This window comes from Duganella sp. Root198D2, from assembly GCF_001428585.1.
In the GTDB taxonomy this organism is placed as follows: Bacteria; Pseudomonadota; Gammaproteobacteria; order Burkholderiales; family Burkholderiaceae_D; genus Rugamonas.
The window spans coordinates 1-56,915 of the sequence record NZ_LMIC01000005.1; the positions used below are offsets into that span (position 1 = coordinate 1).

Annotated in this window: 51 protein-coding genes, 1 tRNA gene and 1 pseudogene (1 of these 53 running past the window's edge); 30 read left to right on the forward strand and 23 right to left on the reverse strand. The window is 60.8% G+C overall.

What is annotated here, in order from left to right:
- Window positions 1–89 precede the first annotated feature (89 nt).
- Window positions 90–1,546 (forward strand): IS3 family transposase gene (locus ASE26_RS07325; RefSeq protein ID WP_373922408.1). Its coding sequence is split into 2 segments (ribosomal slippage): window positions 90–477 and window positions 477–1,546, totalling 1,458 coding nucleotides; the frame shifts between segments, so codons are not numbered across the junction.
- 144 nt (window positions 1,547–1,690) lie between these two features.
- On the opposite strand, the gene ASE26_RS30505 is transcribed toward ASE26_RS07325, so the two are convergent.
- Both ASE26_RS30505 and ASE26_RS07330 read right to left on the reverse strand, forming a co-directional pair.
- The gene (locus ASE26_RS30505) at window positions 1,691–2,050 is read right to left on the reverse strand and encodes a hypothetical protein (protein ID WP_156409896.1); all 360 of its coding nucleotides are present in this window, start codon (window positions 2,048–2,050) and stop codon (window positions 1,691–1,693) included.
- 405 nt (window positions 2,051–2,455) lie between these two features.
- Complete coding sequence (locus ASE26_RS07330; protein ID WP_055926286.1) at window positions 2,456–2,998, reverse strand: hypothetical protein; 543 nt, start codon at window positions 2,996–2,998, stop codon at window positions 2,456–2,458.
- Window positions 2,999–3,209: 211 nt separating this feature from the next.
- Here ASE26_RS07330 and ASE26_RS07335 point away from each other — a divergent pair, with 211 nt between their 5' ends.
- Genes ASE26_RS07335 through ASE26_RS07345 form a run of 3 tightly spaced genes read left to right on the forward strand, consistent with a single transcriptional unit; the run spans window position 3,210 to window position 8,865 of the window.
- The gene (locus ASE26_RS07335; protein ID WP_082591308.1) at window positions 3,210–5,960 is read left to right on the forward strand and encodes a type VI secretion system Vgr family protein; all 2,751 of its coding nucleotides are present in this window, start codon (window positions 3,210–3,212) and stop codon (window positions 5,958–5,960) included.
- A gap of 3 nt (window positions 5,961–5,963) precedes the next feature.
- Window positions 5,964–7,658 (forward strand): triacylglycerol lipase, encoded by a 1,695-nt coding sequence (locus ASE26_RS07340; protein ID WP_055926292.1) that lies wholly within the window; start codon window positions 5,964–5,966, stop codon window positions 7,656–7,658.
- Window positions 7,659–7,704: 46 nt separating this feature from the next.
- The gene (locus ASE26_RS07345; RefSeq protein WP_057245900.1) at window positions 7,705–8,865 is read left to right on the forward strand and encodes a T6SS immunity protein Tli4 family protein; all 1,161 of its coding nucleotides are present in this window, start codon (window positions 7,705–7,707) and stop codon (window positions 8,863–8,865) included.
- A 35-nt stretch (window positions 8,866–8,900) separates the two neighbouring features.
- Here the strand turns inward: ASE26_RS07345 and ASE26_RS07350 are convergent, their stop codons facing one another.
- The 3 genes from ASE26_RS07350 to ASE26_RS07360 form a co-directional block, all read right to left on the reverse strand.
- On the reverse strand, window positions 8,901–10,436 hold the full coding sequence (locus ASE26_RS07350; RefSeq protein ID WP_373922103.1) for an IS66 family transposase: 1,536 nt from the start codon (window positions 10,434–10,436) through the stop codon (window positions 8,901–8,903).
- 78 nt (window positions 10,437–10,514) lie between these two features.
- On the reverse strand, window positions 10,515–10,862 hold the full coding sequence (tnpB, locus tag ASE26_RS07355; RefSeq protein WP_055936472.1) for an IS66 family insertion sequence element accessory protein TnpB: 348 nt from the start codon (window positions 10,860–10,862) through the stop codon (window positions 10,515–10,517).
- Window positions 10,859–11,239, reverse strand: coding sequence for a transposase (locus ASE26_RS07360; RefSeq protein WP_055936475.1), 381 nt, complete (start codon window positions 11,237–11,239; stop codon window positions 10,859–10,861). Before ASE26_RS07360 ends, tnpB begins: the two co-directional genes overlap by 4 nt.
- On the opposite strand from ASE26_RS07360, the gene ASE26_RS31015 reads away from it, so the two are divergent.
- On the forward strand, window positions 11,214–11,543 hold the full coding sequence (locus tag ASE26_RS31015; protein ID WP_162259163.1) for a hypothetical protein: 330 nt from the start codon (window positions 11,214–11,216) through the stop codon (window positions 11,541–11,543). The genes ASE26_RS07360 and ASE26_RS31015 overlap by 26 nt on opposite strands.
- A 117-nt stretch (window positions 11,544–11,660) precedes the next feature.
- On the opposite strand, the gene ASE26_RS07365 is transcribed toward ASE26_RS31015, so the two are convergent.
- Window positions 11,661–12,059, reverse strand: coding sequence for a hypothetical protein (locus tag ASE26_RS07365; protein WP_055926299.1), 399 nt, complete (start codon window positions 12,057–12,059; stop codon window positions 11,661–11,663).
- A gap of 473 nt (window positions 12,060–12,532) precedes the next feature.
- On the opposite strand from ASE26_RS07365, the gene ASE26_RS29725 reads away from it, so the two are divergent.
- The 7 genes from ASE26_RS29725 (at window position 12,533) to ASE26_RS07395 (ending at window position 16,980) form a co-directional block, all read left to right on the forward strand.
- On the forward strand, window positions 12,533–12,688 hold the full coding sequence (locus ASE26_RS29725) for a hypothetical protein (protein ID WP_200953761.1): 156 nt from the start codon (window positions 12,533–12,535) through the stop codon (window positions 12,686–12,688).
- 498 nt (window positions 12,689–13,186) lie between these two features.
- Window positions 13,187–13,435, forward strand: a complete 249-nt coding sequence (locus ASE26_RS07370; RefSeq protein WP_057245901.1) for a hypothetical protein — start codon at window positions 13,187–13,189, stop codon at window positions 13,433–13,435.
- Between the two features lie 378 nt (window positions 13,436–13,813).
- Entirely contained in the window at window positions 13,814–14,950 is a 1,137-nt protein-coding gene (locus tag ASE26_RS07375) for a sensor histidine kinase KdpD (protein ID WP_055926304.1), read from the forward strand.
- Window positions 14,951–15,661: 711 nt separating this feature from the next.
- Entirely contained in the window at window positions 15,662–16,063 is a 402-nt protein-coding gene (locus ASE26_RS30515; RefSeq protein WP_156397880.1) for a hypothetical protein, read from the forward strand.
- 74 nt (window positions 16,064–16,137) lie between these two features.
- Window positions 16,138–16,410 carry a hypothetical protein gene (locus ASE26_RS07385; RefSeq protein WP_055926310.1) on the forward strand — a complete coding sequence of 91 codons (273 nt, stop codon included), beginning with the start codon at window positions 16,138–16,140 and terminating at the stop codon, window positions 16,408–16,410.
- Between the two features lie 22 nt (window positions 16,411–16,432).
- On the forward strand, window positions 16,433–16,612 hold the full coding sequence (locus tag ASE26_RS07390) for a hypothetical protein (protein ID WP_055926313.1): 180 nt from the start codon (window positions 16,433–16,435) through the stop codon (window positions 16,610–16,612).
- Window positions 16,613–16,623: 11 nt separating this feature from the next.
- Window positions 16,624–16,980, forward strand: coding sequence for a Lar family restriction alleviation protein (locus ASE26_RS07395; protein WP_055926316.1), 357 nt, complete (start codon window positions 16,624–16,626; stop codon window positions 16,978–16,980).
- A gap of 206 nt (window positions 16,981–17,186) precedes the next feature.
- Here ASE26_RS07395 and ASE26_RS07400 read toward each other — a convergent pair.
- The 5 genes and pseudogenes from ASE26_RS07400 to ASE26_RS07420 form a co-directional block, all read right to left on the reverse strand.
- Window positions 17,187–17,678: pseudogene (locus ASE26_RS07400) on the reverse strand (SNF2-related protein); the annotation flags it as partial.
- Between the two features lie 285 nt (window positions 17,679–17,963).
- Window positions 17,964–18,038 (reverse strand) — tRNA-Val (locus ASE26_RS07405).
- Between the two features lie 12 nt (window positions 18,039–18,050).
- Complete coding sequence (gene dnaQ / locus ASE26_RS07410) at window positions 18,051–18,752, reverse strand: DNA polymerase III subunit epsilon (RefSeq protein ID WP_055926322.1); 702 nt, start codon at window positions 18,750–18,752, stop codon at window positions 18,051–18,053.
- A 45-nt stretch (window positions 18,753–18,797) separates the two neighbouring features.
- Entirely contained in the window at window positions 18,798–19,238 is a 441-nt protein-coding gene (rnhA, locus tag ASE26_RS07415) for a ribonuclease HI (protein ID WP_055926325.1), read from the reverse strand.
- Window positions 19,231–20,010, reverse strand: coding sequence for a class I SAM-dependent methyltransferase (locus tag ASE26_RS07420; RefSeq protein WP_055926328.1), 780 nt, complete (start codon window positions 20,008–20,010; stop codon window positions 19,231–19,233). Before ASE26_RS07420 ends, rnhA begins: the two co-directional genes overlap by 8 nt.
- Window positions 20,011–20,034: 24 nt before the next feature.
- Here ASE26_RS07420 and gloB point away from each other — a divergent pair, with 24 nt between their 5' ends.
- The gene (gene gloB, locus ASE26_RS07425) at window positions 20,035–20,820 is read left to right on the forward strand and encodes a hydroxyacylglutathione hydrolase (protein WP_057245903.1); all 786 of its coding nucleotides are present in this window, start codon (window positions 20,035–20,037) and stop codon (window positions 20,818–20,820) included.
- 13 nt (window positions 20,821–20,833) lie between these two features.
- Window positions 20,834–21,481: a 2-hydroxychromene-2-carboxylate isomerase gene (locus ASE26_RS07430; RefSeq protein WP_057245905.1), complete on the forward strand. Its 648-nt coding sequence runs from the start codon at window positions 20,834–20,836 to the stop codon at window positions 21,479–21,481.
- Between the two features lie 71 nt (window positions 21,482–21,552).
- Here the strand turns inward: ASE26_RS07430 and aceB are convergent, their stop codons facing one another.
- Window positions 21,553–23,142, reverse strand: coding sequence for a malate synthase A (gene aceB / locus ASE26_RS07435; RefSeq protein ID WP_057245907.1), 1,590 nt, complete (start codon window positions 23,140–23,142; stop codon window positions 21,553–21,555).
- Between the two features lie 124 nt (window positions 23,143–23,266).
- Here aceB and ASE26_RS07440 point away from each other — a divergent pair, with 124 nt between their 5' ends.
- Window positions 23,267–24,172: a LysR family transcriptional regulator gene (locus ASE26_RS07440; RefSeq protein WP_057245909.1), complete on the forward strand. Its 906-nt coding sequence runs from the start codon at window positions 23,267–23,269 to the stop codon at window positions 24,170–24,172.
- Between the two features lie 121 nt (window positions 24,173–24,293).
- Here ASE26_RS07440 and ASE26_RS07445 read toward each other — a convergent pair whose 3' ends face one another.
- From ASE26_RS07445 to ASE26_RS07460, 4 genes are all read right to left on the reverse strand, one after another.
- Window positions 24,294–24,497, reverse strand: coding sequence for a cold-shock protein (locus ASE26_RS07445; protein WP_028102570.1), 204 nt, complete (start codon window positions 24,495–24,497; stop codon window positions 24,294–24,296).
- 200 nt (window positions 24,498–24,697) lie between these two features.
- Window positions 24,698–25,051 (reverse strand): Hpt domain-containing protein, encoded by a 354-nt coding sequence (locus ASE26_RS07450; protein ID WP_055926341.1) that lies wholly within the window; start codon window positions 25,049–25,051, stop codon window positions 24,698–24,700.
- Window positions 25,052–25,056: 5 nt separating this feature from the next.
- Window positions 25,057–25,707, reverse strand: coding sequence for a uracil phosphoribosyltransferase (upp, locus tag ASE26_RS07455; protein WP_057245911.1), 651 nt, complete (start codon window positions 25,705–25,707; stop codon window positions 25,057–25,059).
- Between the two features lie 45 nt (window positions 25,708–25,752).
- The gene (locus tag ASE26_RS07460) at window positions 25,753–27,435 is read right to left on the reverse strand and encodes an isovaleryl-CoA dehydrogenase (RefSeq protein ID WP_057245912.1); all 1,683 of its coding nucleotides are present in this window, start codon (window positions 27,433–27,435) and stop codon (window positions 25,753–25,755) included.
- A 246-nt stretch (window positions 27,436–27,681) separates the two neighbouring features.
- Between ASE26_RS07460 and ASE26_RS07465 the strand changes: the two genes are divergently transcribed.
- Together ASE26_RS07465 and ASE26_RS07470 are read left to right on the forward strand one after the other, a co-directional pair.
- Window positions 27,682–29,415 (forward strand): bifunctional diguanylate cyclase/phosphodiesterase, encoded by a 1,734-nt coding sequence (locus tag ASE26_RS07465; protein WP_057245914.1) that lies wholly within the window; start codon window positions 27,682–27,684, stop codon window positions 29,413–29,415.
- The gene (locus ASE26_RS07470) at window positions 29,412–30,890 is read left to right on the forward strand and encodes an HDOD domain-containing protein (RefSeq protein ID WP_055926353.1); all 1,479 of its coding nucleotides are present in this window, start codon (window positions 29,412–29,414) and stop codon (window positions 30,888–30,890) included. Before ASE26_RS07465 ends, ASE26_RS07470 begins: the two co-directional genes overlap by 4 nt.
- Window positions 30,891–30,893: 3 nt before the next feature.
- On the opposite strand, the gene ASE26_RS07475 is transcribed toward ASE26_RS07470, so the two are convergent.
- A complete protein-coding gene (locus tag ASE26_RS07475) occupies window positions 30,894–32,036 on the reverse strand; it encodes an MFS transporter (RefSeq protein WP_229207061.1) in 1,143 nt (380 codons plus the stop codon).
- A complete protein-coding gene (gene aroC / locus ASE26_RS07480) occupies window positions 32,033–33,133 on the reverse strand; it encodes a chorismate synthase (protein WP_055926355.1) in 1,101 nt (366 codons plus the stop codon). Before aroC ends, ASE26_RS07475 begins: the two co-directional genes overlap by 4 nt.
- Before the next feature lie 211 nt (window positions 33,134–33,344).
- On the opposite strand from aroC, the gene ASE26_RS07485 reads away from it, so the two are divergent.
- Entirely contained in the window at window positions 33,345–35,606 is a 2,262-nt protein-coding gene (locus ASE26_RS07485) for an EAL domain-containing protein (protein WP_055926358.1), read from the forward strand.
- A gap of 67 nt (window positions 35,607–35,673) precedes the next feature.
- Here the strand turns inward: ASE26_RS07485 and ASE26_RS07490 are convergent, their stop codons facing one another.
- The gene (locus ASE26_RS07490; RefSeq protein ID WP_055926361.1) at window positions 35,674–36,132 is read right to left on the reverse strand and encodes a CBS domain-containing protein; all 459 of its coding nucleotides are present in this window, start codon (window positions 36,130–36,132) and stop codon (window positions 35,674–35,676) included.
- Between the two features lie 145 nt (window positions 36,133–36,277).
- On the opposite strand from ASE26_RS07490, the gene ASE26_RS07495 reads away from it, so the two are divergent.
- Both ASE26_RS07495 and ASE26_RS07500 read left to right on the forward strand, forming a co-directional pair.
- The gene (locus tag ASE26_RS07495) at window positions 36,278–37,588 is read left to right on the forward strand and encodes an O-acetylhomoserine aminocarboxypropyltransferase (protein ID WP_055926365.1); all 1,311 of its coding nucleotides are present in this window, start codon (window positions 36,278–36,280) and stop codon (window positions 37,586–37,588) included.
- A gap of 2 nt (window positions 37,589–37,590) precedes the next feature.
- Window positions 37,591–38,379, forward strand: coding sequence for an alpha/beta fold hydrolase (locus ASE26_RS07500; protein ID WP_055926368.1), 789 nt, complete (start codon window positions 37,591–37,593; stop codon window positions 38,377–38,379).
- 7 nt (window positions 38,380–38,386) lie between these two features.
- Here the strand turns inward: ASE26_RS07500 and ASE26_RS07505 are convergent, their stop codons facing one another.
- On the reverse strand, window positions 38,387–39,739 hold the full coding sequence (locus ASE26_RS07505) for a YihY family inner membrane protein (protein ID WP_055926371.1): 1,353 nt from the start codon (window positions 39,737–39,739) through the stop codon (window positions 38,387–38,389).
- Between the two features lie 53 nt (window positions 39,740–39,792).
- Here ASE26_RS07505 and wrbA point away from each other — a divergent pair, with 53 nt between their 5' ends.
- The 10 genes from wrbA to ASE26_RS07555 are packed head-to-tail and all read left to right on the forward strand — an operon-like array spanning window position 39,793 to window position 51,687.
- Window positions 39,793–40,407, forward strand: a complete 615-nt coding sequence (wrbA, locus tag ASE26_RS07510) for an NAD(P)H:quinone oxidoreductase (RefSeq protein ID WP_055926804.1) — start codon at window positions 39,793–39,795, stop codon at window positions 40,405–40,407.
- A complete protein-coding gene (locus ASE26_RS07515) occupies window positions 40,400–40,801 on the forward strand; it encodes a DUF2069 domain-containing protein (RefSeq protein ID WP_055926374.1) in 402 nt (133 codons plus the stop codon). Before wrbA ends, ASE26_RS07515 begins: the two co-directional genes overlap by 8 nt.
- 2 nt (window positions 40,802–40,803) lie before the next feature.
- A complete protein-coding gene (locus tag ASE26_RS07520; protein WP_055926377.1) occupies window positions 40,804–42,216 on the forward strand; it encodes an FAD-binding oxidoreductase in 1,413 nt (470 codons plus the stop codon).
- Complete coding sequence (locus ASE26_RS07525) at window positions 42,213–42,638, forward strand: DUF4124 domain-containing protein (RefSeq protein ID WP_055926379.1); 426 nt, start codon at window positions 42,213–42,215, stop codon at window positions 42,636–42,638. Before ASE26_RS07520 ends, ASE26_RS07525 begins: the two co-directional genes overlap by 4 nt.
- Window positions 42,626–45,169 (forward strand): FtsX-like permease family protein, encoded by a 2,544-nt coding sequence (locus ASE26_RS07530; protein ID WP_057245916.1) that lies wholly within the window; start codon window positions 42,626–42,628, stop codon window positions 45,167–45,169. Before ASE26_RS07525 ends, ASE26_RS07530 begins: the two co-directional genes overlap by 13 nt.
- Window positions 45,169–46,236, forward strand: coding sequence for a lipocalin-like domain-containing protein (locus ASE26_RS07535; protein WP_055926386.1), 1,068 nt, complete (start codon window positions 45,169–45,171; stop codon window positions 46,234–46,236). Before ASE26_RS07530 ends, ASE26_RS07535 begins: the two co-directional genes overlap by 1 nt.
- 20 nt (window positions 46,237–46,256) lie before the next feature.
- Window positions 46,257–48,074, forward strand: a complete 1,818-nt coding sequence (locus tag ASE26_RS07540) for an ABC transporter transmembrane domain-containing protein (protein WP_055926389.1) — start codon at window positions 46,257–46,259, stop codon at window positions 48,072–48,074.
- Window positions 48,075–48,082: 8 nt separating this feature from the next.
- Window positions 48,083–49,162, forward strand: coding sequence for a low specificity L-threonine aldolase (locus ASE26_RS07545; protein WP_055926392.1), 1,080 nt, complete (start codon window positions 48,083–48,085; stop codon window positions 49,160–49,162).
- Complete coding sequence (locus ASE26_RS07550) at window positions 49,159–50,703, forward strand: DEAD/DEAH box helicase (protein ID WP_055926395.1); 1,545 nt, start codon at window positions 49,159–49,161, stop codon at window positions 50,701–50,703. The genes ASE26_RS07545 and ASE26_RS07550 overlap by 4 nt, the downstream gene beginning before the upstream one ends.
- A 12-nt stretch (window positions 50,704–50,715) precedes the next feature.
- On the forward strand, window positions 50,716–51,687 hold the full coding sequence (locus ASE26_RS07555) for a thymidylate synthase (RefSeq protein WP_055926398.1): 972 nt from the start codon (window positions 50,716–50,718) through the stop codon (window positions 51,685–51,687).
- Here ASE26_RS07555 and ASE26_RS07560 read toward each other — a convergent pair.
- The 3 genes in view from ASE26_RS07560 to carB are tightly spaced (at most 13 nt apart) and all read right to left on the reverse strand, a layout consistent with a single transcriptional unit that may run on beyond the window.
- A complete protein-coding gene (locus ASE26_RS07560) occupies window positions 51,684–53,210 on the reverse strand; it encodes a M48 family metallopeptidase (RefSeq protein ID WP_055926402.1) in 1,527 nt (508 codons plus the stop codon). The two genes, ASE26_RS07555 and ASE26_RS07560, sit on opposite strands and share 4 nt — an antisense overlap.
- A 13-nt stretch (window positions 53,211–53,223) precedes the next feature.
- Window positions 53,224–54,957: a methyl-accepting chemotaxis protein gene (locus ASE26_RS31930; RefSeq protein ID WP_055926404.1), complete on the reverse strand. Its 1,734-nt coding sequence runs from the start codon at window positions 54,955–54,957 to the stop codon at window positions 53,224–53,226.
- Between the two features lie 3 nt (window positions 54,958–54,960).
- Window positions 54,961–56,915, reverse strand: the 3' portion of a protein-coding gene (gene carB / locus ASE26_RS07570; RefSeq protein WP_055926407.1) for a carbamoyl-phosphate synthase large subunit. 1,861 nt of this gene lie beyond the right edge of the window; only the last 1,955 of its 3,816 coding nucleotides appear in the window; its start codon lies beyond the right edge, outside the window; its stop codon occupies window positions 54,961–54,963.

Consider the following 56,915-nt stretch of genomic DNA (forward strand, 5'->3'; position numbering starts at 1 on the left):
CCCTCTGTGCCAATATAACTTGAGACACCTACCCGATATAATTTAGAGTACAGCGGTAGGTCCCCAATATGCACAACCGAAAGCATCAAATTAGCACTCCAGTAGTCCCTGGCAACGCCAACGACGCATCGTCTGCCGAGGCCCAGCGTCCCGACCCCGAGGTTGTACCCACTGCCAAACGTCGCACCTTCTCCAAGGCCGAGAAATTGCGCATCTTGGCAGCAGCCGACGCCTGCGTGGCCCCTGGTGACATTGGCGCCTTGCTGCGTCGAGAGGGCATTTACTCGTCGCATCTGGCGACATGGCGCAAGCAACGGCAGCAGGCCAGTGAAGCCGCCGCGCTGGAACGCAAGCGCGGACCGAAAGTCGATTCCGGCGCTGTCGAAGCGCGCCGTGTTCAGGCATTAGAGAAGGAAGTCGAACGTTTGCGCACCAAGCTGGCAAAGGCGGACTTGATTATTGACGTCCAAAAAAAACTTTCCACTCTGCTGGGGCTCGATACCAGCGACACGCCCAGCGAGCCGAAGTGATCAGCGCTGCCAACAGCCTGGCCGAACAAGTCGGCGTGAGCGTCGCGTGCCGCGCATTGCGCCTGCCACGCAGCGCTTTTTATCGGGATCGCGTTGCGCGTAACGTTCGCCCACTGCCGCCATCGATCACCGTTACGCCAGCCAAGCGTCCACCACTGGCACTGTCGGAGCTGGAGCGGCGAGTGGTACTCGATTTGCTCAACAGCCCACGCTTCGCCAACTGTGCGCCGGCTGCCATTCACGCCCAGCTACTCGATGAAGGGCGCTACGTGGCTTCGGTGCGTACGATGTATCGCCTGCTGCAAGGCTGTGCCGCCGTGCGCGAGCGGCGCAACCAGCTGCGACATCCCGAATACACCAAGCCGGAACTGCTGGCCGTGGTGCCCAACCAAGTCTGGAGCTGGGACATCACCAAATTGAAGGGGCCGATCAGGGGAACATGTTTCCACCTGTACGTCATCCTCGACATCTTCAGCCGCTACGTGGTTGGCTGGATGGTGGCCGAGCACGAAACGGCCGAGCTGGCCGAGCAGCTTATTGCCGACACTGCCGCCAAGGAAAGCATCGCSCCTGGTGCGCTGACCTTGCATGCCGACCGGGGGAGCAGCATGCGCTCCAAGCCGGTGGCCACGCTGCTATCAGACCTGGGAATCACCAAGTCGCACAGCCGGCCTTATGTTTCCGATGACAACCCGTACTCGGAGGCGCAGTTCAAGACCATGAAGTACCAGCCAGGCTTTCCAGTGCGCTTTGGCTCGCTGGCCGACGCCCGCGCTCATTGCGCCCAGTTCTTCACCTGGTACAACCAGCAGCATCGCCATTCTGGCATCGGCATGATGACGCCAGAGAGCGTCCACACCGGCCGTGCCGCCGAAGTGCGCAAGCAGCGCCAAGCCACTTTGGCGAGCGCCTACCAGCGCACGCCGAACCGCTTCAAAAACCGTATGCCGCAACCGCAGAAACTGCCCACGGCTGCTTGGATCAACCCACCGACCATGGAGAAAAAAGCTGCCTGAAATCCGAGATTTAGACACTCACCAATTCAACAAGGTGTTTCAAATTCATTGACACGCTCCGNGATCAACCCACCGACCATGGAGAAAAAAGCTGCCTGAAATCCGAGATTTAGACACTCACCAATTCAACAAGGTGTTTCAAATTCATTGACACGCTCCGCGGACGACATAACCTGATGCACACTCAAGGTAGGTCGATCCGTACCAATTCACTCCACCTACGTTTAAAAAATGAGGATATTTGCAGTCGTACCAAACAAGTGTTGGGTGTCGGCGCATTTCCAGGAGATCCGTTCCCATGTGGTTACGCGCCGTCAACTGGCAGGCAGTAACCGGGTCAGGAGCGTAATTGCCGCTACCGGGTGCCAGATACCACCACCCTAGCGTTCCTTCCGGCAACTGTGCGAATGCGTTTTGTCCGACGGCGATTAAACTCACAACACAAATTGCCAATCTTTTGGCGATACGAATCAGCGCCTGCATATAGATTTTTTCGGCACGCATAAGCTCTCCACACGTGAATAGATTCAGCAGATACGGTGATTCGGCTCAGCAACTACATTTAGAATAGACAGCAAAAACATGGGGATTCTCACCAATAATCACAGCTGCCGAGTTATTTTCAACATCCTCTCGGAGAATTGAGTGACGGGTGCTCGGTGACAAGGGGTTACTGCAGAAATGGTCAACTCGACATTGTGGATTTGATGCGACAGTGTCCGTGCCTCGGCTTGAAGGCTGTTAATCCTCAACTTGAGTGCTCAAAGTACGGAATTCAGCGAGGTTCCAGAATAGAGATGGGAAAGCCTTGGAGTTCTAGCTCCTTGGCGCCGAACTACAGGAGTGCTGACAAATCTGCCTTGTAAGATGAATTCGAAGCGATTCAAAAGGCCTTGGCATCGCGCGACTCTAAAGGTGCTGTCTTACAAGGCGGCAGCGACGCCCGATGAGTGACGCGACCTCTTGGACCAACCGCTCTTTGATCGTCCAGTTCCAGAAGCCGAAACCCAAATTTCCGAGTGCCCACGGAACATCGAAATGCCACGCCCCAATGCATTGTTCAACGCCACATGCTGGACACTTCATCGCGCTCTGGTCATCCCCTGCGTGCCATGCACCTACAGCGTCACTCCACGGAAGGATGTCGGGTTCGTGACGCGTTCCGCATGCGGGACACACCAGCGCGTCAATGCCTTGCCCCCCGGCGTCGAACACGCGGCGGCCAATCGCAATCTCCAGCCCGCACTGCGCGGGCCTCGTCTGAAAAGTCAGGTCGGCATCCCATTTGTGGGCCCAGGCACGACTCCACATCTTGTTGCCACGCGAGGAAGCCACCGCATCCGGCAGGATGATCTTCTCCTGCACGAACCAATTTATGACCTGGTCCGCCAAGGTCGCAGCCTCTTCCAGCGACACATCCAACACCACAATCCAATCCACACTGTCGCTCATCCCAGGCACACCAAAAAAGGTTGGCAATCAGCCAACAATACCATACCCAGCGGGGATTGAAGCGTCGCCGATAAACAGGCGCGCACGATTGAAAAGTTGCGAATCTAAGAAACATTAGTCCATTTATAATGTATTGCTTTTTTTGTACGCTTGAGTGACTAGCAACTTGCTGCGTTTCCCGCACTCCAGCGCTTCGCCAGGATTTTTGCCCATGAAACTGAACAGTTTGCCAAACTCGCTCGCGGGGTTGCTGCCGCTCGGATCGTTGGCCGGTACCAGCCGGCCGATCCGTTTGCGCTTGTCGGACACACAGGACGATCTCCTGCTGGTCAAACACGTAAGCGGTTCGGAAACCGTCTGCGGCGGCATCGAATACAGGCTGCTTTGCGTCTCCATGAAGGCCGGCCTGCCGACCAAGCAGTTCATCGCCCTGCCAGCCGAAGTCCAGTTCGTCACCGACAGTGGCGACTTGCGCTCCGTGTGCGGCATTGTCGCCGAAGCCGTCGAAGGTCAAAGCGATGGTGGCCTTGCCACCTACCAGTTGGTCATCCGCGACGCGCTGGCAATCATGGAACTGCGTACGAACACGCGTGTATTTCGCAACGCCAGCGAGATCGACATTACCCAGATGCTTCTAAGCGAATGGTGCCAGCGCACGCCCATGATGGCCCGTGCTTTCGAATTCGACCTCGGCCAGTTGCGCGACTACCCACCGCGCGAATTCACCATGCAGTACAACGAATCGGACGCACAATTCTTGCGGCGCCTCTGGAAGCGGCGCGGCATCGCGTGGTTCATCCGTCCCGGCAAGGCGAGCGGCGACTGTAATGGCGGCGTTCCGGCGCATTCGCTGGTCTTGTTCGACGACGCGACGTCGCTGGAGAAGAATGCCGCCGGCACGGTGCGCTACCATCGCGACGACGGCACCGAAGCCCGCGACAGCATCACTGCCTGGCATGCTGTGCGCTCACTGCGGCCTGGAAAGATCAGCCGTCAGAGCTGGGACTATGCCGGCGGCCAGATGTCGGTAAGCGACGAGTCAGGACGCAACAACCAGGGCGAATGGGGAGACCAACTTGCGGCAATGCTGGCCGACTACCTGGTGGACGTGCCGCATGCCGGCGATACCAGTGCCGACTACAGGAGCCTCGGTACCCTCCGGATGCTGCGCCACGAGTACGAGTCGAAATGCTATCGGGGCGAGAGCGGCGTGCGCGACTTGTGCATCGGCCAATGGATTGCGGTGACCGGGCATGCCGTGATCGATGCCCACCCTTCCGAAGAACGCGAGTTCATCATCACCGAGTTGCACATCGATGCGGCAAACAACCTGCCCAAGGCCCTGAACGACAAGGCGCGCCGTCTGTTCGCCGTAAACCGCTGGCATGGCGCATTGGAACAGGCCAGCGAGGAACGCGGCGTGCGCTATACGAATCACTTCACTTGCGTGCGGCGCGGCACCGCCATCGTTCCGGCCTACGATCCGCGCATCGACCTGCCGCGGACCGAGGCGCAGAGCGTGATCGTGGTCGGCCCGCCCGGCGAGGAGGTGCATTGCGACGAATTAGGACGGGTGAAGATCCGCTTCCCGGCCTGTCGGCAGGAAGACCATGCCACCGGCGCAGGCGCTTCTGGCAGCGACCGCGATTCGGCATGGGTGCGCGTTGCCGGCACATGGGCCAGCCGCCAGTGGGGCACAATCTCTCTGCCGCGCGCCGGGGATGAATGCATCGTCACCTTCTTGGGCGGCGATCCAGACAAACCGATCATCACCGGCCGCGTGCATGGCGGGACCACACCACCGCCGACCTTCAGCCACGCTGGAGGGCTGCCCGGAAACCGCTACGTTTCCGGGATCAAAAGCAAAGAGGTCCAGGGTGCGCGTTACAACCAGCTGCGTGTTGACGACACGCCCGGCCAGATCAGCGCGCAGCTCGCGAGTGAGCACGGGCATAGCGAACTGAATCTCGGCTACCTGACCGATCCGCGCTACAACGGCGAGGGCCGCCCGCGCGGTGAAGGCGCGGAGCTGCGCAGCGACCACGCCGTCGCAATCAAAGGGGCGCAAGGTGTCTACATCAGCGCCGATGCGCACTTGCGCGCTGCCGGCCGCCAGCTGGAACGCGATGGACTGACCGGCTTGGCGGACGCCTTGCAGAGCATTCAGCAGCAACTGGCCGAACTGGCCGGCACGCATCACGCCGATGAAGGCGATGGCAAGCCCTTGGCGCAGCTGATTGGCCACCTGAAGCAATGGGAAAAAGGCAGCAATACCGACGGCGGAAAGGGCGATCCCGCCGGCGGTCTGCCCATCGTCGCGGTGAACGCGCCGGCCGGCGCAATCCTGGGTAGTTCCGACAACATCGTCATCGGCGCCCAAACGCACGTGGACGTGGTGAGCGTCGGAAATACGCAGGCTTCGGCGGGCCGCAATTTGCTGCTTCGTGCCGGCCAAAGCGTGAGCGTGTTCGCGCATAAACTGGGCATGAAGCTGATTGCCGCCGCAGGCAAGATCGAAATGCAGACCCACCAGGACGATATTGAACTGACCTCGGCAAAAAAGATCGTGCTGTCGGCCGCTGAAGAGATCGTGATCCAGGCGCCGAAGGTCCGCATCGTCAGCCAGGGTGCGCAGTCAGCATATGGAGGCGGCGCCCTCACCCACCAGCTCAGTGGTGCTTACACAGTCAAGTCTGCCACGTTCGCGCATAGTGGGCCTGGCGACGCCACTCCCCAAGCCCTGAATCTCCCGAAGAGCACCGTCAAAGCTGACGAAAAATTCATCGTCCGCTACATCGGCAGTAACGCGCCGGTAAAAGGCGCGTCTTACATCATCAAACTGAACAACGGCAATGTCATCAGCGGAAAAACCAATGCCGAAGGCGAGACGGAGCTGAGTAAAGAGGAAGAAATGCTCATCGCCGACATTGAAGTCCTTGACGACGCCAAATCAACGAACTGAGAAATGACAGAGAACACACCAACACGAGAAGTCCGATCTGAGTACGATGGCCAGACTGTGCGCGCGAAGTCCGTGCTGTCCCCGGAAGGCTTTCCTGTGCGCGCACTTGTCAAACTCTACCCAAAACGCATCATCCCGATCGTCTTTATTCCCGGAATCATGGGAACAAACCTTCGCGTGAAAAATGGAAAGGGGCATGCGTGGCGGCCACCAAATGGCAAACTGGCAGGTCTCGTCCAAGTTATCCAATACCTGGGCAAAGACGCTGCTGCCAGGAAGAAGGTCCTGCATCCAGATCGGGTCGAGGTCGATGCTGACGGTCCTGTCGGCCTAACCAGCAAGGTTGAGAAGCAATTAAAGGGGGCGCCGGACCTCGATCCTGAGAAGTTGGCACGCCTGTTCGGATGGGGAGAACTCCATCGCGACAGTTACGGACGTATCCTGAATACCCTTCAGGAGCGTTTGCACGACATATTGAAGATCGACGGCACTCCCGATGATGCCTGGGTACAGCTGGTTCTGGAGCAGCAAAAAATCCATCAGTTCGGTGCGGAAAAGTCGTTCGAGGAAATCACGCCCGACGACTTGAAGAGATTTGCCAACGCTGCGTATCCTGTGCACGCCGTTGGCTATAACTGGCTGCAATCGAACAACGTCTCCGTCCTTCGACTGGTCGAGAAAATCGACGCAATTACAGACTTCTACAAAAGCACGTTGAACAAGGACTGCGAGAAGGTAATCCTAATCACCCATTCCATGGGTGGTTTGGTGGCGCGGGCGTGCACGCAGTTGCAAGGCAAAAGCGACAAGGTATTGGGTGTCCTACACGGTGTCATGCCCGCCATCGGCGCACCTGCAACTTACAAACGTATGCGCGCGGGTTTTGAAGGCGTTGAACAAGTTCTCCTGGGCCGCAATGCCGCGGAAGCCACAGCGGTCTTGACGCAAGCTCCTGGCCCAATGGAGTTGCTCCCGACTGCAGAGTATCAGGCAAAGCTGCCTGGTGGCGCCCAACATTGGCTGCGAGCGCACTACAGCAGAGAAAAGATTCCCGAGAACGAGGTAACGTCCTTCCTTGGGCAGGGCGATCCATACGATCAGGTTTATCTGAACAAGGCCGATTGGTGGCGCCTAGTCAAATCGGAATTAATCAACCCTTTAAACGAAGACCGCTCCACTGAACGCAATCAGAGCACTTCCTCCACGACAGACGCGGACTACGCGGACCCCGACTTTGCAAACTATTCGAAAGCGCTGCTTGTCGCGCAAGAGTTTCATAAACGGATAAAAGGGCAATACCACGAAAACTGTCATGCATACTATGCAGCGGACACCGCCCAATCGGCGTGGGGCGAAGTACGCTGGGCAGCCAAAACCGCCGTTCCCGACTTCGTGCAAGGTGAGTTGATCCACGATGATTTGAATGGTGCGGTGAAAGTGAAATTTGGCGAGCAGATATGTGCACTGGAAATTGCAGGTCCCGACATACCTGGCGATGGCACCGTGCCTGAACTATCCGGCCAGGCGCCTAAGCCATTCGTGAGACAAATTTTCCGGCACGAGGGTAAGCGGAAAGGCCACGTAAGTTATGACCATCAAGGCAGCTACAGCAACGACCTAACAGCAGGCCTAACGCTATATTCGATCGTCAAACTGACGCTGAACTCCGGGATCTTAGACGAGGTTAATAATGCTTAGAGCAGGAGAAAAGTTAGGCCAACGGATTGCAACAACGATACTGCTAATGGTCGTGACTGCACAAGTGAGCGCCGCCCCGATTGGACTTCGCAAGGATCAAATGATGGACACAACAAAAAAAGATAGCTGGACCACGCACTGCATTGGCCGATTTCTAATCGATCTTCCCGCAGAAGCGGACTATGTTGGCGGAAGTTATGACTATGCCTTTGCGACTCTTGAACGCAAGCCTATGGGGTTCGACGAGTTCAATCAAGAAGTCAGTTCATTTGAAAAGCGACTCAAGGATACCAAGCATAAGTCAGGGTCCTCACTTCTGTTGAAAAGCACCGCGCCAGACGAGAACACCCGTGTTTTCGGCTATTGGGACAGTGACTATCAGCATATCGCCGTAGATATTGCCGCTTATCGCTGGCTTAGCGGCCAGCGATACCTGCTTCATAAAGGAGCCGATCCGGGTAGGATGGAAAATGCCGTTGTTCGGATGGGAACTATGGTCTCCAAGCTTCAGGCAAGGGGATTGGACGCACCTTCGGTACCTGGCTTTTGCGTTGAGCAAGCAGTCTTCGCTGATGGCGGCACGAGCGGGAACGAGAGTCTGAACATCCGATTTCGGCTCAAGCAGCACCGCGACATCGTCGTTGACCTTTCCACTAATCTCAACGCTGGAGCTCCGCCTGAATCATTGTTATCTCGCAAGCCAAGCGTTTTCAGCGCCTTAGGAATTCTAGGTGCGACCCTCGGTGGAGTTCGCAATATCAAAGAAGGTAACCGAACGGTTGCTGGGAATCCTGGCCAAGAATGGCTAATGAAAGCTCCAAATGACCATGGCCAGCAGGCCCACCTGTTCACTTGGGAAGCGCCGGGATTGCAAGGCGATGAGCTTCATCCCCAGATACGCATCGACCTTCAATCAGGTAATTCCGACGGTGGATTGGACCCTCAGCCGATTAGCCTAACTGACGAGAAAATGCTCGATCTGTGGGAAAGGATCCTGAATTCGCTGCGTCTTCGGCCAACAGATGAAGGCAAAGGCAGTCCAGGCGAAAAGCCATCACCGCGGGCTGATTCCGGCAGTCCGGTACCGCTAGGTGAACTTGCGCGAACCGGAGTGGTTTGCCCGCAGACCGGGTATTGGCAATGCCCCGATCGTGACGTGCATGGTAAGCGTCAACGCAGCGCCGTCTTGAGCGCCACGCTACTTTAACCGATGATGTTCCCAACACCGCTGGGAAGCGGAGTTTAAACGCCGGCGAATTTGTCGGCGCAGTTCCAGGGCAGGAAGTCGTCCACCCGATTCACAGGATGGTCGGCGATATGGGTCAGCACGTAGCGCAGCCAGGCCTCGGGGTCGACACCGTTAAGCTTGGCCGTTCCGATCAGGCCATACATGGCGGCAGCGCGTTCGCCGCCACTGTCTGCACCTGCAAACAGGAAGTTGCGACGACCCAGGGCCACGCCGCGCAAGGCTCGCTCGGCGGCGGAGTTGTCGATCTCGATGCGGCCGTCATCGCAGTAGCGCGTCAGCGCCGGCCACAGTTTGAGCGAGTAAAGGATGGCGGCCGCCGTATCGGACTTGCGCGACAGCGTAGCGAGCGTGGCGTGCAGCCATCGTTCGAGGTCGTCGAGCAGTGGCCTGGCATGTTGCTGGCGAGTGGTGCACCGCTCGTCGGGCGGTTTTCCCCGTATGCTGTCTTCAATGGCATACAGCTCGCCGATCCGGCGTAGCGCTTCGGTCGTCAGGGCCGATGGCCGCGCTGCATGCAGATCATAAAATTTGCGCCGGGCATGTGCCCAGCACGCGGCTTCGAGCACTTGGCCGCTTTCGTAAATGGCATTGAAGCCGGCATATGCATCGGCCTGCAAGATGCCGCGAAAGTTGGCCAGGTGTGCCTGCGGGTGTTCGCCTTTGCGGTCGGGCGTATAGGCAAACCATACCGCTGGCGGCGAGCTGTCGCCGCTGGTACGGTCATCGCGCACGTAGGTCCAAAGACGCGCCGTGCGCGTCTTGCCATTGCCAGGCGCCAGGACCGGCAGCGGCGTGTCGTCGGCATGTAGTTTCGTAGCCGCGAACACGTGGCGACGTAAGGCATCGACCAGTGGGCGCAGCAGTGCTCCGGCGGCGCCGACCCAGCTGGCCAGCACAGCGCGCTCCAAGTCCACACCTTCGCGAGCGTACATGGTGCTCTGGCGATATAAAGGGATGTGGTCGGCGAACTTGGCGACCAGCACGTGCGCCAGCAGGCCTGGGCCGGCCATGCCACGCTCAATCGGTCGGCTGGCGGCCGGTGCCTGCACGATGACGTCGCAGCAGGCACAGGCCAGCTTGGGACGCACGTGGCGGATCACGCGGAAGCTGGCCGGCACATATTCAAGCTGCTCTGACACGCTCTCGCCCAGCTGCTTCAGCTTCCCGCCGCATGCCGGGCAGGCGTCACTGGCCGGCATCTGCACCCGTTCTTCGCGCGGCAAGTGTGGCGGCAGTGGCTTGCGTTCGACCTTCCTGCGCGGTGCCACTTCCGTTGGCGCTTGTGCTTCCGCAATGGCGGCTTCGGCTTCCAGGTCTTCCAGCTGCAGTTCCAGTTGTTCGATTTGCTGGTCCAGCTTTTCCGAACGGCGGCCAAACTGCATGCGTTTCAGCTTGGCCAGCACCAGCTTCAGATGCTCGATCTCGGCCGCTCGGGTGGACAGTTCCGCGCTCAGATGTGCAACCTTCGCTTCGCTGGCAGCCAGCGCCGCATCGCGCGCTGCCAACGCAATCTCTTTCGCCAGCAGCATGGCTTTGAGCGCTTCGATGTCGTTTGGGAGTTCGGCGGCGTTGAGCATGTGGCCTAGTTTACGCAGATCGTGCCACGTTTACAAGGCCGACTGCGGCCGCCAGGTACGTTCCGGCCGGCGCCAGTCGATACCCTCCAACAGCATCGACAACTGGGCCTGGGTCAGCGCCACACTGCCGCTGTTGGCCTGCGGCCAGATAAAGCGCCCACGCTCCAGGCGTTTGGCCAGCAGGCATAAGCCGTCGCCGGTCCACCACAGCAGCTTGATCAAGTCGCCGCGCCGGCCACGGAACACAAACACGTGGCCGCTGAACGGATCTTCTTCCAATGCGGTTTGAACTTTCGCAGCCAGGCCGTTGAAACCACTGCGCATGTCCGTGGCGCCGGCGGCGAGCCAAACCTTCGTTCCCGCAGGCAGACCGATCATCGCAGTACACGCTCCAGCACTTGGGCGAGCGTGGTGGCGTCGGCTTGCCCCTCGATACGCAACCGCACGCGCCCGATCTCCAGCGTGATGTTGCTGGTGGCTGTAGCCGCCTCCGGCTCCGACGATGATGCCGCCATCACTACCGGCAGCAGCTTGCTGCCTTGGGCCGGCGCACCGGCCACCAGCTCCGCTGATTCGAATTGCCGGCGCCAGGTGAACACCTGGTTTGCGTTAACGCCGTGCTCGCGTGCTATGCGTGCCACCGACGCACCAGGCTGTGAAGCTAACTGCACCAGCGAACGCTTGAACTCCAGGGAATGCTGGCGATACTTCCCGCGCGGACCGCGCTGAATGACTGGTCGAAAATTTGTGTCCATAATCGAATTTGTGGGCACAACTGCTGTGCCAAAATTCAATCATGCTGGGACGAAATTATCCCGTCCAGACGGTACTCATAAGACGCTTACCGTGCATGGTAGCCCCCGTCTCTTCCAGCAAGGCGAAACAATGCCTCCCGCAGTCATCCAGCGTGACCTGTCTTTCATCGAACGTTTAAAGGGCGCCAACGCCCAAATCGACACCAATACCGTCTGGCGACTGGTGAAATATGCCGAAGTCCCAAGCAGCCTGGAGGCACCAACGTTACTGGACGATCGCGGCATGCTATCGAAAGAGACTTGAGCATGCCTAATGTCGTTCGCCTAAATGACCCCACTTCCCACGGCGGCACCGTAGTTATGCGCAACAAACTGTGAATTGTGTGCTGAGCTACTTGCGCCTTTCGAAGGGCTTATCTCCCTAACGGATAGCGAAACCGCGTAAGAACGAAACCAACCAGTCGCGCCTTGACAGCCTAGTATATGTCGTCAGCGGGAAGCGCTCGTCCCAAGCAGACAGAAAAACATGCAGTGCGATCCCTGCCAACATAGGGAGACTGGCCACGCAGATTTCGGCGAGAGCGGCCACGCATGCACTCAGAAACCCTCCCGCGATCCCGTCATCCGCCAAATGGCCGTACATCCATGCAAACGTTGGCACGTAATACTCCCCATGCGTGATCAGGAAGCCGATCACACAAGAAGCGATGAACTGCCAAGGAAAGATCACGCCATTCTTCACATCGTCTTGGGCTAAGAACGCAATCGCTGTTGCGAGTGCAACGGCGATGGTACAAATGATCGTCAGCGAAATATTCATGAACGGCACCTTATTTCTTGGGGCTAGCTCTTACTCCGCATCGCCAGGACCCAGGTATCGGCACAGGAACGGAAAGAGGAACACATGTACAGCCAGTATCGCTGTTTGGAATCCAGTACATTTCGATTGCTGTAGGTTCACAAAAGGGTCAGTTCCGTACGCATCGATGTGGGGAACTCCGACCTTCTTCACCACTTCCGTCCTTCCCGAACTATGCGCCCGATCAATGACCGCCGACTTTACTACGTCGGATTCAAGCATGCAGCTGTTAGCGTTGAACCTATGGGAATGACAATATTCTCTCGCTGGTGTAGTTCGCTTCGCTTCAATACTTTTCCATCGGACGCCGTGACAACGCAGCCAGTATTCTCGAACCGAAAGACGTCTCTGGCGCCACGCTCAGCCGACGCTCCAGCACCCTGTTTTCCGATGAAGCCGATGGCACCTTCGATGCACAGCATAAGCGCCAGTTCATGGCCATGAAGCGCGAGGTACTCCGCATCGGGGGCTACCGCCAGGAGTACTTCATTTCGCACACACAGGAGCTGAGTGAAATGGCGGACGCTGTCATTGATCTCGACCAATACGCCGTCGATGCGGCCTTCTCAGCAACGCAAGCAGTCCACTAGACGAACCGGTTTGCGGCCATAGCATGGAGTCATGGATCACGACAGGAGGAACCCATGAGCCTTTTCGATGAACTGTACACACTGACCCAATCGCGGCGCTTTGCCTAACGCGTGACGCCGTCGTGCTCTTCTTTCACGGTTCCCGTGATAGCCAGCGGAAAATTTGTCCGCCTAATCAACGCCCAAATGTGAAATTCAGCACGTTCGGCCTTACATATTAAGTGTAAGTTCAAAGCAAAGATTACCGACTTTTGTCTGGTTCAGAAGGAGTTCTACCTCCACATACCAAACGTTTGGAGATCCCGCCGGGATTCTTGATCGATTTGCCCATCGTCGGGTTGGCCCGCATTAGCGGGCCATTTTCATTGCCTAGCTCGCGCTCCCTGCCCTTGCTCAATGTCGTTTGCCTGCATCATTTGCGATATCTGCCAATACTCGACCGAAAAAACATACTAAGATGAAAGTTATATGCAGCCATCTCTCGACGATGGAGGTCCAATGCAACAAGAATGCCCTCCTACTCTGGCAGACGAGATCCATGCCATCGACGGCTATACTTACAAATTATTCGTTGAAGCAGTGGCCGATGGATTTCAGGCACAGTTAGTTTGGATCAGCGCCCCTTCAGAGAGGGGCCTTCCCCCGATCGAGACCTTAACTACACCGACCTTTCACGATGCACGAGGGGCGATCATCGAGGCGCGCTCGCTGGCACTGGAATATGTTCTCGCATGGCGGACGCAATAACCTCCTTAGCAAACCGTTTCAGGCCCAGTCCAACGGGTCGCTGTCCGATCAAATACGACCGCCATAATTCTGTCCGACTTGATCCACACCCAACCGTCTTCTTCAATTTGTCCATGCACTGCGAAAAATTCTCTCGCGGTGAACGACGTGGATTGCGACCTGCTGGCCATCACCATCTGCACGCTGCCGGCCAATGGCCTTGCACTTCGCTCGCTCGGGGCCAGACATGGCGACGCAATATCGCCAAATTTCCTATCTATAATGAAAGTACGGAGGCAACTTTAGATTTCAGGGGTCATGATTCGGCTAAGTTAGGTGTCCACTGGCCCGGTCCTCAAAATTCGATAAGGCGCTGCTGAAGCAGAGAGGAAATTTGCCATGCTGCACGAATTCCTTACGCATAATCGCTGCGAGCTCATCGCTCGTTGTCGGGCAAAAGTTGCCAAACGGGAGCACTTCGCGACTGCCGAGCAATTGCAGAATGGCGTGCCGATATTTCTTGAGCAGCTGATCCGCATCCTGCTGTCGGAACAATTGAATCAGGTCCTCGAAGGTCGATTTATTTCCATTATCCAGGATAGCGGGGTCGGCAACGGCGAGGTAGGGGTATCCGCAACACTTCATGGCGAAGACATGCTTGCCCTGGGATTTACGGTGGATGAAGTCGTTCACAACTACGGCGATTTGTGCCAGGCGATAACCGATCTGGCGGTCGAGCGTGACGCTCCTTTTTCCGTCGATGAGTTCCGGACCTTGAATCGCTGTCTTGACAACGCCATTGCCTATGCGGTGACCGCGTTTAGTTTTAAACACGATTTTATTGAGTCAGACCGGCACGATGCCGAAGAGAACAAACGGATGGGCTTCTTTGTCCATGAGTTACGCAACTTGCTTGGTACTGCCAAGTTGGCGTATTCAGCCTGCAAGACCGGCAATCTCAGCCTGGGAGGTGCCACAGGGGCTATATTAGAGCGAAGCTTAGATGGCTTAGGAAGCATGATTAATGGCACCGTATCGCTGGTACGTCATGGACACCAACTGGGCATAGGGAATCTCATATCCCTTGCCGAGTTTGCCGCTGAGGTCGAAGCGACGTCCGCACTGGCGGCAGTTGCGAAAGAGTGCCGACTGAACATTTTGCCAGTAGATCCACGATTGGCCATCCAGGGGAATCGGCCGATGCTTCTGGCTGCAGTCGTCAACTTACTGCAGAATGCCTTCAAATTCACGCACTTGCACACTGAGGTAACGATGGTATGTCACGCCGTCGATGACAGTGTGCTGATCGAGGTTGCTGACCATTGCGGCGGACTTGGCGCCGACTTAGCCAATCGGATGTTCCAGCCATTTGTGCAAGGCGGCGCGGACCGCTCGGGTCTTGGGTTGGGGCTGACCATCGCTCAACAGTTTGTCGTCGAAAATGGAGGTCGCCTCAGCGTTCGTGATATGCCTGATGTTGGCTGTGTATTTACCATTACGCTCCCACGCCATGCCATGCCGGTCACCTTGAAATAGCCGACGACACTTTATTCGCCAGCTGGGGGCGTGGGTTGCGCTCGACGGATGACGTATTGTTCCGAAAGCGTCGTGTTACATTGATTTCTTAGTCAGCCAGGCGCTCGCCACATCAACGCAGATGCCCAAGTTTTGGGCGCGAACTATAACTCAGCTGTCGGGCAGGCGTATTGCTGGTGTCCTGCGACTCTGATGCATATGGTAACTCATGATGCGGGCTGGCACATTCGTGCTTGCGGTGCTGGTCCTGGGAGGCAGACAGGACACGTGCGATCGTCTCGTTACGCAATCTCTGGTTATGAAGATATGTTTCTGCAAAAGACAAGCCATGCGTGCAGACCAGATCAATGGCATGATCGATGACCGTTGCCTTCACGCACTCATGCCGACGCTCTGGGGAGAATGACATGGCAATGCACCAAGTGGTTTCGACTAAATCACGATAGCACGAATCGCGTCCTCACATGATTGCTCCTTCGAATGGGACAGGACATCGATCCAGACCTTGCCTATCGGCGCTTGGCATGGGGAGTCCGCTCGGCCAGTGTCACACTCTGGTTGAGGTAAACAGTGATTTTTCCTGGTATCGAGAACAGCTCGGCTACGGCACAAATGAGCTTTGGTTTTTGGACGTTGGCAGTTCCGATCATCATCGCGCTGTTCGTTGCTTACCACCTCTTCTTCCGCCGGAAGTAACCAGGAAAATAACACATGTCAACGATACATATCACTGACGAAGAAAATTCGGCGGCGGAACAGCAGCAGGAATCCACTGCGGCGCCGCGTAAGAGCCGAGCACGGCGTCAAGCGTCAGATCGCGCGCCATGGAACCCGGAACGAGCCAAACGCGCTGAGGACGAGGCTTATTTCCGCCTGCTGGAGAGGCAGGAAGTGAGCGACGCCATCCACGAATTGAAGCGCACGCAAGAGATTCGTGACAGCGTTAGTCGAAAGCTTTGCGGAGGTTCCCATGCAGCCACCGTCGAACTCCTATCACGCTGCGAGTGCGAACTCGCGGGCGCGAAAGCTGCTGTACTCGAACTGGTTCAAAAGAATCCACGACTCGCTAGACATCCATCGGTTGCCGCCTTGACGGCAACATTGAACAGTTAGGAAAATCACCTGCGCCCTGGCGGCGCCGCACCTGAACCGCACGGCCCGCATGCCGGGCCTAAGGAAAATATCACATGTTTGGATCGCGGCAAGAAACGCAACATTCCGGAACCGTTGAGCGCATCGGCTTCGCTTACACGGGTGAAAATTCGGGCCGGTATGTACTTCTTCTCCACGGTGAAGCGACGCCCATTGTACTGCAGGGCGGGGCCATGTTTGGCGAGTACGAGCGCGTGATCGAACTCCCTGCGCTCACAGCACCTGGTGACAAGGTCGAGGTCACTTTGAAAGGCAAGTGGCTAAAATGCGTTAGTAACGAGACTCAGCAGAAGCGCCTTACTGCGTAACTAACCTCGATGGAAAAACGCCGTGAGCATCAACGACAAAGAGGTAGCAGAAAACGAAGCACTTAAGGATGCCCTCAAAGCGCTCCAGCGGGACCGAGAGCTGTGCAAGCAAGCAGGATACGGCAGCATCGTTCTCGGCCTATTGTTCGATGCACAGTGCGAAACACAATATGCACCGAATACCCGCCTTGGGCGGAATTAAGGAGGAAGCTCATGCTCGAATTCGACCCTATGCTGGCCTCATGCCCATTTTGCGGTGGTCCAGCGGGTTTCTATCGGGAGGCCCAAGGTAATTTTCGGAACGGCATCGAAGAACCGGTGAACGCCTGGCTGGCGGGCTGCATCGGCAATACTTGCGCGGTCCACGTAGACACGGAAGGAGACGAAAGCAAAGAAGGAGCCGCTGCAAAATGGAACGCCCGGCGGGCCTCGCCGGCCACTCTCCCGCCGCAAATTCATTCAGACCTTCGCATCGCATGGAAGCTGCTGGTAGACGCCGGCCATGTGGATGCGGCACAGCGCATTTTCCAGTTTATTCAACTTACCGCAGCGGGTGGTGCCCGCACCTAAAATCGAGAAATACGCACACCTGTACCGCCACGGCTCGGACGACGGGCATGTGAATTGAGCGGTTCGTTATGGAGCTGGCCGACAGGAAAGAGTACACATGAGACTATCCGCTGCACTCATGGGGAAAGGCCTTCCTCGGCCTTTTTGGTGCGCGGTGGTACCGGAATTTCCCAAGACCTCATCTGCTCGGATGGGAAAGGGCGCATGTGCGCTTCGTCCAGTACGACGAGATCCCATGCAATTGCTTTGATGTCGTTTGCCTTGGATTTGGCAAACTGATAGGAACAAATGAGCGGACCGTCCTCGAAGTGGAACGGATTTCCTCCGCCTTGCTTCCGGATGGCGGCAAAGTTCTTCGCTTCTAATATCAGGCCCCGGAGACCAAATTTCTCTTGCAGTTCCTGATGCCACTGTTTTCGAAGATTCGCTGGAACAACGATGAGAATCTTACGGCGCCGCTCCGCCCACCGTTGTGTAATGACGAGACCGGCTTCAATCGTCTTGCCTAGCCCGACTTCGTCAGCAAGAATCACCCCGCGTGACAAAGGATTGCGGCATGCGAACAGCGCGGCTTCAACTTGATGAGGATTAAGATCAACCTGTGAGTCGACCAGCGTTGTCGCAAGCGATTCCACTGTGTCGCCAGCTGCGCGCCTTGTCAGCAGCCAGGCCAAATATTTACGTTGATGCGGTGTAATGCGTGATCCGTCAACCTGGCTCAAAGGTCCTCCGCTGTTCGATACTTGTTGCCACTCTGTCCAATTTTCCCATATGCAGCGCTTTCTGACCAGCATCAGAGTTAGCTAGGATGAACTTTTAGTTACATGTGGCGATCAGAGCAACTAGGCGCAAGTTCAGTTGCCTAAACGACACTAAAACAGCGCCGCCTACTGCCTTGGAATCAGGTTTCCACACTTTTTCCACACCAAACAAAAAAGGCCTGCGACATGAATTCGCAAGCCTTTGATTTGTTTGAGTATTCTTGGTGGGAAGTGCAAGTTTCGAACTTGCGACCCCTGCAGTGTGAATGCAGTGCTCTACCCCTGAGCTAACCTCCCGAAGTGGCGCTATTATAGACTAGGGTTGCGCCAAACACAAGTTCCCTTGACTGCCTTGTCCAGACCGTCCAGCAGTGCGTTGTGCTCCGCCTCTTCCGTTTCGCTGGCGCGCAACACGATGACTTCAGCCAAGGCAATTTCTGCCATGGCAATGCCGCTGCCGGTTTCTTCGATGACGATGTCCATGCCCAGGCTGTTCTGGCCACGGGTCATGGCCAGATAAACATCGGCCAGCAACTCGGCATCCAGCAGTGCGCCGTGCAGCTTGCGGTGGGCGTTGGAGATGCCGAAGTGTTCGCACAGCGCATCCAGCGAGTTACGTTTACCTGGGCGCATCTCCTTCGCCTGCACCAGGGTGTCAATCACACCGCCGATGTGGGAATCGAAGGTCGGAAGCTTGAGCATATTGAACTCGTGGTTCAAAAAGCCCAAGTCAAACGGTGCATTGTGAATGATGACTTCCGCACCCTGGATATAAGTGCGCAGATCCTCCACCACTTCATGGAAGCGCGGTTTATCGCGCAGGAATTCGGTGGTCAATCCGTGCACCGCCAATGCGCCCTCTTCCGAATCACGCTCAGGATTGATGTAGACGTGGAAGTTATTCCCGGTCAGTTTGCGTTCAAACAGCTCAACGCAGCCAATTTCAATGATTCGGTTACCCTGTTTCGGGTTAATGCCGGTAGTTTCGGTATCGAGGACGATTTGACGCATAAATTCACGAATATGTTCGTAGCAAGCGGCGAAGTATAGCAGGCCTTATTTGCGACGGACCGTTTCCACGCCCATGTTGGCCAGTTGGTCGGCGCGCTCGTTGCCTGGATGGCCGTTGTGGCCACGCACCCAGCGCCAATCGACGGTGTGTAAGGCTTGCGCGGCGTCCAGCGCTTGCCACAGGTCGGCGTTCTTGACCGGCTCCTTGGTCGAAGTCTTCCAGCCTCGCGCCTTCCAGCCGTGAATCCATTCGCTGATGCCCTTCTGGACGTACTGGCTATCGGTGTGCAGCACTACTTCGCACGGGCGTTTGAGGGCTTTCAGCGATTCGATCACCGCGGTCAGCTCCATGCGGTTATTGGTGGTATTCAGTTCGCCGCCGAACAGTTCTTTCTTTGCGTCGCCCGCGATCATCAATGCGCCCCAGCCGCCGGTGCCGGGATTGCCCTTGCATGCGCCGTCGGTGTAAATCTCTACTTTATCCATCGAGTCTTTCTTTGTGTTTGTTGGTGGCCGGGACAGGTACACCTGCCTTGGCCGTTTTTTGTTTCCAGGCCGGTCCGATCAGGCGCATGCCTTTCACGCGTTTGATCGCCTGCACCATGTAGACCGCACCGAAATACGGCCAGTAATTGGGGCCGGCGCGATCCATGAAGTTGTAGCGTGCCAGCCAGCGGTCGGTGCGGCATGCCGGAGCGTAGCAACCCAGGTGCGTATGGCTGACGCCCATATTCAGCAATTTTAACCAGTCCTTAATACGCGGCATGGAGATGAACTCACCTGCTTTCGGCAGGTAGTGCGATCCGGTCAGGCGGCCGCTCAGCTGGCGCAATCCCCACAGGCTGGCGGGATTGAAGCCGCAAACGATGACCTGGCCTTCGGGAATCAGCACCCTTTCCACTTCGCGCAGCACCTGGTGCGGTTCGGCGGAGAATTCCAGCACGTGCGGCAGCACCACCAGGTCCATGCTGTTGGTGGCGAATGGCAGTTCCACGCTGTCCAGTGTGACCGCGACTGCGCGGCCGGCGCCGGAATGACGCGGGTGCAGGCGGATGTCGGCCAGCCACTGGTGCGGCATGCGGTTGGCGGCCAGGGCGTCGATTTGCGGCATCCCAATCTGCACTGCATTGAAGCCGAAGATATCCGCCACCATCTTGTCCAGGCATGCCTGCTCCCAGGCGCGCACGTATGCACCCGGCGGTGTTTCCAGCCATTTGTCGAACGCTATAATGGATTCGTCGGATGTTGCGCTATCCATGCATTCCCTTTATTTACTGAGCCCATGAGCAAACCTGTTTCTGTCCTGACCGTTCCCGCCTTCAAGGATAACTACTTGTGGCTGGTCCACGATGGCCGCAATGCTGCGGCAATTGATCCCGGCGATGCGGCGCCGATTCTTGCCGCCCTGCAGCAGCATGGCCTGACACTTACCGCCATTCTACTCACCCATCACCATGCTGACCATATTGGGGGCGTGCCGGGGCTTTTGGTCCATTTCCGGGTGCCCGTTTTCGGTCCTCGCCATGATGGTATCGCAGCAGTGACCGTTCCGCTGGGTGAAGGCGACCATCTAGAGGTGCCGGGGCTGGACCTGTCATTCAGGGTGCTGGACGTGCCGGGCCACACCCTCGGCCATATTGCTTATGTCCGGGATGGCGCTGAGCCTTGGGTATTTTGCGGCGATACCCTGTTCGCTGGCGGTTGCGGACGACTGTTCGAGGGCACTCCGGAGCAGATGGTCAGCTCTCTCGGCAAGCTGGCGGCGCTGCCGGATGCGACCAAGGTGTTCTGCGCCCATGAATACACGCTGTCCAACCTGCGTTTCGCCAGTGCGGTGGAACCGGGGAATCCAGCCCTGGGGGCCCGGGTGGCGGTCGATACTGCGACACGCGAGCGCGGCCAGCCGACCGTACCAAGCACCATTGGCCTGGAACGCGCCACCAACCCTTTCCTGCGTTATCGTGAGCCTGAAATCGCTACCCAGCTGCGCGAAGCCGGTAAACTGCGCGGCGGCGAGCCACCGGTTGCCGTCTTCGCGGCGCTAAGGGAGTGGAAGAATAACTTCTGACCTGAGGAGATTTATGCAAACCGTCCGCATGTATGTTGATCCCATCAGCCCTTTCGTGTGGCTGGCAACCAAACAAATTGCCCGCATCGAGGCGGCTGGCGTGCAGGTTGAAATGGTGCCTGTTTTGTTTGCAGCGATGCTGAACAAGCATGGCTTGGTGGGGCCGGCGGAGGTGCCGGCGAAACGGGTGCTGACTTTCCGCGATGTGATGCGGCAGGCGTCTGCGCAGGGGCTGGAGTTTGCGGGGCCGCCGGGGCACCCCTTCAATCCCCTGCCAATGCTGCGGATGGCGACTGCGATTAGCGGTCGTGCGGAGCGGATTGCGTTTGTGACTGCGGTGATGGCGGCGACCTGGGAACTGGGGCAGGATGCGCAGGATTTCGCAGTGTTGGCGCGGGTGGCGCGCGATTGCGGACTGGATGCGGATGCGTTGGTTGCTGCTGGGACGCCGGAGGTGAAGGCGGAACTGGCGCGGGCGACCGAGCAGGCCATCAATGATGGCATTTTTGGTGTGCCGAGTTTTGTTTTTGAGGGGGAGCTGTTCTGGGGGGCGGATCGTGTCGACAGCTTGCTGCACCGGATTGCGGGCCATCGTATCGATGAAGCGCGCTTGCAGGAGTTTCTTGACAGGGCGCCTCTAGCTACTCGTCAAAACCGGTAAACCTGGGTCTGGCCCAAAGGGCCAGACCCGAATGCGCACAACCTACGTCGCTGGCCTGCGAGCAGACAGGGTCAGATTTCTTCGTACAGCGGCAGCGTCAGGAACTCCTCAAACGCCTCCGAAGTCGACATCTTCTCGAAGATCTGTGCCGCGCGATCGTAGGCTGGGGTGGAGCCATCCGGAGCGGTGGCTTTCACCTTCGCCAATTCCTCGGGAATCATCGCACGCACCATGTCCGCCGTCACCTTGCTGCCGTCTTCCAGCACGCCCTTCGACGAACGGATCCACTGCCATACTTGCGAGCGCGAGATTTCCGCGGTCGCAGCATCTTCCATCAGGTTATGGATCGGCACGCAGCCGTTACCATTCAGCCAGCTACCCAGGTAGTGGATGCCGACGTTGATGTTGTAGCGCAGGCCAGCCTCCGTGATCGGCGCTTCCGGCTTGAAGTCCAGCAGTTCGGCGGAGGTGACTTCCACGTCCGGGCGCTGTTTGGAAATCTGGTTCGGCGCATCGCCCAGCACTTTCTTGAACTCGCCCATGGCCAGTTCCACCAGGCCCGGGTGAGCCACCCAGCCGCCGTCGTAGCCGTCGGTCGCATCGCGCGCCTTGTCGTTGCGCACACCGCCCATCGCCACTTCGTTCTTTTCCGGATCGTTCTTGATCGGGATCAGCGCAGCCATGCCGCCGATTGCTGGTGCATTGCGCTTGTGGCAGGTCTTCAACAGCAGCAGTGCGTAAGCGCGCATGAACGGCGCAGTCATGGTGACTTTGGCGCGGTCGGCCAGGCAGAAGTCCTTGTCCAGCTTGAATTTCTTGATGCAGCTGAAGATGTAGTCCCAACGGCCGGCGTTCAGGCCGGAGCTGTGTTCACGCAGCTCGTACAGGATTTCGTCCATCTCGAAGGCCGCCAGGATGGTTTCGATCAACACGGTCGCTTTGATGGTGCCTTGTGGCAGGCCCAGTTCATTCTGGGTCATCACGAAGATGTCGTTCCACAGGCGGGCTTCCAGGTGCGATTCCATCTTCGGCAGGTAGAAGTATGGGCCGGCGCCGCGCGCCAGCTGCTCTTTCGCGTTATGGACCATGAACAGGGCGAAGTCGAAGATGCCGCCCGAAACACGCTTGCCGTCGACGGTCACATGTTTTTCGTCGAGGTGCCATCCACGTGGACGCACCACCAGGGTGGCGGTCTTTTCATTCAGCTTGTAGGATTTGCCGTTCTGTTCCAGCGTGATGGTCTTGCGCACCGCGTCCTGCATATTGACCTGGCCGGAGATCTGGTTATCCCAGTTCGGCGAGTTCGAATCTTCGAAGTCGGTCATGTAGGAGTCAGCGCCGGAGTTGAGCGCATTGATGACCATCTTGCGGTCGACCGGGCCGGTGATTTCCACGCGGCGGCATTCCAGGGCCTTAGGAATCGGAGCGATCTTCCAGTCGCCATTGCGGATATGGGCGGTTTCGGCCAGGAAGTCGGGGCGCTCGCCGGCATCGAGGCGCTTGGCGCGCTCAATGCGCTTGGCCAGCAATTCCTGGCGGCGCGGCTCGAATTCGCGGCTCAGCTTGGCCACCAGGACCAGTGCCTCCGGGGTCAGCACGCGTTCGAAACCTGGCTTGATTTCACCTGTGATTTGCATACCTGCTGGCAGAGTGATGCTCATAGTCTTTCTCCGTGATTGATGATTAGTGTTGTGATTCGATGTTTTCCAGTATATTGACTAAAAACATAGAGAAACAAGACTAAAACGCACTTCATCTGTGCTTTTTAGTCATAAATGAGGTCTTATGGGTCAGTTCAGGCAAATCTCCACCTTTGTAGAAGTGGTTAATCGTGGCAGCCTGTCGGCCGCGGCTCGCGCGGAAGGCATAGCGCCCGCCGTTATCGGGCGCCGCCTGGACGCGCTGGAGCAGCGGCTTGGCGTCAAACTGCTCCAGCGTACCACGCGCAAGCTGGCGCTGACGGACGAAGGCGCTGCCTTCCTTGAGGATTGCCAACGCATCCTGGTCGAACTCGAAAGCGCCGAAGCGGCCGTCGCGGAACGTAGCGCGCGCGCCACGGGACACCTGATGATTTCCGCGCCGGCAGGGTTTGGGCGTCTGCACGTCGCCCCCCTGGTCCCCTCCTTTTTAGCGGAACACCGTGACGTGGCGGTGACGTTGAACCTGAATGACCGGGTGGTGGACCTGATTGGCGAAGGCGTGGACGTGGCGATACGCATCGCCTCGATGTCGGACTCGAACCTGGTGAGCGTGAAGCTGGCTGATAACCACCGCGTGGTAGTCGGCACCCCGGCCTATCTGAAACGGCACGGCGTGCCCAAAACGCTGGAGGATCTCGCTAAGCACAACTGCATGACCATCAGCAGCGAAGGCAGCCAGCGCGGCTGGACCTTCCGTCAAGGCGATAAAAACGTGACGCTGAAAATTGCGGGAAATATGAGTTGCAACGACGGCGCCGTGCTGCACGACTGGGTATTGGCCGGCAAAGGCCTGGCCTGGCGCTCGATGTGGGAAGTTGGCGCCGATATCGAAGCAGGCCGACTAAAACCCGTGCTCAACGAATTTTCGGCGCCTGGCAACGACATTTACGCCGTATTCGCACAACGGCGCCACCTGCCGTTCCGCATCCGCGCTTTCGTCGACTTCCTGCGCCATACATACGCCCAGCCGGGCTATTGGCGCAAAGGCTGAGACCGTGTCACACCATGGGGTCACACCCCAAACGTGCCCCGAACGTGACACGGGCCCAAGTGTAGTGACGAAAAAAAATCCTCCGAATTGGAGGATTTTTTATCGTTTTGATCCGTCTCGATTACAGAGGCTGGATGTTCGACGCCTGCTTGCCTTTTGGGCCGGAGGTCACGTCGAAGGACACGCGTTGGTTTTCCTGCAGCGACTTGAAGCCGTTGCTTTGGATAGCCGAGAAGTGAGCAAACAGATCTTCGCCGCCTTCATCAGGGGTAATGAAGCCAAAACCCTTTGCGTCGTTGAACCATTTTACGATACCAGTTGCCATTACAATTCCTATTACAGTTAAATGAGCTTTACGCCCGTGATACCGTTTGAACCCAGTCACCTGAATCTAAACGATCCGCCATTATACCGAAATACCTGCTAAAAGCACGCAGTGCGCAAAATTAATTCACATCGTGCCAACAGGTCCCGAACATGTATGACTAACTATAGACAAGATTTATCAATCTTGTTTGATAAATATCAATCGTGCGCAGCAATTTGCCCTGCGCCAAAATCCTTGTCGGCCCATTGCAACAATGCATGAGTGGCGGCTTCGATGCCGAGCCATGGCGCACCGGATTCCATCACGCCGCGCACCATCTGTTCAATACGGCGCGCTTCATCGCCTAGCGCAGCCAAGCCAAACGATCCGGCAGAGCCGGCCACACTGTGCAGTGCGTGGTGCAATTGCTCGATATGGGCTGGAACCAGGCTGCCCTGGCAAAGCACCAGGGCATTACGGATGGCCGCCATGCGCTCGGGAACGCTGGCAGCGTACTTGTCGCGCAGGGCTTGCAGCCGGTCGTGGAATTCGGGATCGGCCGGCGTCGCCATGGCTCTTATTTGGTACCGAAAATGCGGTCACCCGCGTCGCCCAGGCCTGGAATGATATAGGCGTGTTCGTTGAGGTGGGAATCCAGCGACGCGCAGAAGATCTTCACGTTCGGGTGGGATTTCTGGAACACTTCGATACCTTCCGGTGCCGCCACCAGGGCCAGGAAGATGATCTGGTCGTCGGGAACGCCGCGCTTTTTCAGCACATCCACCGCGTGCACAGCCGAATTACCGGTCGCCACCATCGGGTCGCACAAGATGAAAGTACGGTCGACCAGGTCCGGCAGTCGCACCAGGTATTCCACCGGCTGGTGGGTTTCCGGGTCGCGGAACACGCCGATGTGGCCGACGCGTGCCGATGGCACCAGGTTCAGCAGGCCGTCGCTCATGCCTACGCCGGCGCGCAGGATCGGTACCACGGCCAGTTTGCGGCCGGCGATCACCGGGGCCTGGATGGTTTCCAGCGGGGTTTCGATTTCGCGCGTGGTCAGCGGCAGGTCACGGGTGATCTCGTAACCCATCAGCAGCGTGATTTCTTTCAGCAGCTCGCGGAAGGTGCGCGTCGACGTTGCCTTGTCGCGCATATGGCTCAGCTTGTGCTGGATCAGCGGGTGGTCGGTAATGAACAGGTTGGGAAAGCGCGGATCTTGTTTCATGTTATTCAGGAATAAATTCGTTCAATTGCGCGCATTATCCCAGCCTCAGGCGTTTTCCACCAGCGCCCGCTGTAGAATGGCTTCACAGTTAGTTCCTGCTGGCAACCGCCCGTAAGCGCCCCCCGGCTCACGCGCCAAGCGGCTGGCGACGAAAGCGGAGCTGATAAATGCCGGCGCGTGGCGCAGCAGCAATCCCGCCTGGATCGCCAGCACGATGCGTTCAGCCAGCTGTCGTGCACCGAACTCGTCTTCGCGGGCTTTGGGCAGGTCCGCCAGCAGTTGGCTGGTGAACCGCACATAATCGGGATTGGCGTGGCTGCCCTCGCCCAATTCCGCCGCCAGCACTTCCTGCACCTGGCTGGATTTCGACAGTGCCCGCAGCAGGTCCAGGCACATCACGTTGCCCGAACCCTCCCAGATCGAGTTCACCGGGAGCTCGCGGTACAGCCGGGCCAGCGAACTCTCCTCAACATAACCGCTGCCGCCGAGCACCTCCATCGCCTCGGCGCCAAAACCGGGGCCGCGCTTGCAGATCCAGTATTTGCCGGCGGGTGTCAGCAGCCGCGCGAGCAGCGCTTCGGCGGGATTATCCAGATGGTCGAAGCAGCGCGCCAGCCGCATCGCGAAGACCGTGGCGGCTTCCGACTCCAGCGCCAGGTCGGCCAGCACATTTTGCATCAGGGGCTGCTCGGCGAGCGGCTTGCCAAAAGCGCTGCGGCGGCGAGCGTGGTGCAGGACCTGGGTCAATGCGGCGCGCATGATGCCGGCAGTACCCAGCACACAATCCAGCCGCGTATGATTGCCCATTTCGAGGATCGTCGGCACGCCGCGGCCCAGCGGGCCAAGCAGCCAGCCATAGGCGCCGGTAAATTCGACTTCGGACGAGGCATTCGATTTATTTCCCAGCTTTTCCTTCAGCCGCTGCACGCGCACCTGGTTGCGCGCACCGTCCGGCAGGAAACGCGGCACGAGGAAGCAGCTCAATCCCGCATCGCCCACCTGGGCCAGCACCAGGTGGGCGTCGCATTGCGGCGCGGAGAAGAACCATTTGTGGCCAGTCAGGCGATACACCGGTTCGCTGTCCGCGCCGAACAGCGTGCGTATTTCGTCAGCCGGTACCGGTTCGGCTTGCGTGGTGTTGGCGCGCAGGTCGGAACCGCCCTGCTTTTCCGTCATGCCCATGCCGATCAGCGCTCCGCGTTTCTCGTCAATCGGCAGCGGGCTCGGATCGTACACGCGCGACAGGATTTTCGGCAGCCAGCGCGCGGAAAGGCCGGGGCTATGGCGCAAGGCCGGCACACTGGCATACGTCATGGTGATCGGGCATTGCGCGCCGTTTTCGCCTTGCCCGAACAGGATGTAGCGGGCCGCGCGCGCCACTTGCGCGCCGTGGTGAGGATGCTTGCCCTCCCACGGCGAGGCATGGGCGCCGGCAGCGATCATCAGCTCCATCAGTTTGTGCCAGGCGGGGTGGAATTCGACCTCGTCGATCCTGTGGCCGGCGCGGTCGAAGTTCTTCAGGACCGGCGGATGTTCATTGGCTTGCCGGGCCAGCTCCTGCATTTCGGCGGTGCCCAGTTCCGCCCCCAGTTCCATCAGCGAGGCAGTGGCGAAAGCGGCGCCCTCACGCTCCAGCGCTTCGCGCAAGGCGGTGTCGCAGGTGAACAGGTTGACGTTCACAAACGGGCTCACCTGGTTGAAAACCTCGTGCGTGTCGAAACGATTCATTTCGCCCTCCCGGCGTTCTCTGTAACGCGAGGCTAGCGCAAACTTTCAGCACTAGCAAGGTTCACATAAAAACGAAACATTGCTTAGTAAAGCACCAAACTTCTCCTGCTTTCATATAAAACTGATCTCAGGCAATAAATTTCCTAAAAACATGGACCAATGTTGCTCTTTTTCATGTGAAACATGAGGTTTAAGTGATACATTTCTTTCTGGTTACGACCTGAAGAGAAAGAATCGAGCGCAACAATGCTTTCCAGCTCCCCAACAGTGCCTTTAACAACATCACACCATGAGGCAAACCTCCTGCTAGAGGAAGCGGGCGATGTGGTGTTCAGGCTGAATCTGATGGGTCATATCCTCTTCTCCAGCCAGCGAGCCGCGAATTTGCTGCGTAATGGCCAGGAACTCGAAGGCCACCCCCTCCTCGCTTTTACCTGTGAACTGGACCATGCAGCACTGAAGTCCGCGCTCTCCGAATCGATCCAGTCCCGCGGTGCACACCGCGCCGAAGTCCGCCTCAAAACCCCCGAGCAGGAAATCTGGTTCGAACTGCGCCTCAGCAGTTACGCCACCGCCAACAAGGCCTATGAATTGCTGGTGGTCGGCCGCGACATGACGGCCCAGCACGCGACCGAAGACCGCCTGCGCCACATGGCCACCCACGATGGCCTGACCGAGTTGCCGAACCGCCTGCTGTTGTCGGACCGCCTGCGCATGACCATCGCCCAGGCCCGCCGCTCCGGCCAGGGTTTTGCGGTGGCTACCGTTGGGCTCGACAGCTTCAAGAAAGTGAACGATGGCCTGGGCCAACCGGTTGGCGATGCGGTACTGAAAATGGCCGCGGCGCGCCTGCGCAAAACGCTGCGCGACAGCGATACCCTGGCCCGCGTTGGCGGCGACGAATTCGTCGCCGTGCTGCCCGGCACTTACAACGAGGCGCAAATCAAGCTGGTCACCGGCCGCCTGCTCGCCACGCTGCAGTCGCCGTTTGAAGTCGGGCAGCACACGATCTACGTAAGCGCCTCGCTTGGCGTGTCGGTCTACCCCGAGCATGCGGAAGACGAGGTGCGCCTGGTCGCCCTGGCTGATGCGGCCATGTCGCGCGCCAAAGAAACCGGGAAAGCCCGCGCCATCGTTTACAGCCAGCGCCAGAGCGGCCCGCCGGAGCATGATATTTCGCTGGAAGCGGCAATGTTCCAGGCTGTGCGCGAAGGCGAATTCCTGTTGTATTACCAGCCTATCGTCAACTCTGCCACCCGCGAAATCGAGGGTTTCGAAACGCTGATGCGCTGGAAGCACCCTACCCTTGGCATGGTGCCGCCGGCGCGCTTCATCCCCATCGCGGAAACCAATGGCCTGATCAACCTGCTCGGCGCCTGGGCGCTGAAATCGGCCTGTGTCCAGCTGAAGCAGTTCCAGGAAGTGGCGCAACGGCCGCTGTATATTTCGGTGAATATCAGCCCCCGTCAATTCCGCAACGACAAGTTCCTCGATGTACTCGACGATGCGCTGGCCTTCTCCGGCCTGCCTGGTGAACAACTGGTGCTGGAGATTACCGAAGGCACGCTGATGATCGATCCGGCGCACGCCGAGACGATCCTTGCCAGGATGGCTGAACGCCGCGCCCGCATCGCGATCGACGACTTCGGTACCGGCTACTCCTCGCTGTCCTACCTGAAACGCTTCCCTATTTCCGTACTGAAGATCGACCGCACCTTCATCCGCGACCTGCCCGGCTCGGAGAAGGATGGCGCCATCTGCAACGCGGTGCTGGACCTGGCCAAGCACCTGGACTTGTCGGTCGTTGCGGAAGGCGTCGAGACGGAAGAGCAAATGAATTACGTTACGCAGCGCGGCTGCCAGTATGTCCAGGGCTTCCTGACCGGCCGTCCAATGGCTGCGCACACGGCCCTGGCCGCCTTGAAGGAACGTACCTACGCATCCTTGATGACGGAAGAACCGCGGCAGGTGGGGCAATGAGCGCGCTGAGCGAACAGACCCTGTCTACGCTGTGGGAACGTACGCGCCAGCAAGGCGACATGCCTGGCTTCGCAAAAGCAATCACGGCCATCCTCGGCGCCATGCGCGGCGAAGACGATAAAGAGTTCGACATGGCGCGCACCGTACTATCGGATCCCGTCCTGACGCAGAAAGTCTTGCGCCTGGCGAATAGCGGCATGTATTCCGCTTTCGGCCAGCAAATCAACACGGTCAGCAAGGCCATGCTGGTGCTGGGCACGGAGGCCATTGGCCACCTGGCACTCGGCCTGAAGCTCATCGAAGAATTGTCCGTGGTATCGCCCGATTCGGGCCTGGCCCATATTGAAATGGAAAAGGCCGTACTGGCCGGCATCGTCGCCCGCGAAGTGTCGGCCACCGCTGAAAACCGTCACGGCGAAGAAGCTGTGGTTTGCTCCATGCTGCAAACGCTGGGCCGCATGCTGGTTACCTTCTACATGCCGGAGCGCTGGACCGAGCTGCAGCAGGCCGCCGGCGCCGGCAAGGAAGACAGCGCCGCGCCGGAGATGCTGGGCTTGAGCCTGCAGGATATCGGCCGCGCCGCCGCCTTGCATTGGGGTCTGCCGGAGAACCTGCTGTCCGGCATGCGTACCCTGGTACCGCCTGCCGGCGATATGCCGCTCGAACCGCTTAGCGCGGAAGACTGGGTGGCAGGCGTTTCGACCATGGCCTGCATCTGCGCCGGCGCACTTTGGAATGACAATGAAGAAGGCGCAGCGGAAGTCAAGCGCATCACTGCCCGCTTTTCGTCCATGATCGGCGTCAGCACCGACAAGCTGGCGCTGGCCATCGAGCAGGCCAAAGCCGTTGCCGCGGCCGACCTGTCGATTGCGCCCCTGTCCAAGCCGGCCGAACGCCGCGCCAAGGCGCTGGCACAAACCCGCCAGCGTGCCGCCGGCAACAATATCCTGCTTAGCGGCTTGGCCGATATGCGCGATTCGCTCGACACCGCGAGTGTCGGCCAGATGGCTTCGATCGCGCTGGAAACCGTGTTCAAAGGCTTGCAATTCAGCCGCTCGGTGGCATTCGTGCGCAACCGCCGCGAGAACAAATACGTGGCGCGCATGTGCCTGGGCGAAGGCGTGCGCGAGCATCTGGAAGCCATGCATTTTGCCGACGCTTACGAGCCGAACGTGTTCCACGCGGCCCTGAGCAGCGATCGCGTGATCTTCATCGAGAATGCGGCCGACCCCAAATTTGCGGCCAAGCTGCCGGCCTGGTGGCGCGACACGCTGAACGACGCGCGTAGCTTTGTCATCCTGCCGCTGTGCTCCAACGGCCAGCCGACCGGCTTCCTGTACGGCGATTGGGACCATTCCTTCCCGGCCATCCACCTCAGCCCGACCGAGTTTTCGCTGCTGAACGACATTCGCTCAACGGTGGTGAAGGCTGTCGAACGCCGCCACCAGGTCGGCACCGTCAACCGTGCCGCCTGACCCTTACCGCTGCCAGCGGTAACTCAGCGCAGCAGCCACGGCGCCTGCCGCCACCAGTCCCGACGCAATGTAAAAGATGAATTGCGGCCCCGCATGTTGCCATACCGGGGTCAGCGCCAGGCTGCCGATACTACCGCCGAGACCATAAGAAATGCTGATGTACAAGGCCTGCCCGCGCGCCTGCAGCGGGCCGTTGAACCAGCGCTGCATGGTCTGTACCGAAGCCGAATGATGCAGTGCGAAGGTCGCTGCATGCATTACCTGCGCCGCCACCAGCAAGGCCAGCGACTGCGCACCGGCGCCGATCAACGCGAAACGCACGACACCGAATGCGAAGCAGGCATACATCAACCGCTTGGCGCCCCAGCGCCGGAACAAGGGGGCCTGGTAATAGAAGCACAGCACCTCCGCCACCACGCCCAGCGACCACATAAGTCCCGTCACGGTCTTGCTGTAACCCTGTCTTTCCAGGTACAGCGAGTAGAACGTGTACAGCGCTGCGTGGGCCGACACCATCAGCGCGGTCGACGCAAAGAAGGCCAGCACTTCCTTCTTGCGCAGCACCGCCAGCAAGGCCGGCGGCTTGCCGGCATGGGCCAGGCGCGGCACGTCCTTCAGGCGGAAGGCGGCGCCAAGCACGCATACCAGCAAGGCGCCGCAGAACCAGACCAGGGCGCCGGTCCCCTGCCAGTCCATCAGGAACGAGGCCAGCATCACCGTAACGATGAAGCCGATCGAGCCCCACAGGCGAATGCGCCCGTAGTAGGTCAAGTCGCCGCGCATTTCCGACAGCATGAGCGCTTCGCACATCGGACCTTGCGCACTGGTGAACAGGTTGAGCAGCGCCATCGCGGCAAAGAAGTGCGCGAAGGTTGAACCGAAAATGAAACCGGAAAACGCAATCATCGCCGCCACGCCGGTCAGGCGCAGCACGAAGACGCGCCGTTCGGAATGGTCAGCGACATAGCCCCAGAGATTGGGGCCGAAGATCCGCAACACCTGGATCATCGACATCAGGACGCCGATCTGCGCTACCGACATCCCCCGGCCCTGGAAATACAGGCTGGCGTAAGTCGAAAAGGTACCGGCGTAAGCGTAATAACAGAAGAGGAAAAGCGCGAATCCGAAAGCCTGGGCTGGAATCACGCTTTACTGATATCCGGCGTGGACACTTTGACGTCGCCGCATTGTGCGCGGTGCATCAGCGCGTGATCCATCAGCACCAGGGCCAGCATCGCTTCCGCAATCGGGGTCGCGCGGATGCCGACGCAAGGATCGTGACGGCCGAAAGTCTCGACCATTACCGGATTGCCTTCCTTGTCGATCGAGCGGCGCGGCGTACGGATCGAGGAAGTCGGCTTGATGGCGATCGATACCGTAATGTCCTGGCCGGTCGAAATACCGCCCAGGACGCCGCCGGAGTTGTTGCCGACAAAGCCTTCCAGCGTCAGCTCATCGCCGTGTTCCGAGCCGCGCTGCGCCACGCTGTCGAAGCCGGCGCCGATCTCGACGCCCTTCACCGCATTAATGCCCATCATCGCATAGGCGATATCCGCATCCAGCTTGTCGTAGATTGGCTGGCCCAGGCCGACCGGCACATTGCGCGCCACCACGTCGATGCGGGCGCCGATGGAATCGCCATCCTTGCGCAGGCTGTCCATATAGTCTTCCATGCGTTCGACCAGGGCCGCGTCGGAGGTGGCGGCGAAGAACGGATTGGAAGGCACATGCTCAAAACTCTCGAACGGCACTTCGATCTCGCCCAATTGGCTCATGCAGCCGGCGAACTCGGTACCGTACTTCTCCTTCAGCCATTTCTTGGCGATGGCCGCGGCGCCCACCACCGGCGCGGTCAGGCGCGCCGAAGAACGGCCGCCGCCGCGCGGATCGCGCACGCCGTACTTGTGCCAGTAGGTATAGTCGGCGTGGCCTGGGCGGAAGCTCTCCGCGATATTGCCGTAGTCCTTGCTGCGCTGGTCTTCGTTCTTGATCAGCAGCGCAATCGGGGTGCCGGTGGTCACGCCCTGGTACACGCCCGACAGGATCTGCACCGTGTCCGGCTCCTGGCGCTGCGTCACGTGGCGTGAAGTGCCAGGCTTGCGGCGATCCAGTTCGGGCTGGATGTCGGCCTCGCTCAGTGCCAGCCCCGGCGGGCAGCCGTCAATGACGCAACCAATTGCAGGACCATGGGATTCGCCAAACGTGGTGACGGTGAACAGCTTGCCAAAGGAATTGCCGGACATGATGGAGACGATGAGTAGTAACAGGGGTAACTGTCCATTCTAACCCGATATGGCAAAACTCGCAGGAAGTAGCTGTTTAAGCTACAACTTTTACGAAACTAGCACCCCACTATTCGTTAACTTCCATGAAAGTGTTTTAATGGTCGTTCTCATGAACAATTCGCTATATACTAAGTTGTAAGAACACCGAGACCCCTTGGAGAAGCGACAAATGCCCCCTTCGATCACGGCGCCGGATGGCGGCCACGACGATCAGGACGATCTGGTTTTCTTAGAAGAGCATTCGGCTCAGCCAGCTCTCCCCGCACTGCGCAATGTCTGGCGCGTGATGATTATCGATGACGACGAAGACGTCCATTCGACGACCACGTTCGCCCTTGGCAACCTGGACATGCAGCACCGCCCCCTGGAATTCGTGCATGCCTATTCCGCCGCACAAGCGCGCGAAATGCTCAAGCACGAACAGGAAATCGCCGTGATCCTGCTCGACGTAGTCATGGAGCAGGATGACGCCGGTTTGCACCTGGTGCGTTATATCCGCGAAACACTGAAGCTTGCCGACGTGCGCATCATCCTGCGCACCGGCCAGCCGGGCTACGCGCCCGAGATCGATGCAATTCGCGATTTCGACATCAACGATTACAAGACCAAATCGGAGTTGACGCGCATCAAGCTGTTCACCACCGTGACTGCGGCAATCCGTTCCTACGAACAAATCCGCAACATCAACGAAAGCCGCCGCGGCCTGGCGCGTATCGTGCACTCCAGCACCGAGCTGATGGCACTGCACGGCGTGCAGAATTTCGCCTCCGGCGTGCTGGCGCAGATTGCCGAACTGCTGGGCCAGGAAGCCCACGGCGTACTGTGCGTGCAGGAATGTCCCGATGCCGGCTGCCACGAGCTGGTCGTGATGGCAGCCAGCGGCAGCCACCATAACCTGTCCAATTCCCAGCTCACTGCGAAAGAAGACCCGCGCGTCCACAAGGCAATGGAAGAATGCCTTGGCGCGCGCCGCAACGTCTATTGCGGCGACAGCATAGCGCTGTACTTTGCCGGCAAGGCCAGCCGCACCTTCGTCGCCTTCATGGACGTTTCGCGCAGTCCGAGCCCGCTCGAAGAAAGCCTGCTGGAAGTTTTCTGCAGCAACGTGGCAGTTGGCCTCGACAACGTGGAACTGGTGTCGCACCTGCATACCGCAGCCTTCTACGATAACCTGTCCAAGCTGCCGAACCGCACGCGCCTGATCGAAATCCTCGATGCCACACTGGCCGGCCCGGCCAAGCAGGACGCCACGCTTTGCCTGGTCGACCTCGACCACTTTGCCGAGACCAACGACGCACTGGGCCACGAATTCGGCGACCTGCTGCTGTCCGCGGTTGCGGCGCGCCTGCAGAATAGCCTCGGCAAGCAATTGACCGTGGCCCGCATCGGCGGCGATATCTTCTGTGTGCTGGGCGACGCAGGCCAGGTCAATCCGGCCACCATCATCAGCCTGTTCTCAACGCCGTTCAGTATCGATGGCCAAGATGTGCAGCTTTCCGCCACCCTCGGCCTGGTGCGCTTGCTGGAACATGACGGCAGCGGCGCCGATGCGCTGAAGGATGCCGACATCGCGCTGAAACGCGCCAAGACGCAGCAGCGCGCCGGCCACTTCTACTTCTCGCGCAGCATGGGCGTGGAAATCCGCGAACGTGTACGCATGATGCACGCCCTGCGTACCGGTTTCAGCCAGAACCAACTCTTTGTTGTCTACCAGCCGCAAGTCGACCTCGATTCACGCCGTCCGATGGGCGCGGAAGCCCTGCTGCGCTGGCAGACGCCGGACGGCAAATTTGTCTCCCCCGACCGCTTCATTCCCATCGCCGAATATTCGGGCCTGATTATCGACCTGGGCGAATGGGTGATGCGCACGTCGATGCAGGAACTGGTGGCGCTACGCGCGGCGGGGCATACCGAGTTCACCATGTCGATCAACGTGTCGCAGGTGCAGTTCCGCCACCCGCACTTCCTCGAAATGCTGCGCAATGCGCTGCACGACACGGGCGCGCCGCCGGAGTATGTGGAGCTTGAGATTACCGAATCGATGGCGATGGAAGAGCCGGATATGCTGATCAGGATGCTGGCGCAGATCAAGCAGACCGGCGTGACCATTGCAATCGACGATTTCGGCACCGGCTTCTCTTCCCTGTCCTACCTGCAGCGCCTGCAGGTCGACCGCCTGAAGATCGACCGCGCTTTCGTCACCGAAATCACGAATTCCGCGCGCGGCAGCAGCATTGCCGAAATGGTGGTGCAACTGGGCCGCAACCTTGGCCTGGCGGTGATCGCGGAAGGCGTGGAAGACGAGCGCCAGGCGCAAATCCTGCATACCCTGGGCTGCCCGCTGGGCCAGGGCTTCCTGTTCGCGCGGCCAATGACCGGCGAAGCCCTGGTCGGCTGGCTAAGCGACGACGCCTTGGCCGGCGTCGCATAAATAAAAAAATGGGGACGCACCCCATTTTTTGAACCGCGAAAAATGGGGTACCTCCCCATTTTTTATTTCACCCCTCGGACTTCTCTTCTTCCTCGGCTGGCCAGTCGCGGATGTAAGCCTTCAGCATGCGGTTCTCGAAGCTTTGCGCTTCCAGCACGGCGCGCGCCACGTCATAGAACGAGATCACGCCCAGCAGGGTCTTGGCGTTCATCACAGGCAGGTAGCGCGCGTGCTTTTCCAGCATGATGCGGCGTACCTCATTGACTTCGGTGTCCGGGGTGACGGTGATCGGGTGGTCATCCATGTGCTTGCGCACGGTGCCGCCGCCGACCGAGCCCTGGTTCGCGTGCAGCGCCTTCAGCACTTCGCGGAACGTCAGCATGCCGACCAGGTCGCCGTATTCCATCACCACCAGGGAGCCGATGTCTCTTTCGGCCATGGTATTCGCCGCTTCGACCAACGGCTGGTCCGGAGTGATCGTGTAGAGGATGTTCCCTTTGACTTGGAGGATTTCAGATACTTTCATTTTGGGCCGTCCTGTCCGGTGGTGATTATGGTTTTATTGTAAGCCTTACCATCGAATTTAGCGTATGCCAAGTGAAAAATCCAGAGGTGGATTAATCAAAACGCAACAGTATTCACAAGCTAAATAACACGATAGCATGGCAACCATGACAACGCCAAATTATCCAGGGTTCGATACCCTCGCCCTGCACGCGGGCGCTACGCCAGATCCGGTCACCGGCAGCCGCGCTACCCCAATCCATTTCACATCCTCCTTCGCTTTCCGCGATTCGGACCATGCGGCAGCCTTGTTCAATATGGAACGGGCCGGCCACGTGTATTCACGCATCTCCAATCCCACCAATGCGGTGCTGGAGGAGCGCATGGCGGCGCTGGAAGGCGGGGTGGCGGGGATTGCCACCGCCAGCGGCCAGGCGGCCATGCACCTGGGACTGGCCACCATTGCCGGCGCCGGTTCGCACATCGTCGCGTCGCGGGCGCTGTACGGCGGCTCGCACAACCTGCTCGGCTATACCCTGAAGCGTTTCGGCATCGAGACCACCTTTGTCGATCCGCGCGACCTGGACGCCTGGCGTGCCGCGATCCGGCCCAACACCAAGGTGCTGTTCGGTGAAACGCTGGGCAATCCGGGCCTGGACGTGCTGGATATCGCCAGCGTAGCAGCGCTTGCGCACGAAGCCCACTTGCCGCTGATGGTCGATTCGACCTTCACTACGCCCTACCTGCTGCGGCCTTTCGAGCACGGCGCCGACCTGGTGTTCCACTCGGCCACCAAATTCCTGTGCGGGCACGGCACCGCCATCGGCGGCGTATTGCTTGATGGCGGCACCTTCGACTGGCAGGCCGCTTATGAGGCGACCGGACGTTTTGCCGAGCTTTGCGAGCCATATGACGGCTTCCACGGCATGGTGTTCGCCGAAGAATCAACCGTGGCAGCGTTTGCGCTGCGCGCGCGGCGCGAGGGCTTGCGCGATTTCGGCGCGGCCATGAGCCCGCACAATGCTTTTGCCATCCTGCAGGGCGTCGAAACGCTGGCGGTGCGCATGGACCGGCACGTCGCCAACACGCGCCGCGTGGCAGAGTTCCTGCTCGCCAATCCGGCAGTCGAGTCGGTGATCTATCCTGAACTGGAGAGCCACCCGGACCGCGCTCTGGCCACCCGCCTTTTGCCCAAGGGAGCAGGCGCGGTGCTGTCGTTCACGTTGAAGGGCGATCGTGCGGCCGGCAAACGCTTTGTCGACAACCTGAAAGTGTTCTCGCACCTGGCCAATGTCGGCGATGCGCGCTCGCTGGTCATCCACCCTGCTTCCACCACCCATTTCCGCGTGCCGGCCGAGCAGCTGGCGGCGTCGGGAATTGCGGAAGGCACCATGCGCCTTTCGGTCGGGCTGGAGGACGCCGATGACCTGCTGGAAGACCTGGCAAGCGGGCTCAAAGCCTCGCAGAAAGGGGCTTGAGCATGAAATTCGGCGATACGTATTGCTACACGGGCGGCAAGGCGTTCGACCCGGAGCTGCCGACGGTGGCCATGATCCACGGGGCGCAAAACGACCATTCAATCTGGTCGCTGCAATCGCGCTACCTGGCGCACCACGGCTTTGGCGTATTGGCCGTGGATCTTCCCGGCCACGGCCGCAGCGGCGGCGCCGCGCTGCGCAGCGTGGAGGAAATGGCCGACTGCTTATTGTCCTTGCTGGACGCAGCCGGCGTGCAGCAAGCCGCGCTGGTTGGGCACAGCATGGGCGCCCTGGTCGCGCTGCAGGCCGCCCATCGCGCCCCAGACCGCATTACGCGCCTGGCGCTGCTTGGCGCAACCTATCCAATGAAGGTGTCCGACGCTTTGCTCAACGCCGCGCGCGAGGCCGAGGGCGAGGCGATCGACATGGTCAATATCTGGTCGCACAGCTCCTACGCGCAGAAGCCGTCCTGCCCGGGGCCGGGTTTCTATGTCAGCGGAATGTCGAAACGGCTGATGGAGCGCATCTCCGCGCAAGGGGAAGACTTGCTGTTCCACACCGATTTCACGGCCTGCAACAGCTATGCAAATGGCGACGCGGCCGCTGCGAGCGTGCGCTGCCCGGTGCAGTTCATCTTCGGCAGCAAGGATATGATGACGCCGCCGCGCAGCACCAAGGCGCTGCTGGCGGCACTGCCAGGCGCAAAAACCGTGACGGTTGATGCCGGCCACCAGATGATGGCCGAGCAGCCGGACGCGGTGCTGGACGCGCTACTCGCCTTCCTGCGCTGAAATTCGTTCAGGCCGCGCCGAAATGCACGGCCAGGGTGGAGCCCAGCCCCGACTCCACTGCGGTTTCGACCTGGCGCGCCAGGGTTGCCGCATTGTGGCTGGCCTGGCGGTCCATTTCGTCATCCGAATCGGCCAGCACGCCAGCATTCAGCGACATGCCACCGAATACAAACAGGCGGTACACATCCGCCACCGTGATCTTGTGTACGTTGGCCAGCAACACCCAGTTGTCGGCGCCTTCGCTGACTCGCTTGCCGAACTGCACTCGCGGCGGCGGCGCAATTTTCACTTTCGCCACCCAGCCGGGCGCCAGCATCTTCTCCAGCAAGGCGTCCATCTCATCGAAACCGAGACGGGTACGGCCCCGTATCTCGGCCGAACTGACGGCCGCGTTGTCGCCCTGCTCGCGCGCCTCGTGCAGCACCTTCAGCACCGCCATGGCATCGACGAACTCACCGCCCGGCACCGCTTCGTGCCACCAGCGCTCGTACTTCACCACCGGCAGCGCTGCCGTCAGCAAGGCACCCAGCAGCGTGATCAGCCAGGAAACGTAAATCCACAACAGGAACAATGGCAAGGCGGCCAGCGCGCCATAAATCTTCGAATAGGTCGGCGCCTGCGTAATGAAGATCGCAAACCCGCGCTTGGCCAGCTCGAACGAGACTGCGGCCAATGCGCCGCCGCAGATCGCGTCGCGCCAGTCGACCATCCGGTTCGGCACCGTGATGTAGAGGAAAGTGAAGGAAAGCGTCGTCAGCAGGACGGACAGCAGCGTATAGAAAATCGGCCCGGTGACCGATCCTACCAGCCCGCTGGTGGCATCGAACAAGTGGGTCGACAGGCTGATCGAGACGCCGATCAGCAAAGGGCCAAGGCTGATCAGCGCCCAGTACACCAGCACCCGCCGCACCAGCCGGCGCTCGCTCTTGACGCGCCAGATACGGTTGAAGGCGCGCTCGATCATGCTCATCATTGCCACCGACGTCAGCACCAGCGTCACTGCACCCACTGCCGACAGGCGCGTCGCCTTGGCTGCAAACGTGGTGAGGTAACCCATGATCGTGCTGGAAATCGCCTTCGGCATCACGCTCTTGATGAAATACGCTTCCAGTGCAGTGCGGAAGGTATTGAACATCGGGAAAGTGGTGAAAATCGCCAGCGCGATCGTCAGGACCGGCACCAGCGCAAAAACGGTGGTAAACGTCAGGCCGCCGGCCACCTGGGGCAGGCTTTCTTCGCGCAGGCGGCGGCGCGCGAACTGGATCAGGTCATGCAGTTCGCCCCACGAGAGCGCACGCAATTCCGCCACGCCTTTGGTGCAGGCGCGGGCTACGTTGGTATAGAGGGACTTAAAAACCATCAGTGAAACTTATTAGTCAGGCAACTTGAGTAAAGGGCCATATAATAGCAATGATGAACAGAACTAACCTCACAATTCTAATTTTGTATTATTCAAGGCACGGATCCGTACGCAAATTGGCGGAAATGATTGCCCAGGGTGTCGAATCCGTACCGGGCTGCGACGCCCGCCTGCGCACCGTGCCAGCCGTTTCCACCGTAACTGAAGCGACCGAACCGGAAGTGCCGCTGGATGGCGCGCCTTACGTTGAATTGCAGGACCTGGAGAACTGCGACGGCCTGGCGCTGGGCTCCCCTACCCGCTTCGGCAATATGGCAGCGGCAATGAAGTATTTTTGGGATGGAACGTCGGCGCATTGGCTGTCCGGCACCCTGTCCGGCAAGCCGGCCTGTGTTTTCACCTCGACCGGCAGCCAGCACGGCGGGCAGGAGTCGACGCTGCTGACGATGATGGTGCCTTTGCTGCACCATGGGATGATGGTCATGGGCCTGCCCTATACCCATCCCGAACTGATGACGACGACCAGCGGCGGCTCGCCATACGGCGCCACCCACTGGTCGGGGCTGGACGGCAAGAAGCCGTTCACGGAAGATGAGAAACGCCTGGCGATCGCGATGGGTCGCCGCCTGGCCGAAGCGGCCGTCAAGCTGCGGGGACGAAATGAATAGTACGAAGCATAAACTTTTCCATTGGGGCGCCATCGCCAGCCTGGCCTTGCTCATTATCTGGAGCGTAGCCTGGGAAATGTGGCTGTCGCCGCTGAAGCCGGGCGGCTCCTGGCTGGTACTGAAAGCGGTACCGCTGCTGTTCCCGCTGCTGGGCGTGATCAAACGCGACATTTATACCCTGCAGTGGACCTCGATGATGATCCTGATTTACTTCGTCGAAGGCGTGGTGCGCGCCTACGGCGACAAGGTCACGCCGTGGCTCGGCTGGGGCGAAGTTGCCATCGTAGTGGTCTACTTCCTGTGCGCCATCCTTTATGTGCAGCCGTACAAGCGGGCAGCCAGGCAGGCCGCCCGCGAATTGCTGGAAAAGGTCAATACCAGCAAGACCAAGTAACTATGGATAATTCCGCTTTCCTCGGCGCTTGCCGCGCCCTGCTTGGCGACGCGCACGTCATTGCCGGCGAGGCGGACATGGCGCCGTTCCTGCGCGATTGGCGCGGTCGTTTTACCGGCCGCGCTTTGGCTGTCCTGCGCCCAGCCGATACCGGACAAGTTGCAGCGGCCGTCAAGCTGTGCGTGGAAGCGCGTATTCCGATCGTGCCGCAAGGCGGCAATACGGGGCTGGTGCTGGGCAGCGTGCCCGATGCCAGCGGAACCGCCGTAGTGCTGTCGCTGGCGCGCATGCAGACGGTGCGCAAGGTGGATCCGGTCAACCGCACCATGACCGTCGATGCAGGCGTGATCCTGCAGCGCGCGCAGGAGGCGGCGGCCGGGCAAGGCTGCCTGTTCCCGCTCTCGCTGGCGGCTGAAGGCAGCTGCACCATTGGCGGCAACCTGTCCACCAATGCCGGTGGCACCGGCGTGCTTCGCTACGGCAATACGCGTGAGCTGTGCCTGGGGCTGGAAGTCGTCACGCCGCAAGGCGAGGTCTGGTCCGGGCTGCGTGGCCTGCGCAAGGATAACACCGGCTACGACCTGCGCGACCTTTTTATCGGGGCAGAAGGAACACTAGGCATCATTACCGGCGCGGTCCTCAAGCTTTATCCGCAGCCCAAAGCTTCCGTCACGGCGCTGGCTGCCATGGAAACGCCGGCGGCGGCACTGCGCCTCTTGTCCATCATGCAGGACCATTGCGGCGCGAGCCTGACCGGCTTCGAGCTCATGTCGGCATTTTGCCTGCGGCTGGTGGCCAGGCACTTTCCCGCGCTGCCACAGCCGCTGGCTGACGGACACGCCCAATACGCCTTGCTGGAGCTCTCCAGCAGCGAATCGGAATCCCATGCTGCGGCGCTGCTCGAACGCGCACTTGGCGCCGCCCTCGGCGAAGGCGTGGTGCAGGACGCAGTCGTTGCCAGCTCCGCCGCGCAATCGCGCGGACTGTGGGACCTGCGCGAACATATTCCCTTGGCGCAGGCTGCCGACGGCAAGAACATCAAGCACGATATTTCACTGCCGGTATCTTCGATTGCCGACTTCATCGCCAGCACCGAGCCTCAGTTGCAGGCAGCCTTCCCGGGATGCCAGCTGGTGTGTTTCGGCCACCTGGGCGATGGCAACCTGCATTTCAACGTTGCGCCGCCGGTTGGCGTAGCGAATGAAGACTTCCTGCAAAGCCAGGAGGCGGTCAACCGCGTGGTGCACGATGCGGTAGCTGCATTCGGCGGCTCGATTTCGGCCGAACATGGCATTGGCGCGCTGAAGCGCGACGAACTGGCGCGCTACAAGTCGCCGGTGGAGTTGAACCTGATGCGGGCAATCAAGGCCGCATTGGATCCTTTGGGCCTGATGAATCCAGGGAAAATAATATGAAACTCCTGCCCTTGCTGCTGTTGTCGATGGCGCTTCCTGCAGGAGCGCAAGCCCTGCACAAGTGCACCATCGATGGGAAAGTCAGCTACTCGCAGCAGCCATGCGAGAAAGGCGTGGCCAGTACGATTGCGGTGCCGGCCGCCCCAGCCCCGGATCCCGCCGCGGCGGCGAACCTGAAACGGCAGGAACGCGAGGCGGAAAAAATGGCCAGCCAGCGCCGCAAGCAGGAAGCGCGCGAGGAGCGCCAGAACCTGGCCGAGGCGCGGGCCGTGGCCAGCCATAATAAGAAATGCAAGAAGCTCCAGATGCAGCATAAATGGGCGGAGGAAGACGCGCGTGGCGCCACGCTCCAGAATACTGAACGCGCCAGGGTAAAGGCTAAACGCGCCGGCGACATGTACCAGCTGGAATGCGGCGGCTGACACGCTGGCTGGCCGTCGGTGAATGGCGCTCGCATCCGGTGCGGGCCCTGACCGCCATCGCGGCGATCGCGATCGGCGTGGCGCTGGGATTTGCCATCCACCTTGTCAATGCAGCGGCGCTGAACGAGTTCACGACCGCGGTCCACAGCTTGTCGGGGCAGGCAGATGTCCTGGTGAGCGGCACCGAAACCACGTTTGACGAAGCGGTCTACCCGGTGCTCGCGCGCCTGCCGGAAGTGGCAGTGGCCTCGCCCGTGCTCGAATTTGATGCGTCGATGCCCGGTGCGCGGCAGGCACTGAAAATCATCGGCCTGGATGTGTTCCGGGCCGGCTTTATCACGCCGGACCTGATCGGCGCGCCGGAACAAGACCTTCCTTACGACACGCTGGCTGACGATGCGATCTTCCTCTCGCCTGCCGCCATGAACTGGCTGCAATCGAGGCCTGGCGGCGAGCTTCGGCTGCAAGCGGGCAGCAAGGTGGCGGTCCTGCGCGTCGCCGGTTCGCTGCAGCGGGCGCGCGTGGGCCAGCGTTTTGCGGTCATGGATATCGCGGCGGCGCAATGGCAGTTCCAGCGCCTGGGCAAGCTGTCGCGCGTCGACCTGAAGCTGCGCGACGGTGTGGATCGGGGCGCATTCGAACGCTCCCTGGCGGCGCGCCTGGAGCGGGAGTTTCCGGGCCGTTTCCGGGTCGGCCAGCCGGACGATGCCGAGCAGGAAAGCCGCAACGCCAACCTGAGCCGGGCATACCGCGTCAACCTGAGCGTGCTCGCGCTGGTTGCGCTGTTCACTGGCGCATTCCTGGTGTTCTCGTCGCAGGCGCTGTCCGTGCTGCGGCGTCGCAGCGAGTTTGCGCTGTTACGGGTACTGGGACTCGAACGGCGCCATTTGATTCGCCAGGTACTGCTGGAAGGCGCGCTATTGGGCAGCATCGGCTCCGCGCTTGGCGTCGCCGGCGGCTATGCGCTGGCTGCGGCAGTTTTGCGCTTGTTTGGCGGCGACCTCGGTGCCGGCTACTTTGCCGGCGTCCAGCCAAGCGTGCAATGGGCGCCGGCTGCGGCGCTGGCCTACTTTACGCTCGGGCTGGGCGTAGCCTTGCTGGGCGGACTGGCACCGGCGTTTGACGCCGCCCGTGCGCGGCCCGCCGTCGCGCTCAAGGCGGGCACCGACGAAACCGCACTGCGGCCGTTGTCCCGCCCCTGGCCGGGCCTCGCCTGCCTCGCTTTGGCAGGCGCCATGACGTTTGCGCCACCGGTGCTTGAGTTGCCGATCTTCGGCTACCTTTCCATCGCCCTGCTCCTGGTTGGCGCCATCGCCTTGATGCCGCGGCTCTCGGGCATGGCGTTCACAGCACTTTCCCGCCGCAAAACGGCAAACCCCGTCCGCGCCATGGCGCTGGCGCGGCTCGCCAACGCATCGGGCCAGGCTGGCATCGCGCTGGGCGGCGTGCTGGCCAGCTTCAGCCTGATGGTGGCAATGGCCATCATGGTGGCCAGCTTCAGGACTTCCGTCGATGACTGGGTGCTGCGCATCCTGCCGGCCGACGTGTACGCACGCGCCGCATCGGCCGGCACCACAGGCGGCCTTTCGCCTGCAGAACAGGACGCCCTGCGCGCGGTTCCCGGCGTCGCACGCATCGAGTTCCTGCGCGTACGCTCGGTCTCGCTGGCGCCCGACCGCGCCAACGTGGCCATACTGGCGCGCGATGTCGACCCTGACGATCCCGGACGTGCGATGGTGCTGGTCGACGGTTCGGCGCACGCCGGGACCGTGGGCGCCTCCGCGACGCTGCCTCCGGCCTGGGTCTCGGAAGCCATGTCCGACCTGTACGGCTTGCAGCCCGGCGCCAAGCTGCGCCTGCCGCTGCAAGGCCGGCATCGCGAATTCCGCATCGCCGGCATCTGGCGCGACTACGCCCGTGCTGGCGGCGCCGTGATCGTGCGCCGCTCCGACTACATCGCGCTTACAGGCGACCGCGACGCCGGCGATGCGGCCATCTGGCTCGCCAAGAACACCGGCGCAGCGCAGGTGCAGGAAAACATCCGCAAACTTCCCTTCGGCGAGCTGGTTGAAACCAGCGTCCCCTCCGAAATTCGCAACCTGACGCTGAAAATCTTCGACCGCAGCTTTGCCGTCACCTACCTGCTGGAAGCCATCGCCATCGTGATCGGCCTGTTTGGCGTCGCCGCCACATTTTCCGCCCAGACGCTGGCAAGGGCACGCGAATTCGGCATGCTGCGCCACGTCGGCGTCACGCGCGGCCAGGTACTCGGCATCCTGGCGCTGGAGGGTGCCGCCCTGACCACGCTCGGCATCCTGGCCGGCTTCGCGCTTGGCTGGGTTATCAGCCTGGTCCTGGTCCACGTCATCAACCCGCAATCCTTCCACTGGACGATGCAAATGCACTATCCCTGGCCGCTGCTGGCCACTGTCGCCCTGGCGCTGCTGCTGTCCTCGGCCGCAACCGCACTGATCGCAGGCCGGCAGGCGCTGTCCGGCGGACCGATCCGCGCCGTCAGGGAGGACTGGTGATGCGCGCCCTGCTTTGCACCCTGCTTGCGCTGGCATTCAGCCTGCCCTTGCAAGCTGCCGAATTCACGCCGGTAACGCCCGGCGCCCGACTGCAGTTCCCGCGCGATTTCGGCGCCCACCCCGGCTTCAAGACGGAATGGTGGTACGCCACCGGCTGGCTGGACACCGGGGATGGCCGCCAGCTCGGCTACCAGGTGACCTTCTTCCGCAGCAGCACCGGCCACGGTCGCGACAACCCGAGCCAGTTCGCGCCGAAAGACATCATCGTCGCCCACGTCGCCCTGTCCGACCCGTCGCAGGGCAAGCTGCTGCACGACCAGCGCACCGCCCGCGCAGGTTTCGGCCTGGCCAGCGCCGCCACGCAAGACACCAGCGTGCAACTGGATGGCTGGCGCCTGCTGCGCGCCGAAGACGGGACTTATCATATCGACATCAATGCCGCTGAATTTGCGCTCGCACTGAAGTTGCAGCCGACGCAGCCGGTGCTGCTGCAAGGCGACGCCGGGTTCTCCCGGAAGGGCCCGAAACCTGAGCAGGCAAGTTATTACTATAGCAAGCCGCAACTGCGCACCAGCGGCACCCTGACCCGCCGCAACACCGCCCCGCAGGCGGTGCAGGGCGTGACCTGGCTCGATCACGAATGGTCAAGCCAGGTGCTCGATCCCGCCGCCGCGGGATGGGACTGGGCCGGCATCAATTTGCACGACGGCGGCGCCTTGATGGCATTCCAGATAAGGGACCGCCAAGGTGGTAAACTGTGGGCCCACGCGACATGGCGCGATGCATCCGGTAAGATCACCCACTATTCGCAGGACCAGGTCAGTTTTACGCCGCAGGTGCGATGGAAATCGCCGCGCACCCAAGCCGAGTATCCCGTCGCCACCCTGATCTCCACCGGTTCCGAAGAGTGGCAGGTCAGTCCTTTGCAGCAGGACCAGGAACTGGATTCGCGCCGCTCGACTGGCGCGGTGTATTGGGAAGGCGCGGTGACTGTCACGCGAGGCGGCAAGCCGGCAGGACGCGGCTACCTGGAATTGACGGGCTATGTCCGTCCTATGAAACTTTGAACAAGAACGTAGAATACGCAATGAGCACCACCAAAAACGGTCAGCCAGAAGCCCGAGAACTCACGAAAGGCAGCCTGGCGGCCTTCAAGGGCCTGCTGCCCTTCCTCAAGCCTTACCGCAACCGCTTCGTCATCGCAGGCATCGCGCTGGTGGTCGCCGCCGCCTCCACGCTGGCGATTCCGTATGCCTTCAAGCAGATGATCGACCTGGGCTTCGGCGCCGATGCGGGCGTGCGCAGCGCGGCCCACGTGAATCAGGTGTTCCTGGCCCTGTTTGCGGTAGCCACGGTGCTGGCGCTGGCGACCGCGGCGCGTTTTTACAGCGTGTCCTGGCTCGGCGAGCGCGTGACCGCCGATATCCGCAACGCGGTGTATTCGCACGTGGTGCAGCAAAGCCCGGAATTCTTCGAGACCACGAAAACGGGCGAAGTGCTGTCGCGCCTGACCACCGACACCACCCTGATCCAGAGCGTGGTGGGCACCAGTATTTCGATGGCCCTGCGTAATGTGCTGCTGTTCCTGGGCGGCCTGGTGATGCTGTTCATTACCAGCCCCAAGCTGTCCTCGATCATCATCGGCCTGCTGGTGCTGACCGTGCTGCCGATCGTGATCTTCGGCCGCCGCGTGCGCAAGCTGTCGCGCGATTCGCAGGACCGCGTGGCTGACGCCTCGGCCATGGCCGGCGAGATCCTGAACGCCATGCCGACAGTGCAAGCCTTCACCCACGAAGGCCTGGAAGCGAAGCGCTTCGGCAGTTCCGTCGAAGGCGCTTTCAGCACGGCGATGCGCCGCATCCAGGCGCGTGCCTTCCTGACCATGCTGGCGATCGTGCTGGTATTCGGCACCATCGTATTCGTGCTGTGGCTGGGCGCGCACGCGGTGCTGGAAGGCACCATGACCGGCGGCGACCTGGGTCAGTTCATCCTGTACGCCTCCATCGTCGCCGGCGCGATCGGCGCACTGTCTGAAGTCATGGGCGAGGCCCAGCGTGCGGCCGGCGCCACCGAACGCCTGCTCGAGCTGCTGGCCGTTCGCTCCGATATCCAGAACCCTGCGCTGCCCCAGGCCCTGCCGCCGCGCGCCGCCAATGGCGCGGCCCTCAGCCTGTCGGACGTGACGTTCAGCTACCCATCGCGTCCCGACACCCTGGCCCTGGACCATGTGACGCTCGACATCAAGCCGGGCGAAACCATTGCCGTCGTCGGCCCTTCCGGCGCCGGCAAGACCACGCTGTTCCAGATGCTGCTGCGCTTCTACGATCCGCAGTCCGGCGCAATCCGCCTGGACGGCACCGATATCCGCCTGCTGGACCTGCACACCCTGCGCGGCGCCATCGGCATCGTGCCGCAGGATACCGTGATCTTCTCGGCCGACGCGATGGAGAACATCCGTTACGGCCGCGCAGACGCGACCGACCAGGAAGTGATCCAGGCCGCGCGCCTGGCCGCTGCCCACGAATTCATCGAGCGCCTGCCGCACGGCTACAAGTCCTTCCTCGGCGAACGCGGCGTGCGCCTGTCCGGCGGACAACGCCAGCGCATCGCCATCGCACGCGCGCTGCTGAAGAATCCTCCACTGCTGCTGCTCGATGAAGCGACCAGCGCACTGGACGCCGAATCCGAACGCCTGGTGCAAGGTGCGCTGGAAGCGGCCATGGTTGGCCGTACCACCATCATCATCGCGCACCGCCTGGCCACCGTGCAGCGCGCCGACCGCATCATCGTCATGGAAGACGGCAAGATCGTCGAGACCGGCACCCACCAGACGCTGGTGGCGCTGGGCGGCATCTACGCCAACCTGGCGGCGCTGCAGTTCCATCATGTCCACGTGACGCATTGAGGCGCAACGTGACCGACGCTGAACTGCGCCAGGGTTGCCATACGGTCCTGCCGGGCCATCGCCAGCCTTCGCCGGCCGCAACCTTTGCCGCCATGGCCGCCTGGTGCGAAGCCAACGGCATTGCCCACGACGTGTATGGCGAAGGCGAGCTGATCCAGTCCTTCGAGCAGAAGACCGCCGGCCTGCTGGGCTTTGAGGCGGCCGCCTTCTGCATCACCGGCACCATGACCCAGGTCACGGCGCTGCGCCTGGCCTGCATGGAGCGCGCCAGCCGCCTGGTGGCGCTGCATCCAACGGCGCACATCTTCAAGCATGAGCGCAGCAATCACCAGTTGCTGGAGCATTTCCAGGCCATCCAGCTGGGCGACCTGCATCGCCCGTTCACGCTCGGCGAGTTGCAGTCCGTGCCGGATCGCCTGGCCGCCGTGTCGCTGGAACTGCCCGCGCGCGAACTGGGCGGCCAGTCGCCGCGCTGGGATGAACTGGCAGCGATCAAAAACCACTGCCGCGAACAAGGCATCCACTTGCACATGGACGGCGCGCGCCTGTGGGAAGCTGCTGCAGGATATGGCCGTTCGCCGGCCGAAGTGGCGGCAGGCTTCGACAGCGTCTACGTTTCACTGTACAAGGGTATCGGCGGCCTGGGTGGCGCCATGCTGCTGGGCAGCCGCGCCTTCATCGCCCGCGCCCAGGAATGGTTCCGCCGCCAGGGCGGCAACGTGATCCACCGCACGCCATACGTGGCAGCCGCCGCGATGCAGTTCGATGCACGCCTGGCGGCCATGCCGGAATATTTCCGCCGTACGCAATGGCTGTACGACACCCTGCGCGACTACCCGCGCCTGCGCGCCAATCCTTCGCAGCCGCATGCGAACATGCTGCATATCCATGTGCCGCTTGAACGCGACCGCCTGCTGCAGATTCGTAATGAAACTGCCGCCCATCACGGCGTATGGCTGCTGAACCGCGCGGCCCATGCACAACTGCCCGGCACCAGCTATACCGAATGGTATGTCGGCGACAACCTGCTCACATTATCGGACGAACAAGTCCGCCACGCCCTCACTTTATGGAGCGACGCGCTATGAGTTTTGCTTCGCTGGACCTGATTGACGGGCTCCTTCGCACTCTCGAATCGATTGGCTACAACACACCGACGCCAATCCAGAAACAAGCTATCCCCGCAATCCTGGCAGGCCGCGACCTGCTGGGCGCGGCGCAAACCGGGACCGGCAAGACCGCCGCTTTCGCCCTGCCCCTGCTGCAGCGACTGACCATGGAAGGCGGGCCGGCCGCGCCGAACCATGTGCGCTGCCTGGTGCTGGTTCCCACCCGCGAACTGGCCGACCAGGTGTACCAGAGCTTCCACAGCTATGGCTTCCACCTGCCGCTGCGTTCCGCCGTGGCCTATGGCGGCGTGCCAATGGACCCGCAACTGGCGAAACTGCGCAAAGGCCTGGACGTGCTGGTGGCGACGCCGGGCCGCCTGCTCGACCTGCACCGCAAAGGTGCCATTGAGTTCGGCCAGTTGACAGCCCTGGTGCTGGACGAGGCGGACCGCATGCTGGACCTTGGCTTTGCCGCCGACCTGGACCTGCTGTTTGCCGTACTGCCGGCCGAGCGCCAGACCTTGCTCTTCTCGGCCACCATGCCGGATCCGATCCGGGCAATGGCCAGGCAATTGCTGCGCGATCCGCTTACCGTGCAGGCCAGTGCGCCCAACACGGCAGCGCGAACCGTGCGCCAGATGGTGTTCACCACCGACAAGCGCAATAAGCCGGAGCTGTTCGTGCACCTGCTGCGCAAGGAAGGCTGGGGCCAGGTGCTGGTGTTCGTCAAGACCCGCAAGGGCGTGGAGCAACTGACCGCCCTGTTGCAGGGCGAAGGCATCTCGGCCGATTCGATCCATGGCGATAAGCCGCAACTGGCCCGCATCAAGGCGCTCAAACGGTTCAAGGCCAACGACGTGCAGATCCTGGTGGCGACCGACGTCGCCGCCCGCGGCCTCGATATCGAAGCCCTGCCGCTGGTGGTCAATTTCGACTTGCCGACCGTGGCGGAGGACTATGTGCACCGCATCGGCCGCACTGGCCGCGCCGGCGCCGAGGGCGAAGCTATTTCGCTGATTTGCGCGGATGAAGTCGAACTGCTGCGGGCAATTGAAAAGCTGACCGGCGCCGTCCTGCCGCGCCTGGAGGAAGCGGGCTTTGAAGCGGACCACCGGGTGCCATCGACCGGCGCGCCAAGCGCGCCAGCCGCTCGCGCTCCCGCCGCCAAACCGGCGCGCGGCGCTGCCAAGCCTGCGAAAGGCGCCGCAGCCGGCACTGCGGCACGGCCCGCAGTCAAGCAGCCGGCGCCGGCGCGCGATGAAACGCCACGCCCTGCAGGCGGGTTCGGCGGACTGAAGGAAGAGCTGCCGCCGAAAGAAAAACAACGCTCGCGCGGACCGATCTACGGCGCTCGGGCGGGAAGCCCCGGTGCAGGCGCCAGCGGTGGGCGTTCTGGCACTGGCGCCTCCGGCGGGCAAGGCGGCAAAGTCGTGGTGACCGCAACGCGCGGCGCCAAATCGACCGCCCGCGCTGCCGGCCGTGCCGCCTCCAAGCCAGGCGGCCGCGGCAACAAACGATAAACGGAGAAACGAATGAAGCAGTACAAAGAATTGATCAGCACCGTACTGGAACAGGGAAGCTGGCAGGACAACCGCACCGGCATTCGCACCCTGAGCGTGCCGGGCGCCATGATGCGCTTCGACATGAACGACGGCTTCCCTGCTGTCACGACCAAGAAGCTGGCCTTCAAATCGGTGGTCGGTGAGCTGTGCGCCTTCCTGCGCGCCTCCCGCAGTGCCGCCGACTTCCGCGCCCTGGGTTGCAAGGTCTGGGACCAGAACGCCAACGAAAATGCGCAATGGCTGGCCAACCCGCACCGCACCGGCACCGACGACCTGGGCCCGGTGTACGGCGTGCAGTGGCGCCAGTGGCCAGGCTACAAGGTGCTGGACGCCGGCGCAGCCGCGCAGATCGAAGACGCGGAACGCAACGGCTTCCGCCAGGTGTCGCCGCTGGAAGAAGACGGAGTACAGAAAGTCCTGATGTACAAGGCCATCGACCAGCTGCGCGAATGCCTCGACACCATCGTCAACAACCCGTCGAGCCGCCGCATCCTGTTCCACGGCTGGAACCCGGCCGTGCTGGACCAGGTGGCGCTGCCGGCCTGCCACCTGCTGTACCAGTTCATCCCGAACGCCACTACGCGCGAAATTTCGCTGTGCCTGTACGTGCGCAGCAACGATATCGGCCTGGGCACGCCGTTCAATATCGCCGAAGGCGCCGCCCTGCTGCACCTGGTGGCGCGCCTGACCGGCTACAAGGCGCGCTGGTTCAGCTACTTTATCGGCGACGCGCACATCTACGAGAACCACATGGACATGGTGCAGGAGCAGTTGAAGCGCGAACCGCTGCCGCTGCCGCAACTGCATATCAACAGCCGCGTGCCATCGTTCGCCGAAACCGGCAAGTACGAGCCGGAATGGCTGCAGAAGATCGAGCCTTCCGACTTCACGCTGGAAGGCTACCAGCACCACGCGCCGCTGACGGCGCCGATGGCGGTTTAAGCCGTTTCGTCCTGGGGCACGATGCTGCCCCACCAGCGGTTGGCGACGGCCTCGCCGTCCCGCTCCAGCAGGAACTGGTAGCCGCGCTGCGCGGCTTCCTCCAGCAGGCGCGGCTCATTCAGCGCCGCTTCGCGCAGGTGGTCAACGCCACGGCGGTCGCCTTCTGCCACCAGCACGCGTCCATACATCAGCGAGGCACGCGGATACGGGCCGCCTGCGCGCTTCATCAGTTCAACCAGGGCCGGTTTGGCGCCAGCCGTTTCTTCGAATTCCAGCTTCAACGTCGCCAGTTCCATCAAGTCCTGCACCGACAGTTTGGCCAGCGGCGATGCTGAAAGCTCGACGATGCGCGCGCGCGACGTCTTCACCTGGCGGAAGCGATGCACCCAGCCGCGTGAATTGACTTCCCACCAGTCCTGGTCCAGTTCCGCTTCCAGCCTCTTGCCCACGCCGGACGCCAGCATCACATCGGCCGCGCTGGTCTCTACGGGAGGGGGCATGTCCGGCGCCATCTCCATAGCATCCAGCCGCTCGCGCAGGCAGGGATGGGTATCGTCAAGGTCAGAGCGCGCGGCCCAGGCAGCGTCCAGCGCTTTTTTTGTGGCCCATTCATCGTAATTGACCTTGATTGCCATCCGCATCGACGCAAACGGCATGAACGGCGGGCGTTCCAGGCGGTCCGCGTTTTCATACATGCTTGGCCAGAAGTCACGGGCAATCCAGTCACCCAGCAGGCGGGATCGTACCAGTACGTTGGCGGTGGCTGTGTGGCCGGCCATTTCGACTGCTGTGCGGTCGGCCTCGTATTCATCCTGGCGCGACAGCACAAAGGTGTAGGCGCTGTAATACGGGAAGAAGTGTTTCAGGGCGCGGACAATCGCCGCGCTGAGGACGTTGTCGTCCGCACTGCTTTCCAGGTGCTGGTACATGGCGACGAACAGGCGGCGCTGGCGATAAATGCGGGCGGAGCCCTTGCCATGGTCGCCGCACAGGTGGCCGTACTCGTGGGCCAGCACGGACAGCATTTCCTTCGGCGTGGAACCGAGCAGGAAAGGCAGGCCGAGCAGCAGGTAGTTGCGATAGCCGCCGAAAAGGCCGAAGCGGGCATGCTGGACGATCGCCGCGTTGTAATCGTCCGTGATCAGGACGTGCTCGATACGCGGGCCTTTCAGCTTGCCGTACAGCTTGTCGAGGATGTCGAACAGCTTCGGCGCTTCGTCGCGGCTCAGTTCACGGCCGACCGGCGCATCGAGGCGCATCAGCATCACGCGCAGGACAACAAAGATCAAGGACAGCAGGAACAGGCCGGCCAGGCCTGTCTTGATCATCGCAAAGGCGCGATGCGATTCAATCGCCCAATGCACGAGCATGACAAATAATGCAAGCAGCCCGGCCAGCAATCCAAACAGGATGGCATAGGCGGCCAGGCTGATCGCAAACACTTTGCGGCGGAATGCCTCCGGGCTGGCATTTGAATCCAGTTCCAGCCGGCGGACTAAGTGCTCAAACGCTTTGTATTCCAATCATGCTCCTTAATTAAAACTCTTCCCAATCTCCCACCTGGCTATTGGCGACCTTGCGCGATGCCGGCGCCTTGCCGTCACGCTGGGCCGGCCTTGCCTTGGCCGGCAATGCCGGCCTGGTGCGAACCGCCTGGATCACCGCGCGTGCCTGCACCGCCGCAGGATGCTCGCGGCGCTGGCCATCGATCTGGAACACGCTGACAATCTTCGACAGGCTGTTGGCCTGGTCTTGCAAGGCCGTGGACGCCGAAGCTGCCTCCTCCACCAGCGCCACATTCTGCTGGGTGATTGTATCCATCTCGTTGATGGCCTGGTGGATTTGTTCCAGGCCGGCAGTTTGTTCCTGCGTAGCACTGGTAATTTCTCCCATAATATCAGTCACGCGCTGAATGCTCGTCACGATTTCCTTCATCGTGTGCCCGGCCTGGTTCACCAGCTTGGCTCCACTTTCCACTTTGCCAACAGAATCGTCGATCAACTGCTTGATTTCCTTGGCCGCGGCGGCCGAACGCTGCGCCAGGTTGCGCACCTCGCTGGCGACCACCGCGAAGCCGCGGCCCTGCTCACCGGCACGCGCCGCTTCCACAGCCGCATTCAGCGCCAGGATGTTGGTCTGGAAGGCGATGCCGTCGATAACGGCGATGATGTCCACAATCTTGGTCGACGATTCGTTGATCGATCCCATGGTTGCCACCACCTGTTCCACCACTTCGCCTCCCTTGGTTGCGATCGATGATGCCGAAACGGCAAGCTGGTTGGCCTGGCGTGCATTGTCGGCATTCTGCCTGACGGTGCTGGTCAGTTCCTCCATCGAGGAGGCGGTTTCCTCCAGCGACGCGGCCTGCTCGCCGGTGCGGTCCGACAAGTCCATATTGCCTGCCGCGATCTGGGCCGATGCGCTGGAAATCGTGTCGCTGCCGCCGCGCACTTCGGTCACGATGGCGCCCAGGTTGTCGCGCATCTTGTCCAGGGCGCGCAGCAGTTCGCCGAATTCGTTGTCCGAATGTTTGGTGGCCTGGCCTTTCAGGTCGCCATCGGCAACGCGGTGCGCCACGTCCATGGCTTCCGCCAGGGGTTCGGAGATCGCCTTCATCAGTACCAGGCCGGCGAATACGCTCAGGGCCAGGCCGCAGACCAGGACCACGGTTACGGTGGTGCTGTTGCGGCTCAGGCCCGCTGCGACCGCGGCGGCATCGGCCTCGATACGCTTGTCGGCGTGTTCAGTCAACGTCTTCAGCGCACCGTCGCCGATACGATAGGACGGATTGATCTTCTTGATCAGGACCGTTTCCGCGTCGTCCCAGCGGTTTTCCTTTACTGCCGCCGTGGCGGCCCGGACGTGTTCCACTCCCAGGCCATCGCTCTTGGCGAACCAGTCTTCGGCCAGCTTGCGCTCTTCCGGCGTCTTGATGCTGGCCAGGTAGCTCTCCCAGCGCTTGTTCACGCGCGCCGTCACTTCGTCCACGATGTTGAAGTGGTTGGTCAGCGGGTGGTCATGCAGCTTGCTCCAGGCGAAGTCCGGATTATGCTGCAATGCCTGCAGGATCTGGCTGCGGCCCGTTTCCATGTCCAGGCGGATGGCGTTGCGCTCCGCGATGTTCTTCTGGTTAGCTACCGTAACGTCCTTCACCAGGCCGACCGAGCGCTCCGCGCTCAGGATTCCGAGGCCGCCAATAATCGCCAGCAGGCCAATCAGCAAACCCAGCACGCCTACCAGCAGGGTCTTGATTTTGAAATTATTGAACATCGCTCACTCCTTTACCAAACATTTGAAAAACTGATGCAACCGGCCACGCAGCTCCGAAACTTCGTCGAATTCGATATAGGTGATATCCACCAGGTCATCGAGTTCGCGCAGCAGCGTGGTTTTAATCGGCGCGCCTTTCCACACCAGGAACAGGATAGGTGTTCGGCGCCCTTTGAATATGTGATAGCTCAACTCGAAAGCGCTGCTCTCACTCATCCCAACACGGATGTTGAGCATGACGTCCGCCTGGTCCAGCAATGCAAGCCGGTGGCGGCGGAAGTTCTGCGGCGTGAACGGCAAGCCCTGGCTGCGCTCGAACGAGGCACGGAAGGTCTCCGCACTCTCGGCCTGCAAGCCGGTCAGGTAGTCGAAGGCATGCGGCAAGCCGTTGGCGCTGTCGATCATCTGCATGATCTCGTTGATCATGCGCTGCTCGTGTTCGTTCGATTCGGTGAAAGGCTGGCGAATGAAGACCTTGAGCGGCTCCACCCCGACGCTGCGCTGGCGCGATTGGGCGCGGCGTTCCGGCACCTGCCAGGCTGCCGCAGCCAGGTCTGCTGCGCCGGGCACGGGACGCGGCGCCGGCGGCGCCTGGCGCAGTTCGGCGCCGCCCATGGCATGCAGTTCCTGCAACGAGCGCACGGTGGTGTTGTCGGCATGCTTGCGTGCTTCCGCCGCTGCTTCCGCTGCGGCGATCGTGGTAAACATCACCGTGCCGGAAGCCAGTGCCGCCATGCGCAGGCTGCGTGTGGCGGCAATGGCCACGCGTTTCTCGTCCACCGTGACCACGGCCATGGCGATTTCACGCAGGGCCAGCAAGCCTAGCAGGGTTTCGTCTTCGATGGTACTGACCGGCACTTCACCCGCCTCCAGTACAGCAGCCGTTATTTCGCTGGCGCACAGCGAGTAGCCGGCGTCGGCCAGCTCGCGCGCCAGCGCCACGGCGCGCGCCTGGTCGGACTTGCGCACCCGCATATAGACATATCCGGCCTGCGGGATGCGCACGCCGGCGCCCAGCTGGGCTTTCATGAAAGCCTCGCCGAAGGTGGTGCCGGTTCCCATCACCTCGCCGGTGGATTTCATTTCCGGCCCGAGGATGGTGTCGACACCGGGGAATTTTGCAAACGGCAAAACCGACTCCTTGACGCTGTAATAAGGCGGAATCACCTCCGCGGTAACACCCTGCCCTGCCAGCGATTGGCCGGCCATGCAGCGCGCCGCGACCTTGGCCAACTGCACGCCGGTCGCCTTCGAAACGAAAGGAACGGTGCGCGAGGCGCGTGGATTCACTTCCAGCACATACACCCGGTCCACCATGCGGGCGTCGGCTTTCTGGCGCTGGACCGCGAACTGGACGTTCATCAGGCCCACTACATTCAGGCCCTGGGCCAGGCGCACCGTCTGGCGCTTGATTTCCGCCACGGTGGCATCAGACAGGGAATACGGCGGCAGGCTGCAGGCCGAATCGCCGGAGTGGATGCCGGCCTGCTCCACGTGCTCCATCACGCCGCCGATCACGACCTGGCTGCCGTCGCTGACGCAGTCCACGTCCACTTCGATGGCGTCGTTCAGGAATCGGTCCAGCAGCACCGGCGAGTCATGCGAAACCTTGACCGCCTCGCGCATATAGCGTTCCAGGTCGGCGCGCTCGTGCACGATTTCCATGGCGCGGCCGCCCAGCACGTAGGATGGGCGCACCACCAGCGGATAGCCGATTTCCTCCGCCATGGCCACGGCTTGCTGCTCGGTGCGTGCGGTGCGGTTGGACGGCTGGCGCAGGTCCAGCTCAAACAGCAGCTTCTGGAAGCGTTCGCGGTCTTCGGCCGCATCGATCATGTCGGGCGAGGTGCCGATGATCGGCACGCCGTTCGCTTCAAGCGCCAGGGCCAGCTTGAGCGGGGTCTGGCCGCCGTACTGCACGATCACGCCTTCCGGCTTTTCGATGGCGACGATTTCCA

What these genes read in the sequence shown, in the direction of transcription:
- tnpB (WP_055936472.1), bottom strand. Translation starts at nt 10,862, where the DNA reads ATGATCGGTCTGCCTGCGGGAACGAAGGTTTGGCTCGCCGCCGGCGCC.
- dnaQ (WP_055926322.1), bottom strand. Translation starts at nt 18,752, where the DNA reads ATGCGTCAAATCGTCCTCGATACCGAAACTACCGGCATTAACCCGAAA.
- ASE26_RS31930 (WP_055926404.1), bottom strand. Translation starts at nt 54,957, where the DNA reads ATGTTCAATAATTTCAAAATCAAGACCCTGCTGGTAGGCGTGCTGGGT.
- ASE26_RS07450 (WP_055926341.1), bottom strand. Translation starts at nt 25,051, where the DNA reads ATGGCGACGCCGGCCGATCCCGAATTCCACGACCGGCTGCAAGCCCTG.
- ASE26_RS07485 (WP_055926358.1), top strand. Translation starts at nt 33,345, where the DNA reads ATGCCCCCTTCGATCACGGCGCCGGATGGCGGCCACGACGATCAGGAC.
- ASE26_RS07535 (WP_055926386.1), top strand. Translation starts at nt 45,169, where the DNA reads ATGCGCGCCCTGCTTTGCACCCTGCTTGCGCTGGCATTCAGCCTGCCC.
- ASE26_RS07350 (WP_373922103.1), bottom strand. Translation starts at nt 10,436, where the DNA reads ATGCTGCTGGCGAAAGAGATTGCGTTGGCAGCGCGCGATGCGGCGCTG.
- ASE26_RS07460 (WP_057245912.1), bottom strand. Translation starts at nt 27,435, where the DNA reads ATGAATCGTTTCGACACGCACGAGGTTTTCAACCAGGTGAGCCCGTTT.
- ASE26_RS07470 (WP_055926353.1), top strand. Translation starts at nt 29,412, where the DNA reads ATGAGCGCGCTGAGCGAACAGACCCTGTCTACGCTGTGGGAACGTACG.
- ASE26_RS07330 (WP_055926286.1), bottom strand. Translation starts at nt 2,998, where the DNA reads ATGAGCGACAGTGTGGATTGGATTGTGGTGTTGGATGTGTCGCTGGAA.
- ASE26_RS31015 (WP_162259163.1), top strand. Translation starts at nt 11,214, where the DNA reads ATGACTGGTCGAAAATTTGTGTCCATAATCGAATTTGTGGGCACAACT.
- ASE26_RS07395 (WP_055926316.1), top strand. Translation starts at nt 16,624, where the DNA reads ATGCTCGAATTCGACCCTATGCTGGCCTCATGCCCATTTTGCGGTGGT.
- ASE26_RS07495 (WP_055926365.1), top strand. Translation starts at nt 36,278, where the DNA reads ATGACAACGCCAAATTATCCAGGGTTCGATACCCTCGCCCTGCACGCG.
- ASE26_RS07540 (WP_055926389.1), top strand. Translation starts at nt 46,257, where the DNA reads ATGAGCACCACCAAAAACGGTCAGCCAGAAGCCCGAGAACTCACGAAA.
- ASE26_RS07345 (WP_057245900.1), top strand. Translation starts at nt 7,705, where the DNA reads ATGGTCGTGACTGCACAAGTGAGCGCCGCCCCGATTGGACTTCGCAAG.
- ASE26_RS07555 (WP_055926398.1), top strand. Translation starts at nt 50,716, where the DNA reads ATGAAGCAGTACAAAGAATTGATCAGCACCGTACTGGAACAGGGAAGC.
- ASE26_RS07365 (WP_055926299.1), bottom strand. Translation starts at nt 12,059, where the DNA reads ATGAATATTTCGCTGACGATCATTTGTACCATCGCCGTTGCACTCGCA.
- ASE26_RS07490 (WP_055926361.1), bottom strand. Translation starts at nt 36,132, where the DNA reads ATGAAAGTATCTGAAATCCTCCAAGTCAAAGGGAACATCCTCTACACG.
- ASE26_RS07530 (WP_057245916.1), top strand. Translation starts at nt 42,626, where the DNA reads ATGCGGCGGCTGACACGCTGGCTGGCCGTCGGTGAATGGCGCTCGCAT.
- ASE26_RS07370 (WP_057245901.1), top strand. Translation starts at nt 13,187, where the DNA reads ATGCAACAAGAATGCCCTCCTACTCTGGCAGACGAGATCCATGCCATC.
- ASE26_RS07335 (WP_082591308.1), top strand. Translation starts at nt 3,210, where the DNA reads ATGAAACTGAACAGTTTGCCAAACTCGCTCGCGGGGTTGCTGCCGCTC.
- ASE26_RS07465 (WP_057245914.1), top strand. Translation starts at nt 27,682, where the DNA reads ATGCTTTCCAGCTCCCCAACAGTGCCTTTAACAACATCACACCATGAG.
- ASE26_RS07515 (WP_055926374.1), top strand. Translation starts at nt 40,400, where the DNA reads ATGAATAGTACGAAGCATAAACTTTTCCATTGGGGCGCCATCGCCAGC.
- ASE26_RS07430 (WP_057245905.1), top strand. Translation starts at nt 20,834, where the DNA reads ATGCAAACCGTCCGCATGTATGTTGATCCCATCAGCCCTTTCGTGTGG.
- ASE26_RS07375 (WP_055926304.1), top strand. Translation starts at nt 13,814, where the DNA reads ATGCTGCACGAATTCCTTACGCATAATCGCTGCGAGCTCATCGCTCGT.
- ASE26_RS07360 (WP_055936475.1), bottom strand. Translation starts at nt 11,239, where the DNA reads ATGGACACAAATTTTCGACCAGTCATTCAGCGCGGTCCGCGCGGGAAG.
- aceB (WP_057245907.1), bottom strand. Translation starts at nt 23,142, where the DNA reads ATGAGCATCACTCTGCCAGCAGGTATGCAAATCACAGGTGAAATCAAG.
- ASE26_RS07520 (WP_055926377.1), top strand. Translation starts at nt 40,804, where the DNA reads ATGGATAATTCCGCTTTCCTCGGCGCTTGCCGCGCCCTGCTTGGCGAC.
- rnhA (WP_055926325.1), bottom strand. Translation starts at nt 19,238, where the DNA reads ATGGATAAAGTAGAGATTTACACCGACGGCGCATGCAAGGGCAATCCC.
- aroC (WP_055926355.1), bottom strand. Translation starts at nt 33,133, where the DNA reads ATGTCCGGCAATTCCTTTGGCAAGCTGTTCACCGTCACCACGTTTGGC.
- ASE26_RS07340 (WP_055926292.1), top strand. Translation starts at nt 5,964, where the DNA reads ATGACAGAGAACACACCAACACGAGAAGTCCGATCTGAGTACGATGGC.
- ASE26_RS07505 (WP_055926371.1), bottom strand. Translation starts at nt 39,739, where the DNA reads ATGGTTTTTAAGTCCCTCTATACCAACGTAGCCCGCGCCTGCACCAAA.
- ASE26_RS07500 (WP_055926368.1), top strand. Translation starts at nt 37,591, where the DNA reads ATGAAATTCGGCGATACGTATTGCTACACGGGCGGCAAGGCGTTCGAC.
- wrbA (WP_055926804.1), top strand. Translation starts at nt 39,793, where the DNA reads ATGAACAGAACTAACCTCACAATTCTAATTTTGTATTATTCAAGGCAC.
- ASE26_RS30505 (WP_156409896.1), bottom strand. Translation starts at nt 2,050, where the DNA reads ATGCGTGCCGAAAAAATCTATATGCAGGCGCTGATTCGTATCGCCAAA.
- ASE26_RS07420 (WP_055926328.1), bottom strand. Translation starts at nt 20,010, where the DNA reads ATGGATAGCGCAACATCCGACGAATCCATTATAGCGTTCGACAAATGG.
- ASE26_RS30515 (WP_156397880.1), top strand. Translation starts at nt 15,662, where the DNA reads ATGTCAACGATACATATCACTGACGAAGAAAATTCGGCGGCGGAACAG.
- ASE26_RS07440 (WP_057245909.1), top strand. Translation starts at nt 23,267, where the DNA reads ATGGGTCAGTTCAGGCAAATCTCCACCTTTGTAGAAGTGGTTAATCGT.
- ASE26_RS07525 (WP_055926379.1), top strand. Translation starts at nt 42,213, where the DNA reads ATGAAACTCCTGCCCTTGCTGCTGTTGTCGATGGCGCTTCCTGCAGGA.
- ASE26_RS07550 (WP_055926395.1), top strand. Translation starts at nt 49,159, where the DNA reads ATGAGTTTTGCTTCGCTGGACCTGATTGACGGGCTCCTTCGCACTCTC.
- ASE26_RS07385 (WP_055926310.1), top strand. Translation starts at nt 16,138, where the DNA reads ATGTTTGGATCGCGGCAAGAAACGCAACATTCCGGAACCGTTGAGCGC.
- ASE26_RS07445 (WP_028102570.1), bottom strand. Translation starts at nt 24,497, where the DNA reads ATGGCAACTGGTATCGTAAAATGGTTCAACGACGCAAAGGGTTTTGGC.
- gloB (WP_057245903.1), top strand. Translation starts at nt 20,035, where the DNA reads ATGAGCAAACCTGTTTCTGTCCTGACCGTTCCCGCCTTCAAGGATAAC.
- ASE26_RS29725 (WP_200953761.1), top strand. Translation starts at nt 12,533, where the DNA reads ATGGCCATGAAGCGCGAGGTACTCCGCATCGGGGGCTACCGCCAGGAG.
- upp (WP_057245911.1), bottom strand. Translation starts at nt 25,707, where the DNA reads ATGAAACAAGATCCGCGCTTTCCCAACCTGTTCATTACCGACCACCCG.